The organism is Pseudomonas sp. UBA1879 (genome assembly GCF_002338065.1).
GTDB lineage: Bacteria > Pseudomonadota > Gammaproteobacteria > Pseudomonadales > Pseudomonadaceae > Aquipseudomonas.
This window is the reverse complement of sequence record NZ_DDHJ01000018.1, coordinates 57,672-113,646: the sequence shown is the minus strand read 5'-3', so window position 1 is coordinate 113,646 and position 55,975 is coordinate 57,672. Positions and strand designations below refer to the sequence as shown.

52 protein-coding genes and 2 pseudogenes (1 of these 54 running past the window's edge) are annotated in these 55,975 nt (G+C 61.6%); 19 read left to right on the top strand and 35 right to left on the bottom strand.

Going from position 1 to position 55,975, the window contains the following annotated elements; all coding sequences use genetic code 11:
- Positions 1 to 295: 295 nt before the first annotated feature.
- A complete protein-coding gene (gene norR, locus B3N48_RS20710) occupies positions 296 to 1,855 on the bottom strand; it encodes a nitric oxide reductase transcriptional regulator NorR (RefSeq protein ID WP_296187035.1) in 1,560 nt (519 codons plus the stop codon).
- A gap of 306 nt (positions 1,856 to 2,161) precedes the next feature.
- Between norR and B3N48_RS20705 the strand changes: the two genes are divergently transcribed.
- The 5 genes from B3N48_RS20705 (at position 2,162) to B3N48_RS20685 (ending at position 8,147) form a co-directional block, all read left to right on the top strand.
- A complete protein-coding gene (locus tag B3N48_RS20705; RefSeq protein ID WP_296187034.1) occupies positions 2,162 to 3,613 on the top strand; it encodes a UbiA family prenyltransferase in 1,452 nt (483 codons plus the stop codon).
- The gene (locus B3N48_RS20700) at positions 3,610 to 4,926 is read left to right on the top strand and encodes an FAD-binding oxidoreductase (protein WP_296187033.1); all 1,317 of its coding nucleotides are present in this window, start codon (positions 3,610 to 3,612) and stop codon (positions 4,924 to 4,926) included. The genes B3N48_RS20705 and B3N48_RS20700 overlap by 4 nt, the downstream gene beginning before the upstream one ends.
- An 11-nt stretch (positions 4,927 to 4,937) precedes the next feature.
- On the top strand, positions 4,938 to 5,678 hold the full coding sequence (locus tag B3N48_RS20695) for an SDR family oxidoreductase (protein ID WP_296187566.1): 741 nt from the start codon (positions 4,938 to 4,940) through the stop codon (positions 5,676 to 5,678).
- Entirely contained in the window at positions 5,675 to 6,661 is a 987-nt protein-coding gene (locus B3N48_RS20690; protein WP_296187032.1) for a lysylphosphatidylglycerol synthase transmembrane domain-containing protein, read from the top strand. Before B3N48_RS20695 ends, B3N48_RS20690 begins: the two co-directional genes overlap by 4 nt.
- 61 nt (positions 6,662 to 6,722) lie before the next feature.
- Positions 6,723 to 8,147: a DUF2723 domain-containing protein gene (locus tag B3N48_RS20685; RefSeq protein ID WP_296187031.1), complete on the top strand. Its 1,425-nt coding sequence runs from the start codon at positions 6,723 to 6,725 to the stop codon at positions 8,145 to 8,147.
- A 214-nt stretch (positions 8,148 to 8,361) separates the two neighbouring features.
- Here the strand turns inward: B3N48_RS20685 and B3N48_RS20680 are convergent, their stop codons facing one another.
- From B3N48_RS20680 to B3N48_RS20645, 8 genes and pseudogenes are all read right to left on the bottom strand, one after another.
- Positions 8,362 to 9,057, bottom strand: coding sequence for a hypothetical protein (locus B3N48_RS20680; RefSeq protein ID WP_296187030.1), 696 nt, complete (start codon positions 9,055 to 9,057; stop codon positions 8,362 to 8,364).
- A 258-nt stretch (positions 9,058 to 9,315) separates the two neighbouring features.
- Entirely contained in the window at positions 9,316 to 9,651 is a 336-nt protein-coding gene (locus tag B3N48_RS26960) for a hypothetical protein (RefSeq protein WP_414704269.1), read from the bottom strand.
- A 43-nt stretch (positions 9,652 to 9,694) separates the two neighbouring features.
- Positions 9,695 to 10,360, bottom strand: coding sequence for a hypothetical protein (locus B3N48_RS20670; RefSeq protein WP_296187028.1), 666 nt, complete (start codon positions 10,358 to 10,360; stop codon positions 9,695 to 9,697).
- 308 nt (positions 10,361 to 10,668) lie between these two features.
- A pseudogene (locus B3N48_RS20665) lies at positions 10,669 to 10,980 on the bottom strand (glycoside hydrolase family 15 protein); the annotation flags it as partial.
- Positions 10,981 to 11,201: 221 nt separating this feature from the next.
- The gene (locus B3N48_RS20660) at positions 11,202 to 11,609 is read right to left on the bottom strand and encodes a type VI secretion system amidase immunity protein Tai4 (protein ID WP_296187027.1); all 408 of its coding nucleotides are present in this window, start codon (positions 11,607 to 11,609) and stop codon (positions 11,202 to 11,204) included.
- A gap of 140 nt (positions 11,610 to 11,749) precedes the next feature.
- Positions 11,750 to 11,959: a DUF2945 domain-containing protein gene (locus B3N48_RS20655; protein ID WP_296187026.1), complete on the bottom strand. Its 210-nt coding sequence runs from the start codon at positions 11,957 to 11,959 to the stop codon at positions 11,750 to 11,752.
- Positions 11,960 to 11,979: 20 nt separating this feature from the next.
- Positions 11,980 to 13,827 carry a glycoside hydrolase family 15 protein gene (locus tag B3N48_RS20650; RefSeq protein ID WP_296187025.1) on the bottom strand — a complete coding sequence of 616 codons (1,848 nt, stop codon included), beginning with the start codon at positions 13,825 to 13,827 and terminating at the stop codon, positions 11,980 to 11,982.
- The gene (locus tag B3N48_RS20645; protein WP_296187023.1) at positions 13,820 to 14,620 is read right to left on the bottom strand and encodes an SDR family oxidoreductase; all 801 of its coding nucleotides are present in this window, start codon (positions 14,618 to 14,620) and stop codon (positions 13,820 to 13,822) included. The genes B3N48_RS20650 and B3N48_RS20645 overlap by 8 nt, the downstream gene beginning before the upstream one ends.
- 372 nt (positions 14,621 to 14,992) lie before the next feature.
- On the opposite strand from B3N48_RS20645, the gene B3N48_RS20640 reads away from it, so the two are divergent.
- Positions 14,993 to 15,925 carry a LysR family transcriptional regulator gene (locus B3N48_RS20640; RefSeq protein ID WP_296187021.1) on the top strand — a complete coding sequence of 311 codons (933 nt, stop codon included), beginning with the start codon at positions 14,993 to 14,995 and terminating at the stop codon, positions 15,923 to 15,925.
- 304 nt (positions 15,926 to 16,229) lie between these two features.
- Here B3N48_RS20640 and pstB read toward each other — a convergent pair whose 3' ends face one another.
- The 4 genes from pstB to pstS all read right to left on the bottom strand — a co-directional run bounded on the left by pstB (position 16,230) and on the right by pstS (position 19,969).
- On the bottom strand, positions 16,230 to 17,009 hold the full coding sequence (gene pstB, locus B3N48_RS20635; RefSeq protein ID WP_296187019.1) for a phosphate ABC transporter ATP-binding protein PstB: 780 nt from the start codon (positions 17,007 to 17,009) through the stop codon (positions 16,230 to 16,232).
- Positions 17,009 to 17,887 (bottom strand): phosphate ABC transporter permease PstA, encoded by an 879-nt coding sequence (gene pstA / locus B3N48_RS20630; RefSeq protein WP_296187018.1) that lies wholly within the window; start codon positions 17,885 to 17,887, stop codon positions 17,009 to 17,011. Before pstA ends, pstB begins: the two co-directional genes overlap by 1 nt.
- Positions 17,884 to 18,879, bottom strand: a complete 996-nt coding sequence (gene pstC / locus B3N48_RS20625) for a phosphate ABC transporter permease subunit PstC (protein WP_296187017.1) — start codon at positions 18,877 to 18,879, stop codon at positions 17,884 to 17,886. The genes pstA and pstC overlap by 4 nt, the downstream gene beginning before the upstream one ends.
- Before the next feature lie 73 nt (positions 18,880 to 18,952).
- Positions 18,953 to 19,969: a phosphate ABC transporter substrate-binding protein PstS gene (pstS, locus tag B3N48_RS20620; protein ID WP_296187016.1), complete on the bottom strand. Its 1,017-nt coding sequence runs from the start codon at positions 19,967 to 19,969 to the stop codon at positions 18,953 to 18,955.
- Between the two features lie 460 nt (positions 19,970 to 20,429).
- Between pstS and B3N48_RS20615 the strand changes: the two genes are divergently transcribed.
- The 4 genes and pseudogenes from B3N48_RS20615 to B3N48_RS20600 all read left to right on the top strand — a co-directional run bounded on the left by B3N48_RS20615 (position 20,430) and on the right by B3N48_RS20600 (position 21,934).
- A complete protein-coding gene (locus B3N48_RS20615; protein ID WP_296187015.1) occupies positions 20,430 to 20,750 on the top strand; it encodes a hypothetical protein in 321 nt (106 codons plus the stop codon).
- A 291-nt stretch (positions 20,751 to 21,041) separates the two neighbouring features.
- Positions 21,042 to 21,356 carry a putative quinol monooxygenase gene (locus B3N48_RS20610; RefSeq protein ID WP_296187013.1) on the top strand — a complete coding sequence of 105 codons (315 nt, stop codon included), beginning with the start codon at positions 21,042 to 21,044 and terminating at the stop codon, positions 21,354 to 21,356.
- A gap of 18 nt (positions 21,357 to 21,374) precedes the next feature.
- Positions 21,375 to 21,515: pseudogene (locus tag B3N48_RS20605) on the top strand (OprD family outer membrane porin); the annotation flags it as partial.
- 155 nt (positions 21,516 to 21,670) lie between these two features.
- Complete coding sequence (locus tag B3N48_RS20600; RefSeq protein ID WP_296187012.1) at positions 21,671 to 21,934, top strand: hypothetical protein; 264 nt, start codon at positions 21,671 to 21,673, stop codon at positions 21,932 to 21,934.
- A gap of 138 nt (positions 21,935 to 22,072) precedes the next feature.
- Here the strand turns inward: B3N48_RS20600 and B3N48_RS26745 are convergent, their stop codons facing one another.
- Complete coding sequence (locus B3N48_RS26745) at positions 22,073 to 22,210, bottom strand: DUF6196 family protein (RefSeq protein WP_349677031.1); 138 nt, start codon at positions 22,208 to 22,210, stop codon at positions 22,073 to 22,075.
- Between B3N48_RS26745 and B3N48_RS20595 the strand changes: the two genes are divergently transcribed.
- On the top strand, positions 22,210 to 22,464 hold the full coding sequence (locus tag B3N48_RS20595; RefSeq protein WP_296187565.1) for a LysR substrate-binding domain-containing protein: 255 nt from the start codon (positions 22,210 to 22,212) through the stop codon (positions 22,462 to 22,464). The genes B3N48_RS26745 and B3N48_RS20595 overlap by 1 nt on opposite strands.
- A gap of 24 nt (positions 22,465 to 22,488) precedes the next feature.
- Here the strand turns inward: B3N48_RS20595 and xylB are convergent, their stop codons facing one another.
- The 8 genes from xylB to B3N48_RS20555 all read right to left on the bottom strand — a co-directional run bounded on the left by xylB (position 22,489) and on the right by B3N48_RS20555 (position 32,229).
- Positions 22,489 to 23,973, bottom strand: coding sequence for a xylulokinase (gene xylB, locus B3N48_RS20590; protein WP_296187011.1), 1,485 nt, complete (start codon positions 23,971 to 23,973; stop codon positions 22,489 to 22,491).
- Between the two features lie 30 nt (positions 23,974 to 24,003).
- Positions 24,004 to 25,002 carry a LacI family DNA-binding transcriptional regulator gene (locus B3N48_RS20585; RefSeq protein ID WP_296187010.1) on the bottom strand — a complete coding sequence of 333 codons (999 nt, stop codon included), beginning with the start codon at positions 25,000 to 25,002 and terminating at the stop codon, positions 24,004 to 24,006.
- Between the two features lie 27 nt (positions 25,003 to 25,029).
- Positions 25,030 to 25,971, bottom strand: coding sequence for an ABC transporter substrate-binding protein (locus tag B3N48_RS20580; RefSeq protein WP_296187009.1), 942 nt, complete (start codon positions 25,969 to 25,971; stop codon positions 25,030 to 25,032).
- 61 nt (positions 25,972 to 26,032) lie between these two features.
- A complete protein-coding gene (locus tag B3N48_RS20575; RefSeq protein WP_296187008.1) occupies positions 26,033 to 27,025 on the bottom strand; it encodes an ABC transporter permease subunit in 993 nt (330 codons plus the stop codon).
- 149 nt (positions 27,026 to 27,174) lie between these two features.
- Positions 27,175 to 28,734, bottom strand: coding sequence for a sugar ABC transporter ATP-binding protein (locus tag B3N48_RS20570; RefSeq protein ID WP_296187007.1), 1,560 nt, complete (start codon positions 28,732 to 28,734; stop codon positions 27,175 to 27,177).
- A gap of 296 nt (positions 28,735 to 29,030) precedes the next feature.
- Positions 29,031 to 29,351 (bottom strand): helix-turn-helix domain-containing protein, encoded by a 321-nt coding sequence (locus B3N48_RS20565; protein WP_296187006.1) that lies wholly within the window; start codon positions 29,349 to 29,351, stop codon positions 29,031 to 29,033.
- Positions 29,335 to 29,700, bottom strand: coding sequence for a type II toxin-antitoxin system RelE/ParE family toxin (locus tag B3N48_RS20560; protein WP_296187004.1), 366 nt, complete (start codon positions 29,698 to 29,700; stop codon positions 29,335 to 29,337). The genes B3N48_RS20565 and B3N48_RS20560 overlap by 17 nt, the downstream gene beginning before the upstream one ends.
- A 165-nt stretch (positions 29,701 to 29,865) precedes the next feature.
- Complete coding sequence (locus B3N48_RS20555) at positions 29,866 to 32,229, bottom strand: DNA polymerase II (protein WP_296187002.1); 2,364 nt, start codon at positions 32,227 to 32,229, stop codon at positions 29,866 to 29,868.
- 181 nt (positions 32,230 to 32,410) lie between these two features.
- On the opposite strand from B3N48_RS20555, the gene B3N48_RS20550 reads away from it, so the two are divergent.
- Complete coding sequence (locus B3N48_RS20550) at positions 32,411 to 33,649, top strand: M20/M25/M40 family metallo-hydrolase (RefSeq protein WP_296187001.1); 1,239 nt, start codon at positions 32,411 to 32,413, stop codon at positions 33,647 to 33,649.
- A gap of 235 nt (positions 33,650 to 33,884) precedes the next feature.
- Here the strand turns inward: B3N48_RS20550 and B3N48_RS20545 are convergent, their stop codons facing one another.
- A complete protein-coding gene (locus B3N48_RS20545; RefSeq protein WP_296187000.1) occupies positions 33,885 to 35,069 on the bottom strand; it encodes an aspartate aminotransferase family protein in 1,185 nt (394 codons plus the stop codon).
- Between the two features lie 99 nt (positions 35,070 to 35,168).
- Here B3N48_RS20545 and B3N48_RS20540 point away from each other — a divergent pair, with 99 nt between their 5' ends.
- The 3 genes from B3N48_RS20540 to B3N48_RS20530 all read left to right on the top strand — a co-directional run bounded on the left by B3N48_RS20540 (position 35,169) and on the right by B3N48_RS20530 (position 38,297).
- Positions 35,169 to 36,071 (top strand): LysR family transcriptional regulator, encoded by a 903-nt coding sequence (locus B3N48_RS20540; protein ID WP_296186998.1) that lies wholly within the window; start codon positions 35,169 to 35,171, stop codon positions 36,069 to 36,071.
- Positions 36,072 to 36,190: 119 nt separating this feature from the next.
- On the top strand, positions 36,191 to 37,207 hold the full coding sequence (locus B3N48_RS20535) for a zinc-dependent alcohol dehydrogenase family protein (RefSeq protein WP_296186996.1): 1,017 nt from the start codon (positions 36,191 to 36,193) through the stop codon (positions 37,205 to 37,207).
- Positions 37,208 to 37,373: 166 nt separating this feature from the next.
- The gene (locus tag B3N48_RS20530; protein ID WP_296186995.1) at positions 37,374 to 38,297 is read left to right on the top strand and encodes a hypothetical protein; all 924 of its coding nucleotides are present in this window, start codon (positions 37,374 to 37,376) and stop codon (positions 38,295 to 38,297) included.
- A gap of 1 nt (position 38,298) precedes the next feature.
- On the opposite strand, the gene B3N48_RS20525 is transcribed toward B3N48_RS20530, so the two are convergent.
- Both B3N48_RS20525 and B3N48_RS20520 read right to left on the bottom strand, forming a co-directional pair.
- Positions 38,299 to 38,616, bottom strand: coding sequence for a class I SAM-dependent methyltransferase (locus B3N48_RS20525; protein WP_296186994.1), 318 nt, complete (start codon positions 38,614 to 38,616; stop codon positions 38,299 to 38,301).
- Between the two features lie 207 nt (positions 38,617 to 38,823).
- A complete protein-coding gene (locus B3N48_RS20520; RefSeq protein WP_296186992.1) occupies positions 38,824 to 40,254 on the bottom strand; it encodes a transglycosylase SLT domain-containing protein in 1,431 nt (476 codons plus the stop codon).
- Between the two features lie 328 nt (positions 40,255 to 40,582).
- Between B3N48_RS20520 and B3N48_RS20515 the strand changes: the two genes are divergently transcribed.
- From B3N48_RS20515 to B3N48_RS20505, 3 genes are all read left to right on the top strand, one after another.
- Positions 40,583 to 41,386, top strand: coding sequence for a TatD family hydrolase (locus B3N48_RS20515; protein ID WP_296186990.1), 804 nt, complete (start codon positions 40,583 to 40,585; stop codon positions 41,384 to 41,386).
- Positions 41,387 to 41,857: 471 nt separating this feature from the next.
- Positions 41,858 to 43,177 (top strand): methyl-accepting chemotaxis protein, encoded by a 1,320-nt coding sequence (locus B3N48_RS20510; protein WP_296186988.1) that lies wholly within the window; start codon positions 41,858 to 41,860, stop codon positions 43,175 to 43,177.
- 250 nt (positions 43,178 to 43,427) lie between these two features.
- Positions 43,428 to 43,649, top strand: coding sequence for a hypothetical protein (locus B3N48_RS20505; protein WP_296186987.1), 222 nt, complete (start codon positions 43,428 to 43,430; stop codon positions 43,647 to 43,649).
- A gap of 47 nt (positions 43,650 to 43,696) precedes the next feature.
- Here the strand turns inward: B3N48_RS20505 and B3N48_RS20500 are convergent, their stop codons facing one another.
- From B3N48_RS20500 to B3N48_RS20475, 6 genes are all read right to left on the bottom strand, one after another.
- A complete protein-coding gene (locus tag B3N48_RS20500; protein ID WP_296186985.1) occupies positions 43,697 to 44,491 on the bottom strand; it encodes an acyl-CoA thioesterase in 795 nt (264 codons plus the stop codon).
- 99 nt (positions 44,492 to 44,590) lie between these two features.
- On the bottom strand, positions 44,591 to 45,370 hold the full coding sequence (locus tag B3N48_RS20495) for a CHAD domain-containing protein (protein WP_296186984.1): 780 nt from the start codon (positions 45,368 to 45,370) through the stop codon (positions 44,591 to 44,593).
- 21 nt (positions 45,371 to 45,391) lie between these two features.
- On the bottom strand, positions 45,392 to 47,392 hold the full coding sequence (locus tag B3N48_RS20490; RefSeq protein WP_296186982.1) for a transglutaminase TgpA family protein: 2,001 nt from the start codon (positions 47,390 to 47,392) through the stop codon (positions 45,392 to 45,394).
- Positions 47,393 to 47,405: 13 nt separating this feature from the next.
- Positions 47,406 to 48,359 carry a DUF58 domain-containing protein gene (locus tag B3N48_RS20485; RefSeq protein WP_414704263.1) on the bottom strand — a complete coding sequence of 318 codons (954 nt, stop codon included), beginning with the start codon at positions 48,357 to 48,359 and terminating at the stop codon, positions 47,406 to 47,408.
- Positions 48,359 to 49,276, bottom strand: coding sequence for an AAA family ATPase (locus B3N48_RS20480; protein ID WP_296186977.1), 918 nt, complete (start codon positions 49,274 to 49,276; stop codon positions 48,359 to 48,361). The genes B3N48_RS20485 and B3N48_RS20480 overlap by 1 nt, the downstream gene beginning before the upstream one ends.
- Before the next feature lie 341 nt (positions 49,277 to 49,617).
- Entirely contained in the window at positions 49,618 to 49,896 is a 279-nt protein-coding gene (locus B3N48_RS20475; protein WP_296186975.1) for a hypothetical protein, read from the bottom strand.
- A 175-nt stretch (positions 49,897 to 50,071) separates the two neighbouring features.
- Here B3N48_RS20475 and B3N48_RS20470 point away from each other — a divergent pair, with 175 nt between their 5' ends.
- A complete protein-coding gene (locus B3N48_RS20470) occupies positions 50,072 to 51,133 on the top strand; it encodes a patatin-like phospholipase family protein (RefSeq protein ID WP_296186973.1) in 1,062 nt (353 codons plus the stop codon).
- A 55-nt stretch (positions 51,134 to 51,188) separates the two neighbouring features.
- Here B3N48_RS20470 and B3N48_RS20465 read toward each other — a convergent pair whose 3' ends face one another.
- From B3N48_RS20465 to kdpB, 4 genes are all read right to left on the bottom strand, one after another.
- The gene (locus tag B3N48_RS20465; RefSeq protein WP_296186972.1) at positions 51,189 to 51,878 is read right to left on the bottom strand and encodes a response regulator; all 690 of its coding nucleotides are present in this window, start codon (positions 51,876 to 51,878) and stop codon (positions 51,189 to 51,191) included.
- 55 nt (positions 51,879 to 51,933) lie between these two features.
- A complete protein-coding gene (locus tag B3N48_RS20460; RefSeq protein WP_296186970.1) occupies positions 51,934 to 54,591 on the bottom strand; it encodes a sensor histidine kinase in 2,658 nt (885 codons plus the stop codon).
- A gap of 176 nt (positions 54,592 to 54,767) precedes the next feature.
- Complete coding sequence (gene kdpC / locus B3N48_RS20455; protein WP_296186969.1) at positions 54,768 to 55,325, bottom strand: potassium-transporting ATPase subunit KdpC; 558 nt, start codon at positions 55,323 to 55,325, stop codon at positions 54,768 to 54,770.
- Between the two features lie 84 nt (positions 55,326 to 55,409).
- Positions 55,410 to 55,975, bottom strand: partial view of a potassium-transporting ATPase subunit KdpB gene (gene kdpB / locus B3N48_RS20450; protein WP_296186967.1) — the 3' portion only. Its footprint extends 1,501 nt past the window's final position; only the last 566 of its 2,067 coding nucleotides appear in the window; its start codon lies off the right edge, out of view; the stop codon is at positions 55,410 to 55,412.

Sequence of the window (55,975 nt, the reverse complement as noted above, 5' to 3'; positions counted from 1 at the left end):
GCCGTCGTGCCTCCGGCTGCTCCTACAGGTTCTGCGGTGGTTGTAGACACTCGGATCGGCACGGTTCCCGCGATTCGCGGTGGTCGTTAACGTTCGGATCGGCGCAGTTACGGCGATCCGAGGGCGATCACGCCTTCGATCGCTACACAAAACCTGTAGGAGACGCCGGAGGCACGACGGCAGCGAAGAGGCCTTGTCGGGCGCTGAATGATCGTCTGATCCAACATCCGGGTCCGGTCGCAGCGCGCAGCAAACCGGATCCCACTGGGATAGCCGTGGGCTGGAGGTCAGTCTCCTATCGAATCCCCAAGCGCTTCGCCAGCCGACTGAGGTTGGCCCGGTCCACGTTCAATTCGCGCGCGACGTCGGCCCATTTGCCGTTATGTCGGTCCAGGGCCTCGTTGATCAGCTGCGTCTGAAACCCGTCGACCGCCTCTTTCAAGCCCTGCCCCGATTTCATCAAAAGCGGCGTGCCGGTCGACAATGGCGCCGCCGCAGCGGCGAGCGACACCTCGTCTTCCAACCCCAATGCTGACGCCTCGATGGTCAGGATTCGCGGCCGTTCGCGGTGGCCCGATAGCGCCTTCAACACGGCGCGGCTGATCAAGTGCTCCAGTTCGCGCACGTTCCCCGGCCATGAATAGCCGAGCAACACCGCCTGCGCCTCAGGGCTGATGCGCAGGCTGCGCAACCCCATGCGCGCGCGGTTCTCTTCGAGGAAGTAACCGGCCATCAGCAATACATCCCGGCCCCGCTCGCGCAGGGGCGGCACCACCAGCGGGTACACACTCAGTCGGTGATACAGGTCGGCGCGAAAACGGCCGGCGCGCACTTCTTCGGCCAGGTCTCGATTGGTGGCCGCGATGATCCGCACGTCCACCTGATGTTCCTGGTCCGACCCCACCCGCTGCAATTGCCCGTTCTGCAACACGCGCAGCAGCGTGGACTGCACTGGCAGCGGCAATTCTCCGACTTCGTCGAGGAAGATCGTGCCGCCGTCCGCCAGTTCGAACTTGCCGCTGCGCCCGCTGACGGCCCCGGAAAACGCCCCTTTGACGTGGCCGAACAGTTCGCTCTCCACCAGCAATTCCGGCAGCGCGGCGCAGTTGAGGCTGATAAGCGCCCTCTGCGCCCGGGGCGATTGCAGGTGAATGGCTTCGGCGACCAGCTCCTTGCCCACCCCGGTTTCCCCGGTGATAAGTACGGTCAACGGGCTGTTGCCCACCAGTTGGATTTCCTGCTGAAGGCGCCGATGCACCGCGCTTTGCCCGATCAACTCCCGAGGCCCGCGGCCTCCAGCGGCGCGTTTGTAGACCTCGGCCAACTGCCGCTGATCTTCGACACTGCGTGCCAGATGGCTGATGCGTTCGCTGGCCATGACCGTGGCGGCGGCCAGACTGGCGAAGGCTTGCAGATCGCCCAGATCGACGCTGCCGAAACGCGCCGGGTCCAGCGAATCCAGGGTGATGACGCCCCACAACGCGTCCTGCACGAACAGCGGACAACCGAGGCAGTCGTGGACTTCGAGATGCCCGTGCACACCCGCCACCAACCCGTCGTAAGGGTCGGGCAACTCGCAGTCGGTGGAGAAACGTGTGGGCTCACGGTTCTGTACGATCAGGTCCAACCGGGGATGTTCGCCGAGCCGGAAACGGCGACCCAGAGTGTCCGGGCTCAAGCCCTCGACCGACAGCGGCACCAACACGTCGTCTTCGAGCTTGAGCAACGCGACGGCATCGCAGGGCAGGAACTGCCGCAACGAACGCAGCAAACGGCGATAGCGTTCATGGTCCGGCAGCTCGCGGGACAGGTCAGCCACCAGCGGCACCAGAGACAGCATCAAGGGGTGAGTCATAAGGCTCCGGCACACCGTTGGACGGAAAAAACGTGGTCATTATGACACTGGCCTCGGCGTTGGCCACCCTGTGCTGCGGCGTTCGATATCGGTCAACGACGCAAACGGCGCCATTGATCAATCGCCAATAAATCGCCGCGCACTGTTTCAGCGTTGAAACATTTCCCTCGCCAAATGCATTAGTCGGCCAACTTACTATTCTGGCGCCAGACACCTGTCGCACCGCGCAAGCGCCTTTAATTTAAATGAAGTTGAGAAAAAAATTTTTTGTTTATAGTCGACGCGATCCCCAACGGAGCACCCAACATGGCAAGAATTCAGGGAAGAGTTCAGGAAACATTTCCCCCTCTGGTTGTAGATCTGGACGGCACATTGCTGCGGTCGGATCTGCTCATGGAGACCGCCATGGCCTTCGTCCGCAGCACGCCGTTGAAGGCTTTCAGCCTGCTGCGCTGGTTGCTCAAAGGCAAGGCGGCGCTCAAGGAAGGATTGGCCCTGGGCACCGACATCGATGTGTCGGTGTTGCCCTACGACCCGCAGATCATTGAAATGATCCAGGCACAAAGAGCCAATGGGCGCCTGATCGTATTAGCCACTGCCAGCCATGTCAGCCTCGCGGAAAAGATTGCCGAGCATCTTCAACTGTTCGATCTGGTATTGGCCTCTAATGCCAATCGCAACTTGTCCGGCAATAACAAGCGTGACCTCTTAGTTGCCCACTACGGTGAAGGCGGCTTCGATTACATCGGCAACTCCAAAGATGATTTACCCATCTGGAAAGTGTCGCGTCAGGCCTATGTGGTCAATCCGGACTCGGGCGTAGAGTCGCGGGTCACGGCCATGACCCAGGTCGAACCGACGATCCGTACCAACACCGCCAGCCTGCGGGACTGGCGCAGAGCGATGCGCCTGCATCAATGGCTGAAAAACGCGCTAATTTTCGTGCCGCTGCTGGCGTCTCATCGCCTGGCGCAATTCGACCTGATGCGCGACGGGGTCTTCGCGTTTTTCTGCTTTGGCCTGTGCGCCTCCAGCGTCTACATCCTCAATGACTTGCTGGACCTCGACGACGACCGCCATCACAAAAGCAAATGCAATCGCCCCTTCGCCAGCGGACGACTGTCGATCAAGGCCGGGCTGATCCTCGTGCCGACGCTGCTGATCACGGCCTTTGGCGCGGCGTTGCTGTTGCTGCCTTGGCAGTTCTCCGCCGTCATGGCCGCGTATTACGGCCTGACCCTTGCCTACTCACTCAAGCTCAAGCGTCTGATGGCCTGGGACGTGATCGCGCTGGCGATGCTGTACACGGCGCGCATCATCGCCGGGGTGGCGGCGTTCAACCTCACCCTGACCTTCTGGATTCTGGCGTTCTCGATGTTCATCTTCCTCAGTCTGGCGATGGTCAAGCGCTACGCGGAACTGCGCGACGCCCGCGCCCGGGAAGTGAACACGTTTGCACGCGGTCGCGGTTATTACCCGGGGGATCTGGATATGATCGCCTCCCTCGGCGCGTCGTCCGGGTATCTGGCGGTCATGGTATTGGCGCTGTACATCCAGGACGCCAAGACCACCGCGCTGTACGTCACGCCCCACGTGATCTGGCTGGCCTGCCCGCTGTTGCTGTTCTGGGTCACCCGCGTGTGGATGCTGACCCATCGCGGGCAGATGAACGAAGACCCGGTGGTGTTCGCCATTCGTGATCGCACCAGCCAGTTAATCGGCGCGATTTTCCTGCTGATGTTCTGGATCGCCGCATGAGTGCACCTCTGTATTCCTGGGGCCGCTTTCCCCAGCGTCCGCAGCAGGGACACAGCTGCGTCTGGATCGACGACCTGCCCGCGCACCTTGAGCGGGTGATCAGCGATCACCGCAGCAGCCTGCCCTACGGCAACGGCCGCAGTTACGGCGACAGCTGCCTGGCATCCAGCGATCAGGTGCTGCACATGCGCTCGCTGGATAGGCTGATCGAGGCCGACTGGGACACCGGCGTGGTCAAAGTTGAAGCCGGCATCACCCTTGCCGAAGTCCTGAGCGTCGCAATCCCCAACGGCTGGTTTCTCGCCGTGACCCCCGGCACCCAATTCGCTACGGTCGGCGGTGCTATCGCCAATGACGTGCACGGCAAGAACCACCACGTGCGCGGCACCTTTGGCCGTCATGTGCGCAGCTTAGGCCTGTTGCGGCATGGTCAGCCCGAGATGCTCTGCTCCCCCAGTGTCAACGCCTCGCTGTTCGCGGCCAGCATCGGCGGTCTGGGGCTGACCGGGGTCATCCATTGGGCGCAGCTGCAAATGATGCCGATCCGTGCCAGCCAGATCGACACCACCACCGTGCGCTTCGCCAACCTCGCCGAGTTTTTCGCACTCTCGGATGAGCTGGACGACAAACACGAATACAGCGTCGCCTGGGTCGATTGCCTCGCCAAAGGCGCCGAGACCGGGCGCGGTGTTTTTATCGTCGGTGACCACGCGCAATACGGCTCGCTGGCTACCGCGTCTCGCGCCAAATTGAGCATGCCCGTGACGCCGCCGGTGTCGCTGATCAACAAGCTGTCCTTGAGCGCGTTCAACACCCTGTACTGGCGCATGCACCCGAGTCGACGCACGCCAGGGCGTAGCGCCTACGAGCCGTTTTTCTATCCGCTGGATCGCATCCTGCACTGGAACCGCATCTACGGTCGCCGGGGCTTTCAGCAGTATCAATGCGTGATTCCCACGGCCCATGCCGAAGCCGCGATGGGCGAGCTGTTACGAGCCATCGCCGAGGCGGGTCAAGGCTCGTTCCTCGCGGTGCTCAAACGCTGCGGCGACATTCGCTCCCCGGGGCTGCTGTCGTTCCCGCTGCCAGGCACCTCACTGGCGCTGGATTTCCCGCAGAGCGAACACCTGGAAAACGTTGTATTCCCGCGCCTGGACGACATCGTTCGGGCGGCAGGAGGCCGCTTGTATCCGGCCAAGGATGCCCATATGAGCGGCGCGGACTTTCGTCGGGCGTACCCCGCCTGGGAGCGACTGGAAGCGCTGCGCGATCCCTCTCTGATGTCCCGTTTCTGGAGCCGCGTGCTGCTATGAACACACCCCACGTGAAAAAAGTGCTGATCATCGGCGCCACCTCGGCCATCGCGACTGCCTGCGCCCGCTTGTGGGCCACCGAAGGCAGCGATTTCTTCCTCGTCGCGCGCAACGTCGACAAACTCCAGCAGACCGCTGCCGACCTCAAGGGCCGAGGCGCGAAGAACGTCACGCTGCACGAGATGGACGCCAACGACACCGAAGCGCACCCGCTGATGATGGGCCGCTGCCTGACCGCGCTGGGGCAGATCGACATTGCGCTGATCGCTCACGGCACCCTGCCCGACCAGAAAGCCTGCGAGCGCGACGTCCAGCTCGCCTTGCGCGAGTTTGCCAACAACTGCACCTCGGTGATCGCGCTGTTGACGGTGCTGGCCACGCAATTCGAGACCCAGCGCTGCGGCAGCCTGGCGATCATTTCCTCGGTGGCAGCCGATCGCGGACGACCGTCGAATTACCTGTACGGCAGCGCCAAGGCGGCGGTCTCGACCTACTGCGAAGGGCTGCAAGCGCGACTGTTCAAGCTGGGCGTACACGTCACCACGATCAAACCGGGCTTCGTCGACACACCAATGACCAAAGGCCTGTCGCTGCCCGCCGCGCTGCTCGCGCAACCGGCACAGGTCGCGCAACGCATCGTCAAGGGCATCGCCAACAAGGTGCCGACCCTGTACGCACCGGGCTTTTGGGCGTTGATCATGCTGATCATCCGCTCGATTCCGCAGCCCGTGTTCAAAAGGCTGAACCTGTGAACGCGGCGGCTTGCGAAGAATCCGTTCAATTGTCGGGCTGGCGCTACCGTGCCGTGGTGCTGTCGGTGGTGGGCTCGGCGCTGGGTTATCTGGGCTTTTCGCTGTGGGGCGGCTGGCAGGCGGTGGCCGCCGCGGTGAGTGAAGTCGGGTTGATCGGCATCGTTATCGCGCTGTTCATGTCGTCGGTGAACTACGGCCTGCGTTTCGTGCGCTGGCAGGCCTATCTCAAGGTGCTGGGCCACCCCATGCCGTGGCGCCCGAGCCTGAACATTTACCTGGCCGGGTTCGCGTTGACCACCACGCCGGGCAAAGCCGGTGAAGCCTTGCGCGGTGTGTTGCTGAAACGCTGGGGCGTGCCTTATCCGCAGAGCTTTGCGGCGTTCTTCAGCGAGCGCCTGTCGGACCTGTTCGCGGTGGTGCTGCTGACCCTTTTTGGCCTGTCGCTGTACCCCGAGGCAATGCCGATGATCGTGGTCGGCGTCAGCTTGGTGCTGGTCGGCCTCCTGGTGCTGTCGCAGCGTCGTCTGTTGGAACGCCTGACGCTGCTGGTGCCCACCGAGGGCGGCAAAGTGATTGGTCTGCTGCGCCATCTGCTCCAGGTGCTGGTGCACGCGCAGCAGTGTCACCGCCTGCGCCTGATGCTCGGCCTGACGGCCCTCAGCGTGGTGGCCTGGAGCGCCGAGGCGCTGGCCTTCGACTGGATTCTGCATTGGATGGGCGCCGAGATTCCGCTGACCTTCGCCGTGTTTGTGTACGCCTTGGCGATGCTCGCCGGGGCCGTGAGCTTCATGCCCGGCGGCCTTGGCGGCGCAGAAGCGGTGATGGTCGGCTTGCTGGTGTGGAAAGGCATGAACAGCGCCGACGCCGTGGCCGCGACAGTGCTGATTCGTCTGGCGACGCTGTGGTTCGCCGTGGCCATCGGCGCCGTGATGCTGTTCAAGCTCAAAGGTGAAACCGCGCCCCGGCGCGAAGCGGTTCAGTAAGGTTCACGCGCACCGCTTTTCGGCTGCGCGTCAGCGAAAGACAGGGACAGGAGTGCAACACATGGTGGCAGCTGTACGCAATCGACCGATTCTGATCGCCGCGCTGTTGGTGATCGGCGCGATTCTCGCCAGTTTTCTCGCGTCGAGCGGGCCGATTCAGTGGATGGACAACGGCATGTTTCTCGCCGACGCGTCCCAAGGGCATTACTTCAGCCAGACCCTCGGGCCACTGGATCACCCGCTCTACCTGTTCGTCAGCACCGCGCTGTTCGAAAGCTTCGGGCCGCTGGTGCTGAGCTTCATGAACTCACTGCTGCTGATTCCGCTGGCCTGGGCCATCTACCGGCTCGCGAAAGGTGTCGGCGCGACGACCCAGCAAGCGCTGATCGCCGTGGCCGCTGCCGTGTTGTGCCATTGCGTGTTCTGGGTTTCGACCAAAGCCGAGGTGTACCTTCTGCACACGGTGTTGGTGATCTTTGCCTACATGATTGAGTTCAAGGACAAACCGCGTCTGGGCGTGATGCCGGCACTGTTCTTGATCGGCGTGTTGACGGGCCTTGCCGCGGCCATTCACCAACTGACCTTTATCGTGTTGTTCCCGCTTTACGTGCACATGCTCTGGCAGCACAAGGCGCGGATTCTCGTTACCCTGCCCGGTTTCGTCGTCGGTTTCGCCGTCGCCATTCCAGGCATCCTCAATGAAATGCACAACGGCCTGAGCCTGATCGATATCGGCCATCGCTACCTGATCGGCATCCCCGATCGCACCACCGAACAAAGCTGGCAGGGCTCGCTGTTCCGCTTCGACGACATGTGGCACGAGAAAAACTCCGTCATGTTGTTGCTGCTCTCGTTGATCGGCCCGCAGGTGGTCGGGCTGCTGCTGTTCCCGAAACGCCCGGCACTGCGCGTGCTGTGGGCGGCGGCGATCATGAACTTCATCTTCGCGGTGTCCTACAACGTCACCGACCGCTTCACCTTCTTCCTGCCCGGCGCCGTGCTGCTGAGCATTATCGGCGTGATTCAGCTGTACGACCTGCTGCCGCGCAAGGGCGCGGGCCTGGCCACCGCCTCCCCCCTCGCCGCGCCCGTGGCCATTCTTGCGGTATTCGCCGTGTACGCCAGCGGCGCAATTCAGCTGCCCGTGCACAAGGAAACGCTGCCGTTCCGCGATGATATTCACTACTTCATGGTCCCCTACCTCACCGACCGGTCTGCCGAAGAGTTCGTGCACAGCTACGAAAAATCCGCCCCCGAAGGCGCCCTCATCATCGCCGACTGGACCCCCAACGGCGCCCTGCGCTCCGCTCAGGCGAGCGGGCTGCTCAAAGGAAGGACGTTCGAATTGTGTGAGGAAGTGCAGGACATCGATACGTATTTGAAAGGGCCGGGAGCGTATCTGGCGCGGACCAGTTACTGCGACATGATTGGTGAGCGTTTTGCGCTGGAGACGTTGCCGGTGGGGTATGAGTTGCGGGTGAAATAAGCCGATCTTGCGAGTGCTTCACCCATCCCCTGTGGGACCGAATTCATTCGCGAAAAATGTAACAGACGACACCTCTCTATCGCCTGATACACAGCATCGCGAATGAATTCGCTCCCACAGATTCAGGCCCGGTTATGAGTCGCGGGTGACGTGATGGAGCAGTCGGCGGTGGTAAAACCAGAACACCGCCGCCTATGGATGACTTGGCACTGGCTCATGGTGTCATCGTAATGCTGTTGAGCCAGAGTTCTTCGTACCCATTAGCCACTCCAGGGGCTATATCAATGGTGAATCTCAAAGACTTGATTGCTCGCTGCCCTGCTACGCCAAAGTTGACTATTTTTGTCATTCGATCAGGCCATTTTTTGGAATCTTGAGTTTCCACCGATCCATCTGCTTTCAGCGCTTGCACTTGACTCGTTGAAGCCAGCGCACTCGAAGTACGAAAAGGCATACAGTCAAATGAAATGATTGAGTAGGGATTGTCGAACACAAACTCAACGACCACACGCCTGTTCGGAAAACTAGCCGCACGAACGGAGACCTGAATCCCGATCACCGGCGCCTTAAAGCCTGGCAAGGTGCTTACAGTGGTATGAGGATGAAGGATTGCGTGACCACCGGTAGCTGGGTTGGCTCCCGTTGTTCGTCTAATGATGAACTTCGGTCGCTTCAGCTCAGTCGCGTTTGCATTTTCCGTTTCGCCCGCGAAGTCATCAGTACTTTTCCCTTCCACGTTGACGCGCCACGCAGCCGACCGCTTTCCTTTATATTCGGCAGTAAAATTATGCACCCCGGGGGTTAGCCCAACAGACGAAAATTTCCACTTGCCGTTTGCAACGTTGGTCCAGCCCAAATGGCTGCCGTTGTCCAAAACTTCCAATCTTTCCTCTGCGTTGATCGTACCCATGATTAAACTCCCTGTTTTGGCGAAGGTCGTTTTTAGTATGAACACGAACGTGAATTCATCAACCGACACTCTTTGTCCAAAAAAAAGGCAAATTCTCCCGACTGGTCTTTTTCAAGCCGGGACAGTGACTTGCTATTTACCAATACGCATTGGCAATAACAGTTACTTCCATTAAGTCTAAAACCCTCACCGCAGCTTAGTGGCCACCTCTTCATCAAGGCTGAGATCGGTGAACAGGCCGCGAGTCTTCAAGTATCCCTAGTTGTTACGGGCAGCCTGCGGGACGCAATTTTGTACAGCGCCCGCAAGCCAATATCGGAGCGTTGCCACAGACGCGTCAGGCGCATGATCCAGGCGACTTCGGCGTGAATCCTTGATCGGCCGCTCGGGATGAGCCTGTACATTGCGCAACGTCAGCAACGCCAGGCCTATGGTCCACGCAAGAAATCGTCGAATTCCGATGTACCGTGGCGGGATCAGCACGGTGAACTCCAGCGCCTGCACGAGGTGCGCGTTCGCTGTCCCGACCAGCTCCGCTACAGCCTTGCCGTGGCCCGGATGGCGAAACCCCGCCTGCAGATGCCCAGGCTCCACACGATGCTCGTCCAGCAGATCACGCGGCAGCCAGCACACGCCTTCAAACAGAGACTTTGATTGTGTCGACAATAATTCGGACCGCTCCACTGCTTCCCTCAGAAGGTATCAAATTGAATCGCAACGCGCGTATCAAGCGCTCTCCATTGCTCAGAACAATCCGTTGCAGCCCTTCGGTATGGGGTAATGTGAAGCTATTTAAAATGTCATTATGATCATTCAACGTTTCGATCCATCTGCGCGCTTCTAAATGACGTTGCACATAGCAGTCAAAAGTGACGGTTTTCCATAACGAATGGAACGTCATCGTATAGATGCAATCATGGACGATGCCGCTTGCGGACGACCGCTGAGCCGCCAGATCGAGCGCTTTTCCATCGAGCCCCGCATCGGACCCATTTCGGAATGCTTTAGGCCTAAGCGCATTGTCCGGCGTTTGGGGCGCCCAAATCGCGCTGTACCAAGGCTGCTCGAACTCAGTAAAAGGTTCTTTCGGCAGACTCTCAAAATCCTCGAGGTATTCTGAAGCCCCCTGAACGAATAACCAGGGTGTGGAGCCCCTCCCTCGATATCTGCCTACAATCCGGTGATCTCCCTCGTTCAGATTGTCTAAATTAAAAGCCCAAGCGCCCTCTTTGATATCCGCCCAACCAACATGTTTATCCTGATCCAGAATTTCCACTTTGTCTTCCATCGATTCGGTATTCATGTCTCGCCTCCTTGTTTCAGATCAACGTCCCTGGGCAGATTATGAACATAACTGGGCGGATATCAATCCGCTGCGCCGGGCTTCGGGCAGACAGAAATCGCGATGGGAAGACAATTATCAAGCCTCACAATTAGTTATAAATTTTCACGTATGCATTGGAAATAATAGTTACTTCGAATGATTCTAAAAATCGTGAACGCGTTAGGCGAACAGGATAATTTAAACCTTCTCCACGGCGTCTTCCTTACGCATCGCCAGATCCCGGGTCTAGCCACTCTTCACCTCTTACTGCGGCTCGTCTTTCGACGCAGGCCGAGGGGGTTGGCATAGCGGAGCAACTGTTCGAATTCCAGATGGGCCTGTTCCACTCGCCCGGCGCGGGCCAGGCATTCGACGTACCAGTACGAGCAGGCGACGAACGCGCCCTCCTCGCTATCCAGCCCATCGCCATAGGTGTCGTCGTTGCGGTAACGGAAGACCATGCCGTCGCGTACCAAAGTCTTTTCGATGGCCTGCAGGGTCGACAGCCATTTCGGGTCGCTGGCGCCAACGAACCGCACCAGCGGCATGAGCAGCATCGAGACGTCGAGGTTTTTGCTGCCTTTGTGCTGGACGAAATGATCGGTGAGCGCTCTGCGCTGGAGACGTTGCCGGTGGGGTATGAGTTGCGGGTGAAATAAAACGGTTAGAAGAGCAAAGCGCCCCTGTAAGGAGCGCATTCGTTCGCAATGCAGCGGTGCATCTTAAGAAACAGCATCAGATGTACCGCTTCTCGTGAGTGTGTTCGCTTCTATAGGGTTTCCTGTCAGCCGCTCGCCAAGGCTACCCCTTCAAGCGCGGCTCATTGTTCAGGCGCAGGATTATCCTGTCGGTAAGTGTTGTCGTGATCAAAAACCAATCGCCTCACCTGCTCATCGAGTGCTTCGCTGTGGTACAGGTCCAGGCACTTGAGCAGATCGAAACGAACACCCTTCACTTCTGACTCCACAACAGGGTTGTGATAATCCCGATTCAAGTAATCGCTTACCAACTCGGGAACGGCAGACGTGGCTTGGTCCATGTCGTAATGCGTCCAGTCGCGCAATGCGCTTACGCTGCTGCCCGCGTCTTTGACGACAGCGGGACTTGCTTTATACGCAGTGGTGATGCATGTCGCTAACACCATGTCCTTATAGTTCTCCGAGTACGTTCGCCCTCCCGCTTGCGGGGAGTTTCGGCTCAGGTCTTGTGCTTCGGAAGGCGCGCTCATCGCTGACTGCCTACCCTAACAGCGCCCTGCGCCCGGCTAAGGCGAGCTGGCTGCTCAAAGGAAGGACGTTTGAGTTGTGTAGTAAATTCGCGCTGGCAGTTTCAGATCCGGAGCACAGAGAGTATGAAGACAGCGCTGGATCAGGCCTTCTCCAACGCCCCCTCCTTATGCAGCGCCAAGTGCCCGGTCTTGTTGCTCTTCACCTCATACTGCGGCTCCTCCTTCGAGGCAGGGCGATGCTTGCCCATAAACTCCACATCTTTGGTATGCACCTTGGTGACGACACCTTCAACATGCCCGACATCGGAGTTCCAACGTACGTGATCGCCTTTCTTGAATTTATGGGTCATGTGATTGCTCCTTATGAGGGTCAGGGCTGCCAGAGGGTCTGGCTGCCTTCGAGTTTGCGGTCGAGGAAGGTGGCGGCGCTGATGAGCGCCAGGTGACTTAAAGCTTGCGGGGTGTTGCCGAGGTGGTGGCCGTGGGTGTCGAATTCTTCAGCGTAGAGGCCCAGCGGGTTGGCGTAGCGCAGCAGTTGTTCGAATTCCAGATGCGCCTGTTCAACGCGTCCGGCCCGTGCCAGGCATTCGACGTACCAGAACGAGCAGGCGACAAAAGCGCCTTCTTCGCCGTCGAGGCCATCGCCGTATTCATCATCGTTGCGGTAGCGGAAGACCATGCCGTCGCGCACTAGCGCGCGTTCGATGGCGTCGAGGGTCGACAGCCATTTCGGGTCGCTGGCGCCGACGAACCGCACCAGCGGCATGAGCAGCATCGAGGCGTCGAGGTTTTTGCTGCCTTTGTGCTGGACGAAATGCCCGAGGTCGTGGTCCCAGAAGTTTTCCCAGATGTCGTCGTGGATCGCCTGGCGCTCCTTGGTCCAGCGCTCGAAGGGTGCAGGCAGCGACCGTTTGAACGACAGACGCAGGGCGCGATCCAGCGCGACCCAGCACATCAGCCGCGAGTGCAGAAAATGCTGATCGTCGCCGCGCATTTCCCAGATGCCGACGTCTTTGCTGCGCCAGTTTTCGCACAATTGGTCGACCAGGCGCGTGGCGTGTTTCCAGCCTTCGTGGGAGATCGCTTCCCCGTATTTATTGGCCAAGTACACGGCGTCGAGCAGCTCGCCATAGATGTCCAGTTGCGTCTGTTTGTAGGCCTCGTTGCCGATGCGCACCGGGGTTGCGCCGCCGTAGCCGGCGAGGTGCGGCAGGTGTTCTTCGGGCAGCTCTTCTTGACCAGCAAGGGAATAAAGAATGCCGAGCTTCGTGGATTCGTCGCAGCAGTCGCCCATGCGCTCGCGCACCCACTGCATGAAGGCATTGGCCTCGGCGGTGTAGCCAAGGCGCATGAAGGCGTAAACCGTGAATGAGCCGTCGCGGATCCAGGTGTAGCGGTAATCCCAATTGCGCTCGCCGCCCTCTTCTTCCGGCAGGCCGAAAGTCGCTGCAGCAACGATGCCCCCGTGTTTGCGTGAGGTCAGAAGTTTGAGCGCAAGCGCGGAGCGGTTGACCGTTTCGCGCCAGCGACCGCGGTAGTTGGAGTGACGACTCCAGTGCTGCCAGTAATCGACGGTGCTTTTGAGGTCACAATCGCACTGCGTGGCACGCACGTTTTCGTCATCCGCACCGCCGAGCATGAATTCGACGATGTCGCCCTGCTTCATCTCGAATTCGGCAACGGCGGCGTGGCCCTCCAGCGCCAGATCAACCGTGGCGCACAGGCGCATGGCCGGGTGGCCCTGAGCCTGGAAGCGAACGTCTTTGCCGTCCATTTGCGCAGTGGTATCGGCGCGGCTGTAGTCGTGGCGGACGCGGCACAGCATGCGCACTTGGGTGGTGCCGTGGCGCACGTGAATCCGCCGAACCAGGCGGGGCAGATCATCGACTTCATCGGCGATGGGCATCAAGTCGGTGACTTCCACCACCGCATCCTTGGCGATCCAGCGGGTCATCAGCACGTTGGTTTCAGGCAGGTAGAGTTGTTGACGGCGGGCGTCGGGCAGAATCGGCGACAGCTGAAAAATCCCGGCGTCGGGCGTGTCGAGCAACGCGGTAAAAATGCTCGGGCTGTCGAAGTCCGGCCAGCAGCAGAAGTCGATGCTGCCCGTGTCTGCCACCAGCGCCGCGCTGCGCATGTCGCCGATGATGCCGTGGTTCTCGATGGCATTCTGCGGCTCGTCGCGGGAGTGGGGTTGCAGGGGGGAATGCTCAGCCATTGTCGCGGAACTCCGGGTACAGGCTCATGCCGCCGTCGATGAACAAGGTCGTGCCGTGGACGTAATCGGAGGCGTCGGACGCCAGCCAGACCACCGCATTGGCGACGTCTTCTGCCTCGCCCACGCGGCCATACGGAATCAGCTTCAGCAGCTTCTGTTCGGCGTCGCCGCTGGTGGCCTTGGTGTTGATCGCCGTGCGGATGGCCCCCGGTGCAATGCTGTTGACGCGGATGCGCTGCTCACCGACTTCCTGGGCGATGCTGCGCATGAGCAGGTCGATGCCGCCCTTGGAAGCGGCGTAATTGACGTGACCGGCCCACGGGATGACCTGATGCACCGAGCTCATGTGGATGATCTTGCCCAGAGCGCGGGAGATGTCGGGGCGGATCTGCTGCCTGGCGAATTGGCGCAACGCCGCACGGGCGCAAAGAAATTGCCCGGTCAGGTTGACGTTGATCACGGTATTCCAATCGTCAAGACTGAGTTCGGCGATGGGCGCATCTTTTTGCAGGCCAGAGTTGGCCACGAGGATGTCCAGGCGACCGAATGCTTTGAGGGTTTCGGCGAACAACGCGTCGACCTCGTCCTCTTTCGACACGTCGGCGCGAACGGCGACGGCCTGGCCACCATCTTTCAAAATGTCGTCCACCAGTTTTTGCGCGGGCTCAGGGTGCGAATGATAGTTGACCACCACGGCCGCCCCGGACGCTGCCAGCCCACGTGCCGCACTTAAACCCAGACCGGAACTGGCCCCGGTCACCAATGCGACCTGGCCTTTCAAAGAAATCTGCATGGAATGTCGAGCCTCAGATGAGCGTTTCAATGCTGACTGATGGGGCTGGATGGAAGTTCAGTGAGGCTGCACCTGGTTCAGAAAACGACGCAACGCCGCAGGTATGAGCGTGCTCACGAATGCGGCTGAACTGACTGCACGCACAAGGCGGATGTCCCGGCCGCCTCGTGAGCTAGCCCACTCCTACAGAGGCTCGCATCAGGCGGTCCCTCTGCGGCGCGTTGAAAATGAGGGCCATGGCCCTGATTAACCGGCCCGTTTGCGAAACATACGGTTACGCTGGACGGCGGGCGACAGCGCTTCATAAACTGCCGGTCATCATTTCGCAGGCTGTCGAGCAGGGTGACGAATGTCGGGTAACGGGGATCAGGTATGAATCGCAACGAACTGCGCAAGGCCGACATCAACCTGATGGTGGTGTTCGAGACGTTGATGCAAGAGCGCAACGTGACCCGGGCCGCGGAAAAACTGTTCCTCGGCCAGCCCACCATCAGCGCTGCCCTCAATCGGCTACGTGCGCTGTTCAACGACCCGTTATTCATCCGCGTCGGGCATCGCATGGAACCCACGGCGCGGGCCAACGAAATCATCCATCACCTCTCCCCCGCCCTGGACGCGATGTCCGTGGCGCTGAGCCTGACCCGGGATTTCGACCCCGCCAGCAGCGACATGACATTTCGCATCGGACTCTCGGACGATGTCGAATACAGCCTGTTGCCCCCCCTGCTACGCGCTATCCGCGAGGAGGCGCCGGGCGTGGTGATCGTCATTCAGCAGGTCAGCTACTGGAACGTCTCGGAATTGCTCATGTCCGGCGAGATCACGGTCGGCGTCTGCTTGACCCGCGAGCTGCCAGCCAACGCCAAGCGCAAGTTGCTGCGCAGCGTGCAACCGATGGTGGTGCGGGCCGACGATTCGACCGCGCCGTTGACGCTGGACGAGTACTGCTCGCGTCCCCATGTCGTGGTCTCCCACGTCGCGAACATTTCGAGCTTTGCCGATGAATGGCTGGCGGCGATCGGGCGCAAACGCAAGGCGGTGCTGTCGGTGCCGCAATACAGCACCCTCCCCGCGCTGATGGCCGGGACCGATCTGTTGTGCAATCTGCCGGACCACCTGACTCACGCGATGGTCGATGCGGGGTTGTTGAGGGGCGAGCCGCTGCCGTTCATGACGCCCAATCTGGAGCTGTCGATGGTCTGGCTGAGCGTGATGGACACCGACCCGGCGGAACGCTGGCTGCGCAAGCGGCTGGAGCAGTTCATGGGGGATTACAGTACGATCCCGCCTGTGGCACTGGGCTGAAATGCGTGGGAGCCGGCTTGCTGCGCGCGGCGTTCCGACGAAAGCGCGGTGTCAGCCAAATCGAAGTGTCTGAACGCTCGCTTTCGCCAGCAAGCCGGCTCCCACAGTGGATCGCGGGGCATCGGATGTTCCGGTGAAGCAGACAACCTGCCTGAGAGACTGGCTCACACAGGTGCTGCTTCATCGGCTTTCGCCAGCAAGCCGGCTCCCGCACTGGATCGCGGGGGATCGCCTGTTCGGGTAAAGCAGAAAACCTGTCCGAGAGACTGGCTCACACAGGTGCTGCTTCACCGCTGTCAGCTGATCAGCCGAAACGACCGGTGATGTAGTCTTCGGTCTGGGTCTTGGTCGGCTTGGTGAAGATCGTATCGGTGTCGCCGTGTTCGATCAGCTCGCCGAGGAACATGAACGCGGTGTAGTCCGAGCAGCGTGCCGCCTGTTGCATGTTGTGAGTCACGATGACCACGGTGAACTGCTCCTTAAGCTCGGTGATCAGCTGTTCGATACGACCGGTCGAGATCGGGTCGAGGGCCGAGGTCGGCTCATCCAGTAGCAGCACTTGCGGGCGCAGGGCGATGGTGCGGGCGATGCACAGACGCTGTTGCTGCCCCCCGGAAAGACCCTGAGCGTTCTTGTCCAGCTTGTCCTTGACCTCATCCCACAATGCCGCGCCGCGCAGGGCTTCTTCCACTCGTTCTTCCATCTCGCGACGGTTCAGCCGCTCGTGGTGTTTCACGGCGTAGGAGATGTTGTCCTTGATGGTCATCGGGAACGGCACCGGCTTCTGGAACACCATGCCGACATGGCTGCGCAGGCGGTTCATCGAGTAGCCTGGGGCGAGGATGTTTTCGCCGTTGAGCAACACTTCACCTTTGGCTTCCAGCTTCGGGTACATCGAATAGATGCGGTTGAACACCCGCAGCATGGTCGACTTGCCGCAGCCCGATGGCCCGATGATCGCGGTGATGCGCTTCTCGGGAATCGTCATGTTGATGTTCTTCAACGACTGGTGGCCGTTGTAGTAGAAATCGAGGTTGCGAACCTGGATTTTGGTTTTTTCGTCGGCGAGGGAAAGGTTGTTCATCAGGACGCCTTATTGCGCAGAAGAATGAGACGGGAGCTGAGGCTCAGCACCAATACGAAGAGCGTCATGATCAGGGCACCGGCCCAGGCCAGAGAGTGCCAGTCATCGAAAGGGCTCATGGCGTACTGGAAGATCACGACCGGAATGCTGGCGATCGGCTTGAGCAGATCACCGCTCCAGAACTGGTTGCCGAACGCCGTGAACAGCAGCGGCGCAGTTTCGCCAGTGATGCGCGCCAAGGCCAAGAGGATGCCAGTGACCACACCGGCACGGGCGGCACGCAGGACGATTTGCAGGGTCAGTTTCCATTGCGGCACACCCAGTGCCAGCGCCGCTTCACGCATGGTTGCCGGTTGCAGTTGGAGCATTTCATCGGTGGTGCGGACCACCACCGGAATCACCAGCAAGGCCAGCGCCAGCGCACCGGCAAACGCCGAGAAGCCCACGCGATGATCGGTCACGGCGCTGATCGGCAGGATCACTGCAGTGTAGACAAACAGGCCAAGCACGATGGACGGGGCCGACAGCAGAATGTCATTGATGAAGCGCACCGCATTGCCGAGTTTGCTGTGACGCGCGAATTCCGCGAGCCAGATACCCGCCATCAGCCCGATCGGTGTGCCGATCAGCAGGCCGAGACCCGACATCAGGAAGCTGCCGTAAAAGGCGTTGGCCAGACCGCCCTCCGCGCCGGGCGGCGGGGTCATTTCAGTGAACAGGCGCAGGTTCAACGCCTGGAATCCGTTGACGACGGTGGTGATCAGAATCCACACCAGCCACAGCAGACCGAAGACGGTCGCACCGCAGCTCAGGACCATCGCGAGCTTGTTTTTCAATGCCCGCATGCGGTACAGGTTTTCGTTGTCGGCCTTGCTCATACACCCTCCTTGCGCGACAGACGGGACAGCATCAGGCGGGCGATGGCCAGCACGATGAAGGTGACGACGAACAGCAGGAAGCCCAGCGCGATCAGCGACGAGCGATGCAGGTCGGTGTACGCCTCACTGAATTCGTTGGCGATCACCGAGGCGATCGAACTGCTCGGCATCATCAGCGATGCGGAGAACTGATGGGCGTTACCCAGCACGAAGGTGACCGCCATGGTTTCGCCCAAAGCCCGGCCCAGTCCGAGGAACACACCGCCGACCACCGCCGTGCGGGTGTACGGCAAGACGATGTCCCAGACCACTTCCCAGGTGGTGCCGCCCAACGCGTAGGCCGACTCTTTCAGGGCGACCGGGACGGTGCGGAACACTTCGGTCATGACCGAGGTAATGAACGGGATGATCATGATCGCCAGCACGATACCGGCCGTCAGCATGCCGATGCCCAGCGGCGGCCCCTGGAAGATCGGACCGATCAGCGGCAAGGCGCCGAGGTAGTCGTTAATCCAGGGGGCCAGGTAGGCGGCCATGAACGGGCCAAAGACGAACAACCCCCACATGCCGTAAATGATCGAAGGAATACCCGCCAGCAGTTCCACGGCGGAAGCAATCGGTGTGCGCAGCCATGGCGGCGCTACTTCAGTCAGAAAAATCGCGATGCCGAAGCTCACCGGAACGGCGATCAGCAATGCGAGAAAGGACGTGACCAGCGTGCCGTAAATCGGCACCAATGCACCGAAATGGCCGTTCACCGCGTCCCATTCGGTACTGGTAAGAAATTCGAAACCAAAGGTTTTGAACGCCAGGGCGCCGCCCCAAAGCGTCGAGCCGGCGATGCACGCCAGCAACAGCAGCACCAACAGAGCCGCGCCGAACATGATGCGCCGGAACCAGGCGTCGTGTCGGTGATCGCGGGCCGCGCGTTTTTCGCTCTCGGATGTCACATCCGGAATCACAGCGGACATATATTGGGTGTTCTCAGTCATGGTGGGTCCACTCGCAAGGAAACCCTGTCACCGAGCGCTCGGTGACAGGGATTAGCCGGATAACGTCGAGTTGTTACTTGAACTCGGCCTTCCAGTAGTCTTCGATCTTGCTGACCAGCTCTTTCGGCAGTGGCACGTACTCCAGGGACTCGGCTTGAGCCTGGCCGTTTTCCAGGGACCATTTGAAGAAGTCGAAAGCGGCTTTGCTTTCTTCAGCCTTCTTCGGCTGCTTGTACATGATGATCCAGGTAGTCGCGGTGATTGGCCATGCGTCAGCGCCCGGGGCGTTGGTCATGATCAGGTTGAAGTCCTTGGCGCTTGCCCAGTCAGCGGTAGCGGCGGCAGCGGCGAACGCTTTGGCGCTAGGCTCAACGGTCTTGCCGGCAGCGTTTTCCAGCTTGGCGTAGGAGATGTTGTTGGTCTTGGCGTAGGCGAATTCAACGTAGCCGATCGAACCCTTGATCTGCTTCACGTAAGCCGCCACACCTTCATTACCCTTGCCACCCACACCGACTGGCCACTGAACGGCAGAACCTTCGCCTGGACCGGCTTTCCAGTCAGGGCTGACTTTGCTCAGGTAGTTTGTGAAGTTGAAGGAGGTGCCCGAACCGTCCGAACGATGAACCACGGTGATCGCGGTTTCTGGCAGTTTCAGGCCTTTGTTCAGCGCAGCGATCGCTGGATCGTTCCACTTGGTGATTTTGCCCTGGAAGATGTCAGCCAGGACTTTGCCGCTCAGTTCCAGCTTGCCGGTTTCGATGCCTTCAACGTTGATGACGGGAACAATACCGCCGATCACGCTCGGGAACTGACCCAGGCCGGCGGCCTGCAAGTCTTCGGCTTTCAGAGGGGCATCGGAAGCACCGAAATCAACGGTGGCTGCTTTGATCTGAGCGATACCGCCGCCCGAACCGATGGACTGATAGTTCACCTTGTTGCCGGACTTTGCGCTGTACTCGGTCGCCCATTTGGAGATGACTGGGAACACGAAGCTCGAACCAGCACCAGTGACGTCCGTAGCGTGTGCCATTCCGGACAGGGCCATCGAAGCCAGCAGGAGTGACAGGCGTGTTTTTGTCAGCAGATTCACGGCAATACCTCAACAAGAGAATGTGTATGTGGGGTCGCAGTCGAGACCCGATGCAGATTTAAAACCCGAAACATTTCTGTTTGATGACAGTCTTTAGACAGGGACCGATTTCGCGCCCTTCCTGTAGGAGATTTCGTACGACCTGTCGCCGCTCACCCCTGTATTCATTGGGTCTGAACGCAGTCGTTGAACAGGTGACAAATTAGTATCAATGGGCCACACCGCGGCAAAATCGGTGACAAAATCCCTGTCATTTCGGGGTGTATGTGACAAAACGGAGTCAGAGTGCCCCGTGTCTTGGGGGTTGGTCCTGCGTGAGGTCAATCAGAGGTGGCAGGCAAATGAGCAAGGTGTTTCGAAGTTTTTCCAAATGGCGTTCATGACCGTTCGTCGGCGTCAGGGCACGTCTTTGAAAGACGACCAGACCAATGTGTATCCACAACCGAAAGGGATTCACATCATGAACATGAAAACACTGACGGCCTTGACCCTTGCCAGCCTGATGGCGGTCGCTACCGGTTCCGCTTTCGCGGGCTCCACCGGCCCAACCGACCCGGTCAATACCACCACAGGTCCACGGGACAGCAGCACGGGCCCGAACACCGACGGCACGCCGAAAACCGGTAACAGCTCCACCCCAGGCACCAAAGGCATGGGCAGCTCTGACGGCAACGGCGCAGGCGGCCAAGGCGGCGGCATGTCCAATGGCAACGGGATGGGCGGCAGTGGTGGCGGCGCCGGCAGTGCGGGTGGCGCAGGTGGTTCCAGCGGCAGCAAATAAAGAGCTTCGTGCCGCCAGTGTTGAATGGGAAGCTGTAACCCCCATGCTGTGCGCGGTGTTTAGATGCTCTAGTTAGCCGTCTCGAATCGCTGTAAAGAGGGAGCGAGCCCTTCGCTCCCTCAGCCCCTCCACTAACTCCCTAACGCCTATCTTCCACTAGCTCCATAACTCCTTTTCTGTGCTCGACATTGGCCCCTCGTTCAATCCTTCGATTGGCCACTGGCATTTGTGCCGTCCCCCACTAATATGGCTCCGTTGAAAGACGCTATCGTTTGCGACGGAGACATTCGCATGACCCTCGAAACCCGCAACACCGTTCGGATTCACGCCGCCCACGGCCGCTTTGAAGAGCTGGGCGTTTACCTTGCCGGTGTCGTCGAGCACCTGCCCGCTGTGTCCGGCTGCTTGAGCAGCACCCTCAGTCGCGATGCCCATGACAACGATGTGTGGGTCATTGACGTACGCTGGCCTTCCTGCGAAATCATGGCCGCTCATTTCGCCAAGCCGAGCAATGAAGGTCTGAATGGGCTGTTGAGCAACCACTTCGTGCGCCAGGTGTCGTTCGACAGCGACGCAGAACACTGTAACTTCCCGGCAGGCCGCTGAATTTGCCTGGGCCCCATGGCCAAATACGCGGTCCAGCAGGGACCGGCGAAAGACCTGTCATTTCGCATCCGACAGGCCGGGCATCCGGGCAATGCCGATCAGGCGGAGGGCGATCAGAACGAGGTTCGCCTGATCGTGGACTACCCCATTTCAATCCTTCGAGCGGAGGGGCAGCGTAGCCGCTGGCAGCTATGGCATAGCGTGACAGCGGTCTATGCGAGGCGCTGCCGCCCTCAATTTTTTGCGCGAACTGCCGATACGCCATTCGTAGCGCCCGAAGATCGGGCGGGATTTGATGAACGAAAGGCACAGGCATGTACGACATTTATCTGCTGGTAGAACACGGCCGCGACCAGGGCGAAGTTTCCGTTCTTGGCTGGTTCGATGACGAACGCGCCGCCAAGGACACGGCAGAAGCGATGGAATGGAAGGCGTACCGCGAAGAATCCAGGCGCCACCATCAATGGTCCAGCCAACCACTGCTGCCGCCAGACCAGACGCCGCACCGACGTTTCTGGGTCAAGGGGATCTCCAAATTCAGCCACACCCCAGCCCCAAGGTCATGGGCGGTGCATTGAGGTGGATCACGCTCGGGTCGGTCGTCAACGACGACCCGACGGTGGCCTGATGGCGTCTGATACACCTCGCTCATTGGGTCGATGAACGCCTATGCGGCCGATGATGAAGTCGGTAGCGATCCACCGCGCCCGAGTCAGTCAGGCAGCGTGTCCGTCCACCAACCCCTGGACGTCAGCGAACACCGCTGACGCCAGACCCGCCGGCACACCCCAGTAATCGAAGATCCCCCCCTCCTCCAGGTGTTGGCCGCAACCAAGGCACGCAAACCTTCGCAATCCCCGTTTCGAGTCGGCTGAACGTCAGCAACACCCTGGCCAAGGTCAACGCCGCACTGGCGGACTTCGGCATCACCCTCTGCGTCGAAGACGTACTCAAGCCCTACGTGCAACGAGGTGAACTGGTGGCGCTTTTCGAAGACTTCGAGGGCCCCACCTACGCGGTCAACCTGATCTACCCGGCCGACCGTCGGCCTTCGGCCAAAATCAGGCATTTCATCGACGAAGCCATGACAGCGTTGGGCCCGACGTGAGGACCGCAGCGCAGAGAGGCGTTGCTACCGATGCAAGCCTCGCGCCGCAGGCAGTAACCCTTGAAACTGCTGATACCGCGCTCGCAACACTGGCTGCACATCGGCCATGGGTCGATACCTGGCCTTGATCGGCATGCCCCGTTGCAGCACCTTGGCGCCCTGCCCGATCGCCATGAAGCCCAGCTTCGCCGCGCCAATGCAGGCGCTCAATTCGCTGCCGTGCAAGGTGTACACCTCGCGGTCGAGGATGTTCGCCAGCAGCTGCGCCCAATAGTGACTTCGCGCGCCGCCGCCCACCAGCGCACAGGCGTTGACCGAGGCCCCCGCCGATAACGTTGCGTTCATCGCGTCCAGCAACCCGAACCCGACGCCTTCCAACACCGCGTAACCGAGCATCTCGGGAGTGCTGTCGTGGCCCAGGCTCATGAAGCCGCCGCGTAGCAAAGGATCGTTGTGGGGCGTGCGTTCACCTGCCAGATAAGGCAAAAACAGCGGTGCGTTGTCGGCGACCGGCTGGTCGACAGGCAGGGTCGCTTCCACCCTCGTCAACAGCGTCTGCTCGTCCGGCTGGCCCAACAATCGGCTGATCCAACGCAGGCAGCTGGCGCCGGCCAGCATCGCGCCCATGGTGTACCAGCGGTTGGGCAATGCGTGGCAGAAACTGTGCACCGCGCTCGGTGGATGGCCGGCGGCGTGATCGGTGATCGCGACGATGGCGGCGCTGGTGCCGAGGGTGACGAAGGCATCCCCCGCGTTGATGGCGCCGATGCCTACCGCCGACACCGGATTGTCGCCGCCACCGGCGGCCACCGGCAGCTCGACAGGAAGCCCGAGCCCTTGCGCAGATTTCGCCCTGAGCCCACCCGAGCGTTGATCGGCTTCCAGCAGTCTCGGCATCTGCGCCAGGGTCAAACCGGTGGCGTGCAACATCGGCGCGTACCACTCGCGCCGCTCGACATTCAGCCACAACGTCCCCGCAGCATCGGACATGTCGCTCACACGCTCGCCCGTCAGCAACAGGCGCAGGTAATCCTTGGGCGATAGCACGCAGTCAATGCGGGCAAACAGCTCGGGCTCGTGCTGTTTCAGCCACAGCAACTTCGGCGCGGTCAGCCCGGCCATGGCCAGACTGCCAGTCACGCCAGGGTAGTTCGGAAAATCCCGGTTCAGTTGCTCGGCCTGGGTCACCGCCCGCGAGTCGTCCCAGAGTATCGCCGGATACAGCACCTCGTCGGCTTCATCAAGCAACACCGCGCCATGCATCTGTCCCGACAGCCCAATGCACGCGATACGACGCCAGGCCTCAGGCTGATCAGCGCGCAACTGCTCAAGGACGGCAACACAGGCGTGCCACCACTCGGCGGGGTCCTGTTCCGACCAGCCCGATTGTCGGCGGGACACACTGAGTCGCGCCCCCGCTTGCCCACACACCTCTCCCTCGGCGCTCATTAGCACGGCCTTGAGCTCCGAGGTGCCGAGGTCGATACCCAGCGAGACAGCATGGCTCATCGTTGTTCAGTTCCTGTCAGCGAAAGACGCTCAAGGGCATCCACATGAGTTTCGGATACGCAAGGTCGCCGCCAGACGCTCCGAGCCCCGCCTGCCCTCCGGGTGGTCGATGCGCTGCAACAACAGCTGCACAGCGCGCTCACCCAACGCCTGCACCGGCTGGGCGACGACGCTCAAACGCGGGAGGAAGAAATCGGCCCAGTCGAAATCGTCGAACCCCACCAGCGCCATCTGCTCCGGCACGGCAATTTTTGCGTCCCGCAGCGCATGCATCGCGCCAATCGTCATCAGGTTATTGGCGGCCATGATGGCGGTCGGCGGCGTTGGCAGCGTGAGCAGCGCCGCAGCCGCCTTGCGCGCCGACTCGCTGTTGGATTCGCCGTTCACCAGCAGCGTCTCGTCAAACGCAAGACCGGCATTTTCCAGCGCCAAGCGATACCCGTCGATGCGCTCTTCGGTGGTGCTCAAGCCGCGATGGCCAGCGATCATCGCGATACGGCTGTGGCCATGGCCGATCAGGTGGGCCACCAGTTCGCGGGTCGACTCACGATTTTCGACCCCGACCTGATCGAAGCCGTCCGCGGCCAGTCGGTCCACCAGCACTGTAGGGATGGCGTTCGCCTGCAGATAGGCCAGTGCCGCCTGTTCGGGATCGCTGGACGGTGCCAGAAGAATCCCGTCGACACGACGATGGTGCAGCGCCTTGACCACGTGCAATTCCTGCGCGGGATCGTCGTGGGTGTCGACGAACAGCATCATGATGCCGTGACGCGCGCATTCGGTTTCGATGGCGTGAACAGTCTCGCTGAAGTAGTGGTTGGACAGCGCCGAGATGGCCACGCCGATGGTATTGGTGCGCGAGCGGGCCAGCGAGCGCGCGAGGGTGTTGGGGATGTAGCCCAACTCCCGCACCGCCTGCTGCACCGCATCCACCGTTTCCGGGCTGACCTTGCGCGTGCCGTTCAGCACGTGGGACACCGTCGAGGTCGACACCCGCGCCCGTCGCGCCACGTCTTCCATTTTGACCACTGCCGGGCCTCCTCCCTGTTCGCTGACTCAGTGCTTGCTCGACCAGCCGGTGTAGGTGCCGACATTGTCGCGGGTGATCAGCTTCGGCGTCAGTTGCGTGACGGCCTCGGCCGGTTTCTTGTCATTGAGCAGATCGTTGCCGATGACCACGGCCTGCTGCGCCATGGCCCACGGGTCCTGGCTCGCCGAGGCCTGAATCGAGGACTCGGACTTCAAGGCGTGCTCGATGTCCGGCGCGCCGTCCACCGAGGTGATGATGATCCCGGTGCGTTTGAGTTGCCGCGCCGCGAGGTCGCTGCCGATGGCTTGCGGGTCGTTGATCGCGAACAGGCCGTCGATTTTCGGGAGGCGCGTGAGGTAGCCCTGCATGGCGTTCAGGCCGCCGTCGCGGGAGCCTTTGGCGTCCTGATCGTCGGACAGCACCTTGATGTCCGGCGCCGCGGCGAAGGCCGATTTGCACCCGGTCACGCGGTCGGTCACAGCGGTCACTTGCGGGCCGTTTTCGATGATCACGTTGCCCTTGCCCGAGAGCTTGTCGACGATGAACTGGCAGGCGAGCTTGCCTGCTTCGACGTTGTCGGTCTGCACGGTGGCGTCTACACCGGTGGCGCTGACGTCGACGGCAACGACCTTGATGCCCGCGGCCTGGGCTTTCTTGATGGCGGAGGCGATCGCTTTCGGGTCCACGGCGTTGATCAGGATCAGGTCCACGCCCGCTGCAATGAAATTGTCGATTTGCGAGAACTGCTTGCTCAGATCGTAATCGGCAGAAACCGAGGTGACCTTGGCGTTGGGGTTGATCTCCAGCGCCTTGGCTTTGGCGCCGTCGGCCAGGGTCACGAAGTACGGGTTACCCAGCGAACCGAGGCTGATGCCTACGGATTTCAGCTCGCGGGCCTCGACGCCCTGGGACAGCAGTGCCGCCAGGCACAGGGACACAACAGCCGGAAATTTGCGTTTGACGTTCATGATGCCTCTCTTGTGGTTATTGTCAGAGCCAAAGGATGAAACCCGTGCAGCCAGACGTGAATCAGGTCCGTGCACCGGACTGGCGGTAGCGATCCAGCGCCACCGCGCCGATGATCACGATGCCTTTGATGATGTATTGCCAGATGTCCGAGACGCCCAGCAGCACCAGCCCGTTAGTCAATACGGCGATGATCAGCGCGCCGATCAAGGTGCCGCCGATGGTGCCGACGCCGCCGGTAAAACTGGTGCCACCGAGGATCACCGCCGCAATGGCGTCCAGCTCGTACGATTGCCCCAGTTGCAGGCCGTTGGCCGCGAACAGGCGCGACGCACTCATCACCGCGCCGAGCCCCGCCAGCGCGCCGGAGACGGCATAGACGAACAGCAAGACCTTCCACACCTTGATCCCGGACAGCCGCGCCGCTTCGGGGTTGCCGCCCACGGAATAGATCTGCACGCCCATGACCGTACGCCGCAGGATGAACCAGGAAATCACGATGACGGCCACGGCAATGATCACCAGCCAGGGCACGCCCAGCACGGAATCGTTGCCGATGAACGCGAAGGGCAGATCGGGGTTGAACACGGTCTTGTCGTCCGCCAGCAAACGCGCCAGGCCGCGCATGGCGGTCAACGCGCCCAGGGTGACGATGAACGGAGGCAGGCGCATGAAAGCGATCAGCCCGCCATTGACCAGCCCCAGCAGCAGACCGAACCCGATACCGGCGAAGATCCCGAGCATGCCCCACTGCGGCGACATCGAGGTCTGCAACGCCACCACCGCCGATGCCGCCAGAATGGCCCCGACCGAGAGGTCGATCCCCGCCGTCAGGATCACGAAGGTCATGCCCGCTGCGAGCACCACGTTTACCGACGCCTGCTGGGTGATGATTGACAGGTTCTGCCAGGTCATGAAACTGTCGGTCATCAACGCGAAACCGATCAGCAGCAGGATCAACACCGGCAACATGCCGATGGTGCGCATCAGCTCACGCACCCGCTCACGTTTGCTGATTGCGGCGACCGTGGAAGCGTTTTCAAGGGGCAGACTCATGGCCTGGGTTCCTTTTTATTGTTGTAGATAATGTTTAGAGCTGGCGCAGATCCCTTGTAGGAGTGAGTTTGCTCGCGAAGAGGCCGGTACATCCGAAACATCTCATGCGCCCGAGCCAACGTCATCGCGAGCAAGCTCACGCCTACAGGTCACGCGGTGGCTGTGATACCGGGTATCTGCTCACCCCCGGTCGCCAGATCGATGATCCGTTCCTGAGAAATCTCGTGCCCCGACGCGCCGCCGACCTCTGCCACCAACTGCCCTTCGCGCATGATCAGCACGCGGTCGCAGGTGCCGATGATTTCCGGCAGTTCGCTGGAAATCACCACGATCCCTACGCCCGCTTTGGCCAGCTCGTTAATGATCCGGTAGATCTCGGATTTCGAACCGATGTCGACACCGCGCGTAGGTTCATCGAGGATCAGCACGTGGGGTTTGACCTCCAGCAGACGCGCCAGCAGCACTTTCTGCTGATTGCCACCGGACAGCGCACCGACGTTGACCTTGCCCGACGCCACGCGAATCGACAGCGCGCGAATGGCCTCGACCGCCCGCCGCGCGCCACGTCCACGATCCAGCACACCCCCGGCGTGGGCATCAGGGACGCAAGCGCAGACATTGATGTTGTCGCGCACGCTCATGTCGAGGAACAAGCCTTGGGCCTTGCGATCTTCAGTCAGATAAACCACGCCAGCACGAATGGCATCAGTGGGATTGCGTAATTCAGCGATCGGCTTGCCTGCGATTTCCAGGGTGCCCGAGGTGCGCGGATCGGCGGCGAAAATCAACCGCGCCAGCTCCGTGCGCCCTGCCCCGACCAAACCGGCAATCCCCAACACCTCGCCACGGTGCAGGTCGAAGCTGCAGGGCTTGACCCGCTTGCCGTCGGCCATGTCGCGCACGCGCATCACCACTTCGCCAGGGTCATACGCCGCGTGTTCTTTTTTGTAGAACCCGGACAGATCGCGGCCCACCATCATTTTCACCAGTGCGTCTGCCGATAGCCCGTCGCGCTGCAACATGCCGACGTACTCGCCGTCACGCAGCACCGACACGCGATCGGACAGCTCGTAGATTTCCGCCATGCGGTGGCTGATATAGATGATCGCCAGGCCCTGATCCCGCAACTGCTTGATCAAGGCGAACAGCCGGTCTGTTTCCCGGGACGACAACGGCGTGGTCGGCTCGTCCATCACCAGGATCTTTGCGTGGGCATGCAGCGCGCGGGCGATTTCCACCAACTGGCGCTCGGCAATCGACAGCACGCTGACCTTGGTCGATGGCTTGAAATCCGCGCCCAACCGGGTCAACACCTCGACGCACCCCGCCTCCATGGCCTTGCGATCAATGCTCCAGCCGCGCCGCAGTTCACGCCCGAGGTAAATGTTCTCGGCCACGCTGAGGTTCGGGCACAGGCTCAACTCCTGATAGATCACCGCGATGCCCCGAGCCTTGGCGGTCAACGGATCAAACGCCGTCAGCGTCTGGCCGCCAATGCGTATTTCGCCTCCAGCATCGGCCTGATACGCGCCGGAAAGAATTTTCATCAGCGTTGACTTGCCCGCGCCGTTTTCGCCCATCAGCGCATGGACTTCCCCGGCATAGACTTTCAGCGCGACGTTTTTCAGCACGCGTAGGCCGTTGAAGGTCTTGGAAATGGCGTTCATTTCCAGTACGGGCAGGGAGGATTCAGCGAGGACAGCGCTCATGGGCGAGCGCCTGCAACGACTGGAAACGGCACATCGAGCGCAGGAAAAACGCGCGGCAGTCCAGCGAAAAAGCTGTTCATGGGTCTCTCCGAGGTCTCTTTTTCTTATGCGCGCCCACCTCGTATCGGGTGGTGCTCGGAATAACGTTGAAACACTCTAGAACAGCTGAATCGATTCACGCAAGCGCTTGCCTTTTCGGAGCCGATGAAAGGTGTCATGAAACTTCGATGCATAAGATTGGTAGAAATGGAGGACAGGTTTCACTTCGACGCCACGATCACCGCTGACTCGAGTAATCACGCCAAGATCTGAATCCCATATTTCTGCACGATGGTGAGTAGCTTCAACGCCATCCCGCCAGGCCGCTTGGCACCCGCTTCCCATTGTTTGACCGTCGACGTGCTGGTGTTGAGATATCGGGCAAAGACCGGCTGGCTGACACGACTGCGCTCGCGGAGCTCCTTGATCTGCGCAGGCTCCATTTCGGCGGGGACTTCAGCAATGCAGTCTTTGTCGAACTCGCGCATGGTCGCCTTGGTCAGGGCTCCGACTTCAAACAGGGCCTGGGCGGATTCGTGGATCGATTCCAATGCCTCGCTCTTAAATTTTTTCGCCATGACAAATCTCCGTAAAATCCCGACGGTCCAGCAACTGCTGGATCTGCACCGCATTCAAGCCCTCGTAGGCCTTGGCCAGTTTTCTGAAAGCGTGCAGTTCATTTTTGCTGATGTTGCTCTGGGCCTGCTTGGCGAACAGGAATTGGTAGATCCAGTAACTGCGGCCTTTGGCGAGGATGATCGAGCGGTGTCGGTTACGGTTCAACCGCTTTTTCCAGATGCCGCCGCCCAGGTCATCTGCCTGCCCTTTCCAGACCTCTCGTATCGCTGCGCACAGCTCAGCGTCCGAGATTTTCGCGTTGCTGGCCGTTACCGCGAAACCCTTCGTTTTGAACACTCTGTTCAACATAGCCCCACCTGCAGACATACCAATATATACCACTGAGTGGTATACGGATCTTTGTCTGAAGTGTCATCGGCTGGTGAGTGACACGGTCCCGGGGTTTTTTCTGAAATCGCTGTAGGACCCTCCCGCCGTCGTGAGGACAACGAGGCCACCCGCCAGGCTGCGTTGTCAAAACAACCCCATCTGCCCCCCGATCAGCGTCGCGAAATCTGCCTGCACGAACGGCAATATCGCGTCTGCAATCGGCTGCAGTTGACGGGTGATGTAGTGGTCGTAGTCGATCGGGGCCGTGCGCACTTCCAGCGGTTCGGGGCCGGCGGTGGTGATCACGTAGCTGATCCAGCCCCGATCCTGGTACTGCAACGGGCGGCCGTTTCGAAGGTTGTAGTCGTCGGCCAGGCGGGCGGCGCGAACGTGGGGCGGGACGTTGCGTTCGTAGTCGTCCAGCGGGCGGCGCAGGCGTTTGCGGTAGATCAGTTGATCGTCCATTTCCCCGGCGAGGGTGCGACGCACGTAATCACGCACATAGTCTTCGAACGGCCGACTGTTGAAGATGCGCAGGTAGAGCTCGCGCTGGAAGGTTTGCGCCAGCGGCGACCAGTCGGTGCGTACGACTTCGAGCCCCTTGTAGACCATTTCGTCTTCGCCGTTGGCGCGGGTGACGAGCCCGGCGTAACGTTTTTTGCTGCCCTCTTCCGCACCGCGAATAGTCGGCATGAGAAAGCGTTTGAAGTGGGTTTCGAATTGCAGTTCGAGGGTGCTTTCCAGCCCGTATTCATCACGCAGATGGGCACGCCACCAGTCATTCACGCCCTTGACCAGCGCGTTGCCGATCTGCGCAGCTTCTTCCTGCCCGTGGCGACGCTTGAGCCAGACGAATGTGGAGTCGGTGTCGCCGTAGATCACCTCATACCCTTGGGCTTCGATGAGTTCGCGGGTCTGGCGCATGATCTGATGGCCGCGCATCGTGATTGACGAGGCCAGGCGTGTGTCGAAGAAACGACAGCCGCTGGAACCGAGGACGCCGTAGAACGCGTTCATGATGATCTTCAGCGCCTGGGACAGCGGCGCATTGCGCTCACGTTTGGCGATCTCGCGGCCCTCGGCGACCCGCGCGACGATGGACGGCAGGCAATGCCGGGTGCGTGAAAAGCGCCCGCCGCGAAAGCCTTCCACTGACTCGCTGTCGTCAGGGTGTTTGAGGCCTTCGATCAGCCCCACCGGGTCGATGAGAAAGCTGCGAATGATTGACGGGTACAGGCTCTTGTAATCCAGCACCAGCACCGATTCGTAAAGGCCGGGCCGCGAATCCATGACGAACCCGCCAGGACTCGCTTCGGGCAGGCGCTCGCCCAGGTTTGGCGCGACGAAACCCTGACGATGCATCAACGGCATGTACAGGTGTTCGAACGCTGCCACCGACCCGCCACTGCGGTCGGCCGGCAAACCGGTGACAGAGGCGCGTTCGAGCAGAAAGGTCAGCAGGTCGGTCTTCTCGAAGATCCGCGTGACCAGCTCGCAGTCCTTGAGGTTGTAGCGCGCCAGCGCGGGCTTGTCCTCGGCAAACATGCGGTTGATTTCGTCCATGCGTTGATAGGGGTTGTCTATCGCCTTGCCTTCGCCGAGCAGCGTCTGCGACACGTTTTCCAGACTGAACGACGGAAAGCTCCAGGTCGCCGAGCGCAGGGCCTCGATGCCATCAATGATCAGACGCCCCGCTGCCGAGGCGAAGAAATGGCTATTGCGCGCGCCATGTTCGCGCCAGCCCATGGTCTCGCCTTCCCGGCCAAGACGCAGCGGCACGTTGAGACGCCGGGCGTGTTCATGCAGTACCCGCAGGTCGAATTGCACCACGTTCCAGCCGATGATCGCGTCGGGGTCGTGAAGCGCCATCCAGTCGTTGAGCCGCTCCAGCAATTGCTCGCGGCTGTCGCAATAGTCGAGTTTGAAATCCACACGGGAATCGTCGCCATTGGGCGGGCCGAGCATGTACACCTGACGCTCGCCGCAGCCTTCCAGCGCAATGGAATACAGCTCGGCGCGCTCGGTGGTTTCAATGTCCAGCGACACCAGCTTCAGGCGCGGGCGGTAGTCGGGGTCGGGCCTGAGTTGCGCGTTCAGCCACACGCCGTCAGCGTCGGGGGTGCCGCTGAACTGCACCGGCGCGGTGATGAAACGCTCCATCAGATAGCGCTCGGGCGGGCGAATGTCGGCTTCGTACACGTCGACACTGGCCTGACGCAGCGCCTTCTCCAGCCCCATCAACTGACGATGGTGCCGGGTGTACAGCCCCAACACCGGACGGTGGCGAAAATCGCAGAGTTGCAGCGGCTTGAGCTCGACACCCTGCTCCTGGCGCAACACTGCTTCGGCGCGCGCCCGATGCTGTTCCGGAATAAACGCTGTGGACGTTTGCAGCGGCAAACGCAGGTGGCGCGGCCCGTCGTCGGTGGCCACCCAAATATCCACCTCGGTGCCCGCGTCCGTATCGCGCCAATGCCGGGTCAGGACAAAGCCCTGCTGTAAATCCACCGCTGAAACCTCGAATATTTACGTGCCGAGGTGCGATTCTACGGGCATCGGTGTGGGAAAGCGCGGGGTGTGGACCATTCACACGCGCTCATCATTGCTCGCTCACCCATTCGAGGGGAACAATGTCGACGCGAGGGGAATCAGCCCCTTCAAGACTCGCACATCATCTGAGGGATCCAGCATGCTCGTTCGACGTTCTTCCCTGACGACCGCCGTGGCCGCCTCGCTCCTGTGTTCCATGGCCTTTGCCGCCGACCTGCCATCTGATCAACTGCTGAAACAAGCCGAAGCCGAACAGAAGCCGTACTTGGCGACCGTCAAACAACTGGTGGACATCGACACCGGCACGGGCCAGGCCCCCGGTCTGAAGACGGTCAGCGCGGTGCTGGTCGATCGCCTCAAGGCCTTGGGGGCGACCGTCGAGACCACCCCCGCCACGCCTTCTGCCGGCGACAACATCGTCGGTACGATCAAAGGCACGGGCAGCAAAACCTTCCTGCTCATGATCCATTACGACACGGTGTTCGGTCCCGGCACCGCCGCCAAACGGCCGTTCCGCATCGAAGGCGACCGCGCCTACGGACCCGGCGTCGCGGATGCCAAAGGCGGCGTGGCGATGGTGCTGCATTCCTTGAAACTGCTGCAGGATCAAAAATTCAAACGCTTCGGCACGATCACCGTGCTGTTCAACCCTGATGAAGAAACCGGCTCGGCAGGCTCGAAACAGCTCATCGCCGACTTGGCACGCAAGCACGACTACGTGTTCTCGTACGAGCCGCCGGACAAGGATGCCGTGACCGTCGCCACCAACGGCATCAACGGCGTGTTTGTCGACGTCAAAGGCAAGTCGTCACACGCCGGATCGGCCCCCGAGGCGGGACGCAACGCAGCCATGGAACTGGCCCATCAACTGGTTCAACTGAAGGACTTGGGCGACCCGTCCAAGGGCACGACCGTGAACTGGACGCTGATCAAGGGCGGTGAAAAGCGCAACATCATCCCCTCCAGCGCCGCTGCCGAAGGCGACATGCGCTATTCGGACTTGAGCGAATCGGATCGGGTGCTGGCCGACGGTCAGCGCATCGTCAAAGACCGCCTGATCGACGGCACTGACGTCATATTCCGGCTCGACAAAGGCCGCCCGCCTTTAGTGAAAAACCCCGCCAGCGAAGACCTCGCCAAAACGGCACAGACTCTGTACGGCAGGATCGGCCGTACCATCGAACCGATCGCCATGCGCTTCGGTACCGACGCCGGTTACGCCTACGTTCCGGACAGCCAGAAACCGGCCGTATTGGAGACGTTAGGGGTGGTGGGCGCAGGGCTGCATGCCGATGACGAATATTCCGACCTGACCAGCATCGCGCCGAGGTTGTACCTGTCTGCCGCGATGATCATGACGTTGTCGGCGGAGAAATAAGGTCTGCCGGATACAACCGGGGTGTCTGATATGACTGCCGGTTTCCGGCAGATCAGGCAAGGTGGGACGCCACCCCGGCAGTCCCACGCCTTCGGCAGAAGCTGGGCACGACGCGGCCATGGCTTCTGCTTCCGGCCAAAGGCCGTGGGAGCAAGCTTGCTCGCGATCTGTCGCGAAGCGATAGCAAACCCTGTGCACACGGTCTGCCTGGCACACCTCGCCAGACGAAACAGCATCAATCCCTGCCCGTTCCACCCAACACGCCCAGCACAGCCGCCACGATCCGCTCCACATCCGCCTCATCAATGATCAACGGCGGCAACAGCCGAATGGTCTGGCCCCGCGTCACGTTGATCAACACCCCGTAATCCCGCGCTGCCATCAGGCCCAGATCCCGCACCGGCGCCGTCAATTCAACGCCCACCATCAGCCCCAGTCCGCGCACCTGCGCCACGTTCGGATGTCCGGCCAGGGCATCACGCAAGAGCGTCAGCAGCCGTTCGCCCTGCCCGGCCGCGTTGTCTAGCAAGGCCTCGCGTTCGATGATGTCCAACACCGTGCAGCCAACCTGGCACGCCAGCGGATTGCCGCCGAAGGTGCTGCCGTGGCTGCCGGGGGTGAACAGCCGGGCGACGGCGGTGGTCGCGAGACACGCGCCAATGGGAATACCGTTGCCCAGCGCTTTGGCGAGGGTGACGACGTCCGGGACGATGCCATCGTGCTGATACGCAAACCAGCGCCCGGTCCGTCCGATGCCGGTCTGGATTTCATCGAGGATCATCAGCCAGCCGTTTTGCGTGCAATGCACGCGCACCGCCTTCAAGTATCCCGGCGGCGGCACGGCCACGCCGCCTTCGCCCTGCACCGGTTCCAGCATCACCGCGACGATGCGTTCGCCGTAGGTCGCAGTCGCCTGTCTGATCGCGGCCATGTCGCCGAACGGCACCTTGATGAACTCGCCGGACATCTGCTGATATCCCAGGCGCGCCGCGCCGTTGTCGCTCGCTGACAGGGTTCCGAGCGTGCGGCCATGAAAAGCGTTTTCCATCACCAGCACCAAGGGCCGCTCGATGCCCTTGGCCCAGCCGTAAAGGCGCGCCAGCTTGAGCGCAGTTTCGTTGGCCTCGGCGCCAGAGTTGTTGAAGAACGCCTGATCCAGCCCGGACAGCTGCGCGAGTCTGGCGCCCAGCCGTTGCTGCCAGTCGATGCGGTAATGGTTGGACGTGTGCAGCAGCAGCCCCGCCTGTTCGCTGATGGCGGCCACGATTTGCGGATGGCTATGACCGACGTTGGTCACCGCCACGCCCGCCACCGCATCCAGATACTGCCGGCCGGTATCGTCCCAGAGCCGCGCGGCCTCTCCCCTGACGAAACTCAAAGGCATCGATTTGTACGTGTTCATCAGGCAGGCAGCGCTCATGGCCGTGGCTCCAGCAGTGGGGTGTGGTGACAGTATCGGTATCCCTTTTTGCTGTATAAAGATCGACTTTCTTGAGTGACTTTCAAGCAGGACTTGATAATGGACGTGTTCCAGGCAATGACCGTGTTCGTAAACGTAGTGGAAAGCGGCAGCATGACCGCCGCAGCGCGACAGTGCGAAATGTCAACAACCATGGTGGGCAATCACCTCAAGGCACTGGAGCAACGTCTGGGTGTCAGCCTTTTGCAGCGTACGACCCGGCGACAGAACCTGACGGAATTCGGCATCCAGTATTACCGCCGGTGTGTCGAAGTGCTGGGGCTGGTGAGCGACTCGGAACGCATGGCCGAACACGTGCAGACTCAGCCCAGCGGCACGTTGCGCCTCACCGCGCCACCAGCGTTCGGTGCCGAGCGCTTGCCGAGGATGCTCAGCGACTTCACCCAGCGCTACCCGGAGGTCAAGGTGGAACTGGTGCTGAGCAACCAATTGATGGACCTGATCGAGCACGGCTTCGACGCCGCCATCCGCCTGGGCAACCCTGAACCTTGCGCCTTGATCGCCCGCCCCCTGCGCGACTACACCCTGACCATTTGCGCCTCGCCGGAATACCTGGCGCGCCGAGGTACACCGCAGACAGCCGACGACCTGCGCGGCCATAGCTGCCTGGCGTTCGCCTACCCCGCAGGCGACGACTGGCGCGCCGCCGACAAGCTGTGGAAGCTGACAGGGCCTGAAGGCGTCATGGACATTCCGGTGTCCGGGCCGATGATCGTCAACAGCTCGCCGGCCCTGCGTCAGGCGGCATTGGCGGGGATGGGCGTAGCGATGCTGCCGGACGTGCTGATCAGTGAAGACTTGAAAGCCGGCACGCTCATTCCGTTGCTTCAGGCCTATCAGCCGCCCAGCCGCCCCATGTGGCTGATGTACCCGCAAGACCGCTACCGACTGCCCAAAGTCAGGCATTTCGTCGACAGCGCGCTGGCGGCGTGGGGGACATGAACACGCCGAAAAACCCCAATTGATCCCAGGCATGTCGGGTATCGATGGACAGAAATAGTCGCAAAAGCCCTACATCCGTAAAGTCATTGCCACCCTAATCACATGCGTCGAGGTTGGAAATGTCCCGCGCCATCAAATTTCATCGCTTCGGCAAAGCCGATGTGCTCAGTTGCGAGGAGCAGCCTGACCGGTCCCCCGGCCATCAGGAGGTGCTGGTTCGTGCCGAAGCCATTGGCATCAGCTGGGACGATGTGTTGTGGCGACAAAACCTGGCCCTCGCCCCGGTGCAGTTGCCGGCCGGCATCGGCAGCGAAATGGCGGGTATCGTCGAAGCTATCGGTCCCGGTGTCACCGATTTGCAAGTCGGCGACAAGGTCGCCAGCTTCAAGGCCATGAGCGCCAACGACTACCCGGTGTGCGGCGACCACGTGCTGGTGCCGCGTAACGCGCTGGTGCGTTATCCCGACGTGCTGACGCCGGTGGAAGCCAGCGTTCATTACACGCCAATGTTGCTGGCCTACTTCGCTCTGGTCGACCTCGCACAGGTGCAGGCGGGTCAAACCGTACTGATCACCGACGCCGCCTACAGCCCCGGCATCGCTTTCGTACAACTGGGCAAGGCGCTCGGCCTGCGTGTGATCGCCGCTACCCAGCGCGCCGAGGACCGCGAGTACCTCTTGGCCAATGGGGCGGAACGGGTGATCGTGACCGACGAAGACGACATCTGCCTGCGCATCGAGGCGCTGACCCAAGGCCACGGCATCGAAGCGGTGTTCGACGGTTTCGGCGGGATGCAAATGTCGATGCTCGGCGACGTCCTCGCGCCACGGGGCAGTCTGGTGTTGTACGGCCTGCGCGGTGGCAATCGGACGCCCTTCCCCGCCTTGCAGGCGTTCAAGAAGAACATTCATTTTTTCGTGCACTGCCTGGAAAACTTCACCGGCAAAGCGGAGTTGGGGATCGAACAGAACAGCATCGCGATGGAACGCGCGCTGGGTGTCATCAACGAACTGACCGTCAACGGCCATCTCAAACCTGACATTCATCGCACCTGGCCATTCGAGCAATTCGGCAAGGCGCACCATCATCTGGATGAAGACCCGGTGCGGGGTCGTGTGGTGCTGCGCGTGCGCTGAACGCGGCTGGAACACATCGGGTAACGCTTGCCTCGGCTTCTGCGGTTGACCGAATGCCGAAGCGAGGCAACTCTTTTGACAGATTTCCAGGGCAAGGAACCGCCCGGGCGAGCTCTGAGGATTTATCGACGCAGAGCCGCCTTTCAACCCGTCAAGGACTGACAGCATGAATAGTTTTCAACGCTACATCGACGCCCCCGCTCATCTGCGCTGGATGGCCGACACCCCCGACATCGAGCAGTTACGCATCGATGAACTGATCCTGCCAGGCGCGCACAACGCGGGCAGCGACAAACAATCGCCCAATCTGGGCGTCCCTCAAGAATACGCACAGGACGAATCGCCGCTGGAGCAATTGCGCCAGGGCATCCGTTCGCTCGACCTGCGCGTTACCTTCAATGACCGATACCCCGAAGGCGATCCCAACCGCTTCCAGCTGTTTCACCTGACCTCATCAGGCCGCACCGTGGCGATCGACATCGTTGAGGCGGTGCGTGAGTTCTTCGCCGAACTGGAAAGTTCGGGGGAAGCGGCTCGCGAGATCGTTATCCTGGACTTCCATCAGTTTGATGGATTCACCGATCAGGCCCATGCGCAATTGCAGGCCATGGTGTTCAACGAACTGGGCACGCGGGTCATACCGAATGACTTGCGCAGCTGGACGCTGGAGCACCTATGGGCACAGCATCCCGGTCGCAATGTAGTGGTCGCCTACAACCATGGCAGTGTGATTGACGAAGGCTGGGACGGCGTAAGCCAGCGCTGGCCGGGCGAAAACCTGTTCAACACCAACACCCTCAAGGCGTTCATCGATAAAACGGCCGCGGAGTACAAAGAAGCTTTTTATTTGCATGCCGTGCAATGCGCGAAGTATTCCCTACCGTTTCATGCACCCACCGACTTGAGCCACAAGATCAATCAGTGGTTCGAATCGGTGGACGAAAACAGCTACATCCAGAATTTCTACATCATCAACACCGACTGGACCTCGCGCAGCCAGCTGGTTGCCCACTGCCGCCACGCCAATGCCATTCGCGGCGGGCGCAAGCTCAGCCATTCCGGTGAAGCGCTGCAGCCCCTGAGACGCTGATTCAGTGCCGGGTGATCAGCCCTTGGCGGGCGATGCGCGTCAGGTGGCGGATCACCCCTTCGGCGTTTTCGACCGAGGGTGAAGGGATCACGGCGAGATCGAACTGGTCGTTGCCGAACCGCTCCAGCGACGCGCGGCTGTCGATGAACTGAATGAGGAAGGCATGGGGGCCATGCTGGCGACGGGGCCAGCCATCGAGGTAACGCAGCAGCGTGGGCTGATGAGAACCGGCCAGAAGGATTTTCGGATTGCGACGGCTGAAGGGGCTGCCGATGGGCGCCAGACGGACGAGGGGGCGGGGGCTGGAATTGCGGCTCATAGTGTCGTTTTCTCTGCCTCAGTGTTCCGCTGGGCAGCGGTGAGAGGCAACACCGAACCAGCGCTTTAGCGGTATTTCGGCGTCGTGGTTCACGACACCCGGCGCCCCGCAAGTAGCTGTTTAAATCGGCGCATGAGCGGCATCGTAGTGAAGCCGCACGGGAGTTGTCAATTGATGTGTCGGGTGCTGGCGAGCGACCTGTCGCCGTCAATCCCGAGCCGCTACCTTGCGTGACGACGGGCTTTCCAGCGAACGGCGCTCTTGATCGTACGCCAGGTAATACTTGTTCACGCTGTTGACGTACGTGACCACATTCATGCCCACCTGCGCCATCGCCACCCGCTCGACCTGGAAAAACCACTGATTGGGGTTCAGGCCCTGACGTTTCGCTTCGGTGCGCATCGCCTGCACGCGCTCCGGCCCGAGGTTATAGGCCGCCAGGGTGAAGGCCATGCGTTCGCGCTCGTTGATTCTGGGGCTGGCGAAGAACTTGCGACGGATCATCGCCAGGTATTTGCTCGCGGCCTGCACGTTGCCGTCGACATCGTGAATATTGCCGACACCCACCCGCTGTGCTGCCGAAGGCGTGATCTGCAGCAACCCCGTCGCGCCGCTGCCGCCCTTGGCGCTCGGGTTGAGCTGGGACTCCTTGAACGCCAACGCGGCGAGGTCCAGCCAGTCCATCTTCTGCGCGTCGGCATGGCGTTGCAGGGTCGGGCGCAGTTTTTCCAGACGCTCGCGGTCGTCCCGCGCCAGCGGGTAATGCACGCGATAAAGATCCTTGTAAGCCTTCTGGAAGGCGACGTCCTGATTGGCGGGCGCTTCATAGGTGTCGAGGAATCGGTCGATGGTCCCGTGCAGCATCACCGCGTCCTTGCGCACGAACCAGTTCATGTCCCCTGGCTCGCTGAGGGCCAGCCCACGGTCGACCCTCAACTTCGGCATGACCCGGGCCCAACGCTCGGCAATCGGCTGCTCGACCACGGTCAGGTGATAAATCCCGGCCTGGACCATCTCCAGTACGTCCTCCACCGCAAGGCTCGGGTCAACCCACTCGATGTTCACCGGGGGCAACTTGCGCAGCGCGAGCTTCTGGTTCAGCTGGATAAGGGCTTCATCAGCGGCGCTGCCATTGGTCAGCATCACCGTGCGACCGGACAGTTGCTCCGGGCGCTTGAAGACCCGCTCACCCCGCATGCCGACGACCACCAGCGGCACGTGACTGACGACCGGTTCGGTGGCATCGACGTAACGGGCGGCGCTGGCATCGAGCAGTTCACCGGGGGCCACGAGGTCACCCTCGCCCCGTTGCAACGCGGCCAGCAGTTGATCTTTGGCTTTGGGGATCAGCTTGATCGAGACCTTCTGGCCGTCACGGGCATGGCCATTCAGGTATTTTTCGAAGGCTTGAAGGCGGCGATATTCCACACCAATCGGTTCGCCCTGCACCTCGCCGGAGCTGTTGCGGCTCTGGTTGACGAGCACGCGCAAGACTTTGCTGCTGCGAATGGCAGACAGATCGCGAATCTGGGTTTTTTTGACGATCACCGGAGGCCCAGCGGGGCGCGATGGGGTTTGGGCGCTGGCCTGATGGCTGACGAGCAGCAAACACATTGAGATCAGTGAGGCTCGGATCATTGACGCTCCGGGAAAATGCCGAAAAAACGGGCTTGAAGTCTGTGACGGACAGTTGCGTTCGCCGCAGGCGCGCGCCTGGGCTGGCGGCATCACAGGGGGCTAATCATGCCAAGCAGTGGCGTCTGCTTGATTTTTTATGGCTTCAATCGCTCTGGTAGTCTTTTCGGCCTCCTCAAGACGCTGTAAAAACGTCGCGAACGAAGGCTAGGCAAGGCAACAACGTCTGAGGAAGCGGAGTTCAGGCCCCTGAAATGAGCATTCCGAACCCGTCTTTAACGCAGCATCGCCGATGCGCTGCAGTTTTTAAACCGTCTCGCTGAGGATGACCATGCAACTAATTGATATCGGCGTCAACCTGACCAACCCAAGCTTCGCCTCGAAAGAGCGAGAGGTGCTGGATCGCGCCTACGCCGCCGATGTGGGGCAATTGATCCTCACCGGCACCAGCGTCGAAAGCAGCGAACAGGCCCTGCAGATGTGCCGCCAACTGGACCAAAGCGGTCAGCGACTGTTCAGTACCGCCGGGGTCCACCCCCATTCGGCGAGCGATTGGACACGGGACACCGAAAAACAGTTGCACACCTTGCTGCTCGAAGATTCGGTGCGCGCAGTGGGCGAATGTGGCCTGGATTTCAATCGCGACTTCTCCCCTCGCCCGCAGCAGGAAAAAGTCCTGGAAGCCCATCTGGCGCTGGCGGTAGCCCTGAACCTGCCGGTCTTTCTTCATGAGCGCGATGCCAACGAGCGGCTGTTGGCGATCCTCCGTGATTATCGCGATCACCTGCCTGGCGCTGTGGTGCACTGTTTCACCGGCGAAAAACGCGCGCTGTTCAGTTACCTTGACCTGGACCTGCACATTGGCATCACTGGCTGGATCTGCGACGAACGCCGGGGCACTCACCTGCACCCATTGGTGCGCGAAATCCCGCGCGGGCGGCTGATGCTGGAAAGTGACGCGCCGTATTTGCTACCGCGGACCCTGCGGCCGAAACCGAAAAACGGCCGCAACGAGCCGGCCTATCTGCCGGAGGTGTTGCGAGAGGTGGCATTGCACCGAAGCGAAACCCCCGAAGACCTCGCCGCCCACACCACCGCCTGCGCGCAAGCATTCTTTTCGCTGCCGACGCTGTAACCGACTGCCGAGCTCAACGAACTCCCAGCACCCGCGATCTCCGGCGGCTCCTACGGATTCGCTGGCACATGTCTGCCTTGAAGCGCTTGCGTCTATCGGCATCGATACAAATCAACCAGCTCCCAGCACCCGCGATCTCTGTAGGAGCCGCGGGCACATGTCTGCCTCGAGGCGCTAGCGTCTACAGGCATCGATACAGATCAACCAGCTCCCAACGCCCGCGATCTCTGTAGGAGCCGCCGGAGGCACGACGGCCGCGATAGCGGGGTGCCAGACGACACGCCTGCGACTGAGCAGGCCCCATCGCGGCCGTCGTGCCTCCGGCGGCTCCTACAGAGTTGGCGGCAGACGTCCGTTGATTGGACGCCCACGCGACACTCGCCATTGATACAGATCAACGCTTCCGTCCTGCACAGCTGAGACACTGATGGCACCTTGCCTTATCACGTGCAATCACAGAAGAGCTTCCTCATGGGCCGCTGGTTGAGCAATCTTTCGCTGAAATACAAGTTCTGGGCGGTGAATGCCGTCGCCTTTATTACGACGTTGCTGTTGGTGCTCTATGCGCTGAATCTGGAGCAGCACAGTCGCGCGGAGGACGCCAGGGTCGCGGCTGAGGCACAGGCTCAGTGGGTGGCGGCATGGCCGGCCGGGCTGCCAGTCCCGACAATTGACCCCCTCCCCGCCCCACCGGCGTTCAGTCAATTGCTGGCCGAGCATTTCACCGAATATGCACTGGCCGTTTTGGTGCTGATGCTGGCCATGCTGAGCGCGTCGCAATTGTTGATCCGCTTCCTGCTGACCCACCTCAATACCCTCAAAGATGTGATGCTGCATGTCGAGCGCAGCGGCGATCTCTCGGCGCGGGCGGCACTGGCGGGTGAGGACGAAGTCGGGCAGATGGCCAAGGCGTTCAATGCGATGCAGGCCGGGTATCAGCGCATCGTCGGCACCGTTGCACAGTCGGCGGCGCGTTTGGATCAAGGCGCCGTGCTCTTGGCCACGGGCATGAGCGACGTGCGCGAGGGCATGCTCGGCCAACAAAGTGAAACCGATCAGGTGGCGACAGCGATCAACGAAATGACCGCCACGGTCCACCACATCGCGCAACACGCCAACGCCACCCGCGATCAATCGCAGAACGCCGACGCATTGGCGGGCAGCGGCAAAACCGTGGTGGATCGGGTGCAGAGCTCGATCGCCGGACTGTCCAGCGGCGTGCAGCAGACGGCCGGGATGATTCAGCGCCTGGCCGAAGACAGCCAGAAAATCAATAGCGTGGTCAATGTGATCCACAGCATTGCCGAACAGACCAACCTGCTTGCGCTGAATGCAGCCATCGAGGCGGCCAGGGCCGGGGAAATGGGCCGCGGCTTTGCCGTGGTCGCCGATGAGGTGCGCAACCTGGCGAAACGCGTACAAAGCTCGACTGACGAAATCACCACCATGGTTTCGGCATTGCAGGCCGGCACCCGTGATGCGGTGGACTTTATGCAAGAGAGTTCCTACAAGGCCGACGACTGCGTGCAACACGCGCAGGAAGCCGGCGCCGCCCTCGCCGCGATCACAGAGGCCGTGGCGCAGATGCGCGAAAGCAACACGCAGATTGCCGTCGCGGCGCAGCAGCAGAGTCAGGTAGCGGAAGAAATGAACCGCGCGGTGGTCAGCATCCGCGACGCCACCGAACGCACCGTGAACCAGACGGTGGCCTCGGCCAGCACCAGCGATGAACTGGCGACATTGGCGGGAGAGCTGAACACGGCAATTGGGCAGTTGAAGGTGCAGGGATAACGCGCCCAAACCAGGACTCACACCTTCGCAGCCGTCATTCCTCCGGCGGCTCCTACGTGATTTGTGGCCAGGCGTGTGCAGTGCGTTACCCGAGACTGTGAAGGCACTGCAAGCGCGGAGAGCAGCCGATAACTTTTGCGCATCCCGGCTATCACACCCATAGCAATCCTCGATTCGCTGTTACGTCCGGCCGGGCCTATTCTCACCTCATCGAAAACGGTTCTTATTAGGCTTTGTGAGGTCACGCGTCATGCCCAAATTCATTGCAAACCTGCACCTTGAAGAGGTTTTCTCCTCGGCCCATAAATACGGGCTGTCCTCGAATCGGGTGCTGTCGTCCCTGGCGTTTCCACTGTCAATTGTGTCGGGCCTGTTGTTGCTCGACGGTGCGCTGAGTGCCAGCGTTGCGTCGGCAGGCATCGGGATTCTCGGGCTCATCGCCGCCCAAGCCATCAAAACCCGAGGCCAATAACGGTCTCGGGTTTTTGCTGTCGCTCATCCTTTTCCGCTTCACGCGTTCTACCCGAACACGGTCACCGTCTGCCGGCTGATCGCGACCAACTCGCCGCTCGGCGTCCATAACCCCGCTGCAACATGTCCGTAGCCATCCCTTGCGTGTTCGATCACTGCCTTGTAGAGCGTCCAGTCATGAGTCGTCATCGCTGGCAACGGTTGCACGAACTCTATCGTCCAGGTCAGCGAGCTGCCGGGTGCCGGTTTGCTCAGGTGCGGCAAAACGGCGGGCGGCCAAGTATCCACCAGCGCCAGCAAATGGGCCTCAGTCAGCGGCGCTTCCTCGACATCCCGCAGCCGTGCATACCCGCCCATCACCCGTGAAGGGGTGCCACTGTAAGGCAAACCGCCCAGTGCCCAACGCATTTCGATATAGCGCATGTAGTCCGGCATCACACCCGCCCTGAACGGAAACGGCGCCACCTCATCCGCCGGTTTCAGCACAGGTGCAGGCTCGGCCACGACCGCAATCGACGACTCGCGGGGTGCGCCAAAACTGCCCTGGATCAACGTCACCGTCTCGCCATTCTGCACGGCACGGCCCAGCACCTGACTGACGGCCTTGCCCTCCCGCAGGATTTCCACCTCGAACGAAATCGGCATATCGATGGCCAGCGGCCCGACAAAGCTGATCGCCAGCGAGCGCACGGGGCGGTCGGCGGGCACTCTTGCGCGCATGGCCTCGAATTGCAGGGCCGCCATCAGGCCGCCAAAACAGGAGCGCCCTTGGGACCAGGACGCTGGAATGGTCACCTCCTGGGGATGGTCGCGAACGGCGTCGAGTAATTCGGAAAAGGTCATGGGCACTCCGTGAGACGCACAGGAAAGATGCCCGGATCTTAGCGAGACGCCGCCTCCTGAACAGCGCTTATAACTGCCAATTCTGCGGCTTGATCGGGATCAGTGCCTGCGCGAATCACCGAAACAGGCGTGGGCCAGTTTATCCAGCGCTTTGTCCGATTTTGCTTCGGCGCGCAGGATCCCCGACTGCCAGCCGGCCACGCAGGGCGCGAGGTCCTGATGTTGCTCGGCCTGAGCGAGCCATTGCAAGTGATCATGCCAATCGCCCAATGCGCCTTGGGCGGCCTTGAGGCGTTTTTGCATGCCGTCGGGTTGATGGCTCAATTCGGGATACGCCTCCGCCGCGTAGCGCACGCGCTTGATCAACAGCCGAAGACGGTGGCGGTCGTGGGCGGGATCAGCCATGGCTTCGCGCAGTTTCTTCCATTGCTTGTCCAGGCGTTTTTCGATGCGCTGGCGCAGCTTCTTCAGCAAGCCATGACGCTGTTGAGTGCGCAGGAACGAGGGCAGTTGATCGAGCACACCAAACAGACGGTTCAACTCGGCCGACGTGGCCACTTGAGGGCATGCGATTTTCAGGTGATTCGCCCGCTTCAGCGCCGCCTGCTGCTCGCCCTGTTCGGCGAGAAACGCCGCCAGCACCTGCATATCCCGCAGCGGCGTGGTCAGATCGCCGACCCCCTTGGCCGCCTCTTCCACCTGATCCAGCCCCGGCAAGCCACGCAACGGCCGCAACACACTGCGCAGGCGCCGCACGGTGGTGCGCAGATCATGCAACGCCTCGCTGTCGGTGGACGCGGCCAGTCGCGCATGGCAGGCCAGCAGTTTGACGTTGAGACTGAAAATCTCGGCGATCAGGTGATCGACCATGGCAGACATCGAGGACTCCTTGAAGGTTGATTAAGGCTGCTTGTCTTTAACCACCGACAAGCGCCAGGGCAAACAGCGACGCAGGTGTTTCAGACGGCGGCGCAGCTGCCCGGCCGAGCTGGACACCCCGGCATAGCGCTGGGCTTCGAACGCCTGGGCGAACCCTTCAATGGCCTCAGCCTGCGCCGGGAAGCGCTGAGCGGCGCGTATCGCGAACGCCCGAGCGCCCTCCCCCGGTTGGCGTTTTAGACCGTGCCGGGCGAGCAGTCGTTCGAACGCATTGAACAGCCGCAGTTGCGAGTCGCTCTCCCGTTGCCACGGTTTGAACAGCCACAGCGCTACGATCCCGAGGATCACTAGCGCGCCACCGGCGAACACCGGTGCCTGAAAACCCGAGAACCAGCGGCCCAGCACCTGCAATTGCTGTTGCCCTTGATAGCCCAGCACCCAGCGCTGCCAACCGTAATTGAGGTTATCCCAACTGAGGCGAATCGAATTGATCCAGGCCAGGTGCCGATAGCGCAACACCGACATCGGCGAATCGGCGAGAAACTCCTCATCGGCGCCCAACGCGGCCTCTAACCCCTGTTCGATCCGCGCCGGCGACACGGCTGCAGTCGGGTCGACACTGCGCCAGCCAACGCCCGCCTGCCAATACTCGACCCAGGCGTGGGCATCGAACTGGCGCACGCTGATGTAGTTGCCATCCGGGTTCAGCTCGCCGCCCTGATACCCCGCCACGACCCGTGCCGGAATGCCTGCCGCGCGCAGGACAAACGTCATGGCCCCTGCGTAATGCTCACAGAAACCGGCGCGGCTGCCGAACAGGAAATCGTCGATGCCATTGGGCCCGAGCGTGGGCGGCTTCAGCGTGTAGCGGAACGGCTGTTCCGTGAAATACGTCAGCAGGCCGTCCACCAGTGCCTCGGGTTTTGGGTAGCGCTGGTGCAGGTCCGCCGCCCACTCCCGCGCTTGCGGATTGCCCTTGGCAGGCAGTTGCAGATCCTGGGATCGGGCGCTGTCGCCCAGGCGGGTCTCTCGCACCGCGTCGGGCCAGGCATCGACGCTGTACAGCACCGATTGCTCGATGGGCCGTCGACGCTGCCAGCGAAAGTCGCTCATCTGGCGCACACCGGCGAGGTCCGTTTCGCCGACGTCCAGCGTCATCAGCCACGGCTTGCCGCTGGGTTCCATGACCACGCTGTAGCTGATCTTCTCGCCGGTCTTGTGCCAGTCCGGGGCATCCGGCACCAGCGCGCGGGACGACTGTGACCAGCGTCTTCCGTCGAACTGCTCCAGCGTCAAACCGCGCCAGTATTGCTGATGACGTGGCGGCACCGGTCCCTCGAAGCTGGCCCGGAACACCAGCGCCGCCGATTGGCTCAGCTCGGCCACGTCCCCCGGCGACATGCTGTCGGAAAGCCCGGTCAGCCCTTTATTGCTCGGCTGCGGCAGCGACCACAAAGGGTCGAGACGGGGAAAGAACAGAAATAACAGCAGCATCAATGGCACGGCCTGCAGCAGCAGTTTGATCGCCAATTTCAATGTGCCCGCCGGTTTGCTGGAGAGGCTGGACTGTTGCAGGCCGATCAGCCCCGCGAGCAATGCCGTCACTGGTAACAGGGTGAACAGCCCCCACAGCAGCGCGTCTTCGAACAGATAGCCGACCGCCACGCAAAAGAAGCCGAGAAAGATCAGCACCAGCGCATCCCGTCGCGTCTGCATTTCCAGCATCTTGAGGATGAATGCGGCGATCAGCAGCGCGGCCCCGGCATCCAGGCCCACCAGGCTGCCCCGCGCCAGAAAGATCCCGCCCGCTGTTCCCACCAGCAGTCCGGATTTGATCCAGGTGCCGGGCATCCGCACGCGCATGCGGAATATTTGAATGCGCCAGAAACTGCACACCAGCCACAGCACCACCAGCGCCACGGGGATATGCAGCGAAAACGGGACGATCACCAGCGCCTGGGCGATCAGCAGCCAATTGAGGCTGACCCTGGGGATCGGCTGGGCGAGCTGGGTGGAGGTCATGCCCGTGCCGCCTTCATGCCCGCACCCCGTACAGCGCCAGTTGCCGCAGGCAGGCCTCGCGATGGGCATCGCCGCTGTCCACCGCCGAAAGGAAACCGGGCAAGCGTAAGGCGAACGGCTGCTGCCGCTGCGACAGCTCCAGTACCCAATAGCACAGGCGCGAAAGCCGCTCTTCGATGTCGCCGCCCAGGGCCATGAAATCCAGGCACAAGTCATGGCCGCTGAGGTCTGTGAACTCCTTGACCATCAGCCCCTGCCCCCGCGACCAGGCTTTCCAGTGCAGGCGGCGCATGGAGTCGCCCGGCTGCCAGGTGCGCAGCCCCTGATAGTCGTCGACGCCCTGGCCATGGGTGGCCTGTCCATCGTCTTCGGCGTGAGGCTGAACCCCTTGCAGGAGCGGCAGGCTACCTGGAATTGGACGCGGATAAACCAGCACGGTCTGCTCCAGATCCAGCCACGTCCAGGCGCGGAAGATGCCGAGGGGAAACACGCTCTCGACCCGCAAACGCGGGGCCCGCAACCAGCCGCGGTTGACCGCTGGCAAGGTCAGCGCCACGTCCACCTGCTGCTCGGATTCGACGTCGGTCTGCTCAAGTCTCTCGCTGTCCCAGCCAAGCGCGATGGCCTGATGGCCGTTCGACGCGCTTTCCAGACGCAGGCGCAGTTGCACCGGTTCGCCGACGAACACCGAACGGGCGTGGCCGGCGCTGAGCACCAGGCCGCTGAAGTTTCGATAGGTGTGCAGAATGCCAAGGATGCCCACCGAGGTCATGAGGAAGGTCAGGCCGTAGGCAAGGCTGTTCTGGTAGTTGATCGACACCAGCAACAGCAGAAACAGCACGAGCATGAAGGTGCTGCCCGCCCGGGTCGGCAGGATGAAGATTCGGCGATGATCCAGCTCGATCCGGGAGGCTGGAGGAATGCGACGTCCCACCCAGCGCTGCCAGAACGGTTTGAACTGTGGCATCACAGCACCGGCACCTCACGCAGCAACCCTTGAACCAACGCCCCGCCGCCATGCCCGGTGGGATCGCTGCGGTCGCGCAGACGATGGCCGATCACCGCCGGCAGAATCGCCTGGACGTCTTCCGGAATCACGTAATCGCGACCGATCAGCAAGGCCCAGGCCCGCGCCGCCGAGAGGATTGCCAGGCTTGCCCGGGGTGACAGGCCGTAGGCGAACTGCGGCTGACTGCGCGTGGCGTCCACCAGCCGCAACACATAATCCACCAGCGCATCGCTGGCCCGTACGCGACGAGCCTCTTCCTGCAACGCTGCCAACTCGCTGTGGTCGATGATCGGCTCGATACGCGGCAACAACTCCCGACGAGACTCGCCCAGCAACAAGGCTTTCTCGGCCGAGCGCGCGGGGTAGCCCAGTGACAGGCGCATCAGGAAGCGGTCCAGCTGCGATTCGGGCAGTGCGAAGGTCCCGCCCTGACTGAACGGGTTTTGCGTGGCGATGACGAAAAACGGGTCAGGCAACACGCGGGTAGCGCCTTCGAGGGTCACCTGCCCTTCTTCCATGGCTTCGAGCAATGCGCTCTGGCTTTTGGGCGTGGCGCGATTGATTTCGTCCGCCAGCACCAGTTCGGCGAAGATTGGCCCGGGATGGAAGGTGAATTGCCCGGTTTCCCGGTCGAAGACCGACGTGCCGAGAATGTCGCCCGGTAGTAGATCAGAGGTGAATTGAATGCGCTGGAAGCTCAGCCCCAGCACCCGCGCTAGGGTATGGCTGAGGGTGGTCTTGCCCATGCCGGGCAAATCTTCGATCAGCAGATGCCCGCCGCCCAGAAGACATGTCAGCGCCAGACGAACTTGCGGTTCCTTGCCCAACACCACTTCATTGATTGCGTTGAGACACGCATCCAGTTTTCTGCCCATCGGAAAGCCTCCCCAGGCGACAGCGCTTGACTCGTAGGATTGCGGCAGATGCCAGACGTGCAGCCACTTTAAAGTCAGCGTAGGCGTTTTCGCCAGCGCGGATGAGCGGAATCGGGAGGATTTGACAAGAGGGGTGGCTGAACGCAGTGCTGACGATACGTCGAGAGAGGACCTCGACACGCTTATGCCGAAGGCGTGGGAGCTGGCTTGCTGGCGAAGGCGGCACACAGGTCGACATCCATTATTTGTCTGACCTGACGCTTTCGCCAGCAAGCCGGCTCCCATGGGCTGCGCCCAGAGTCAAAAACCATCCGCGTGAGCCCGGAACATCACGACCAGACTCAACGTCCGGCGCGGGACTCACGGATGTAGAAGCGCGCTTTCTCGGCTTTCTCGTTGCAGCCTTCGAACGCTTCGAACTGCTGCTGGGTTTTGGCGCCGGTCAGCAGGGACAAGGCTTTCGAGTAGCTGACGGTCCCGGCAAAGCCTTCGGCCTTGGCCAGGTCCAATTCGTGCCAGGCGGCATCCAGGTTGGTGGCGCAGCTGTCGCGATAGGCGGTTTTTCCCGCGCAGCCTGAGAGAACGAGGGCGAGCAGTGGCAGGCAGATCCAGGCTTTCATCGGGTGTACCTCAGCAATGGAAAATCAACGATGGAATTGACGCTGCGGGTTTGACGATGCGGCGATGTAAAAGTGCCATGTCCGGGTCGCGGCCCCGGTGTTTTTTGTCGCGCCCGTTATACACCCGGCGCAGCCTTGGGCGTAGGGTAGAGGCCAGGTAACGGGGAGCCTGCGAATGAAGAAACGAGTCGCGCTGGTATTGGGGTCTGGGGGCGCCAGAGGGTACGCACACATCGGCGTGATCGAAGAACTGGAACGACGCGGGTACGACATTGCCTGCATCGCCGGTTGCTCGATGGGGGCGGTGATCGGGGGGATTTATGCGGCAGGCAAACTGCCGGAATACAAGGCGTGGATCGAGAGTCTGGATTATCTCGACGTGTTGCGGCTGGTGGACGTGAGTTTCCGTCTGGGCGCCATTCGCGGAGAAAAAGTCTTCGGCAAAATCCGCGAAATCGTCGGCGAGATCAATATCGAAGACCTGCGCGTTCCATACACTGCCGTCGCCACCGACCTGACCAACCAGCAGGAAATCTGGTTTCAGGAAGGCAACCTGCACTCGGCCATGCGCGCGTCAGCGGCGATTCCCAGCCTGTTCACCCCGGTGGTTCAAGGCAATCGCACGCTGGTGGACGGCGGCCTGCTCAACCCGCTGCCGATCGTGCCGGTGGTGTCCAGCCATTGCGATCTGATCGTGGCGGTCAACCTCAACTCGACTAACCAGAAGCAGTACCACTTGCCGGTGATCGAACGCCCGCCCGCCGTGAAGAAACGCTTCGACGCGTTGATCAATTCCATCGGTTCGCATCTGCCATTCCGGCGCAAGATGGACGTGGCAGCCGGCGACGTCTTGCGTCTGGAGCAGGACCGCCTCAAGGCCACCGCCGCCACGTTGCCCGACCCTTGGCTCGGCCAGCACGACAGTGAATCCGCCGACCCGCAAGGCCAACAACCTGCCGCCGCCCCTTCCGAACCGGGCGCCCCAAAGTCCGCCAGTGGCTCAGTGATCATCGACAACGTAGGGCCTGCGTCCTTGCTCGATCTGATCAACCAGAGTTTCGAGGTGATGCAGACCTCGTTGGCGCAGTACAAGATCGCCGGTTATCCGCCGGACATCCTGATCAACGTGCCCAAACGCGTCTGCCGGTTTTTCGAGTTCTACAAAGCGCCGGAACTGATTGCGCTGGGGCGAGAAATTGCGCGGGACACGCTGGATCGGTATGAGCGGGAGCATTGAGGTCAGCTCGCGGGCGATCTACGTGCAAGCCGACTCCCACAACGATTGTGCTACCTCACGCCCCCACCAACCGATAGCCCACCCCCGCCTCGGTCATGATGAAACGGGGTGCGGCGGGGTCGTCGGAGAGTTTCTGGCGCAGGTGGCCGACGACGATGCGCAGGTAATGGGTGTCCTCCACGTGGGTCGGCCCCCAGATGTCCTTGAGCAGTTGTTGCTGCGTGATGACCCGGCCCGGGTGCCGCGCGAGTTGCGCCAGCACGGCGTATTCCTTGCGGGTCAGCGCCACTTCCGTATCGTCCAGCAGCACGCGCCGGTAAGCGAGATCAACCGTCAACGGCCCGATGACCAACGCCGCGTCAGTCTGGCCTGAGGCCGGTGCCTGACGCAGCAGCGCCCGAACCCGGGCCAGAAACTCCTGGATCCCGAACGGTTTGGTCACGTAGTCGTTGGCCCCGGCGTCCAGCGCCCGGACCTTTTCGCCCTCGCTGGCGCGCACCGACAGCACCAGCACCGGCACCGCCGACCACTCGCGGAACTGGCTCAGCACGTCTTGGCCGTCAATGTCCGGCAGGCCCAAGTCGAGCACCAGCAGATCGGGTTTGCTGAGCGCGGCCTGCGCCAGTCCTTCGTTGCCGGTCCCGGCTTCGATCACGGCGTAGCCCTGTGATGCGAGGCTGATGCGCAGGAATTTGCGGATCTGCGGCTCATCGTCGATCACCAGAATGGTTGCCGTCTGGCTCATGGAATTCCCGTCAAAAGTCTTCATTCACACGCCGCCAGCCTACCCCAAAGCGTCTTCACAGCGCCTGCTCCTTTTCGCCCTGAGGCTGGGCCTGCAACGGCAAATGCAGGGAAATGCAGGTGCCGTGCCCGTCGATACCGTCGCCGACGCTGATCCGCCCGCCATGAGCGCCCACCATCCCCTGACAGATCGCCAGGCCCAGTCCAGTGCCCTGCCCGCCTCGGTCGCCCCGGGCGGCGGTGTAGAACATGTCGAAGATCTTCGCCCGCTCGGCTTCGGGAATCCCCGGCCCCTCGTCGCTCACGGCGAAGATCAGCTCATCGTTCAACGCTGCCACCCTGATCTGCAGGCGACCATGGCTGGGCGAAAAGCGCGCGGCGTTTTCCACCACGTTGATCAGCGCCTGTTCGATCAACGCGGCGTGCACGTACAGCAAGGGCAACTCGGCTGGCAGATCGGTGCTGACCTGCAACGGCGCCAGCACGGCGCGCAGGCGGTTCAGGGTGCTGCCGACGATGTCACCCGGCGCGACCCAATCCCGCGCCAGTTTCAATGCGCCGTGGCCCAGTCGCGTCATGTCCAGCAGGTTCTGGATGTAACGGTCCAGCCGCTCGGCCTCGTCGCGGGTGCCCTCCAACAGTTCGCGACGGTCTTCCAGCGGAATCGCCTCACCCAGCGCCAGCAGGCTGTCGATGCTGCCGCGCATGGCCGTCAGCGGAGTGCGCAGGTCGTGGGACACCGAGGCGAGCAAGGCACTGCGCAGCTGTTCGGTTTCGCCGTGCAGACGCGCAGCTTCCAGGTCGTCGGCCAGTTGCGCGCGGGCCAATGCCTGACCCAAAGGCTGACTGAGCGCGATCAGCAGCCGACGACGCTGGGCACTGAAACTTTGCCCGGGCTGGGCGCGGACACCGAGCAGCGCCAGCGGTGCGTCGTCGACCCACAGCGGCAGCCACCACCACGCCCCCGAGGGCAATGTCCCGGTGCCGCGGCCCGCGGGCTGGCCGTGCTGCCAGGCCCAGTCGGCTGCGGCGCGCTCGAATTCGGAAAACTCCAGTGCGCCGCCGACTTCGACTCGCCAGGCTTGATCGGCGTCCTTGCCGAGCATGCAGACCTGCACAGCTTTCCAGCCAGCCAAGTGCTGTTCGGCAGCGCTGAGCACGGCCTGCCGGTCGGTGGCGGCGGTGAGGCGTTTCGACAGGTCAAGCAGTTCGCTGGTCTCTTCCTGGGTGTCGCGCAACGCCTGCAACTGTCGACGCTGCCGGGCTGCGAGGTTGCCGGTCAGGGCGGCCATCATCAGGAAAAACAGTAGGGTCAGCACGTCTTCTTCGCGCTGAATGCTGAGGGAGAAATTCGGCGGGATAAACAGGAAGTCATAAGCCAGAAACGACAGCACCGAACAGACCATCGCCGGCCCGAGGCTGCTGCGCACCGCCACCAACAGCACCGCCGCGAGAAACACCAGCGAAATGTTGGGCAGTGCCAGGACGCTGGACACCGCCCAGGCCAAGGCGCTGGCGCAGACCGTTGCCAGCACCGCCAACAGGTAATCGAACCCGCTGAGGGTGCGCGGCGAGGTCGAATGCGGCTGATCGGGGCGCGCCTCGCTGTCCAGCACGTTGATTTCCAGCCCGTGAGCGTTGCGTAACAGACGCGAGGCCAGCCCACCGCCGAACACTCGCCGACGCAAGGAAGGCTGCGACTGCCCGACCAGCACCAGACTGGCGCGACGCTCGGCCGCGTGTTGAATCAGGGTTTTCGCCACTTCCGGTGCGCGCAGCACCACGACTTCGCCGCCCAGCCGTTCCGCCAGCTGCTGGGCACTCTGCAGGCGGCTGCGGGCCAGTTCATCGAAGAACCGCCCATTGTCGACATGCACCAGGGTCCACGGCAGGTGTCTGCGCTGGGCCACCCGACTGGCGTGACGCACCAGACGCTCGGCCTGGGCATCGCCATCGACCCCCACCAGCAAACGGCCGCGCACCGCCGGCGCCGACTGCCCCAGCTGGCGGTAACCGAGGGCCAGATCGTTATCGACCTGGGCCGCTGCAGTCTGCATCGCCAGTTCGCGCAGGGCGGTGAGATTGGTCTGGGTAAAGAAGGCGTCAATGGCTGCACGCGCCTGTTCCGGGACGTAGACCTTGCCGTCGCGCAGCCGCTCCAGCAATTCGCGCGGTGGCAGGTCGATCAGCACCAGTTCGTAGGCTTCCTGCAAGACCCAGTCCGGCAGGGTTTCGCGGACCTGCACGCCGGTGATGCCGCGTACTTGATCGTTGAGGCTTTCCAGGTGCTGCACGTTGACGGTGGTGTAGACATCGATCCCGGCGGAGAGCAGTTCCTGAATGTCTTGCCAGCGTTTGGCGTGACGACTGCCCGGGGCGTTGGTGTGGGCCAGCTCGTCGACCAACACCAGTTTTGGCCGGGCGGCCAGCAAGCCGTCAAGGTCCATTTCCTCCAGCATCACGCCGCGGTATTCCGAGCGCAGCATGGGTCGCTGCGGCAGACCGCCGAGCAGCGCTTCGGTCTCGGCGCGACCATGGGTTTCCACGACCCCGGCGAGGACGGAGACGCCTTGACGCAGTTGCGTATGCGCGGCCTGCAACATGGCGTAGGTCTTGCCCACGCCGGGGGCGGCGCCGAGAAACACCTTCAACCGGCCGCGGTCGTCACGGGGGAGCGTCGCCAGCAAGGCATCGGCGCGGCTGTCTGAATTCACGGGGTCATCCCTTAGTTGCTGGCTGTTCTTTTGGTGGAACGCGTAACTTTTTATGAAATGCGATCAATGTGGGAGCCGGCTTGCTGGCGAATGGGCCTGTCATTCAACATCTGCCTATCTGACCTCCGCTTTCGCCAGCAAGCCGGCTCCCACATGGAAGGTGTAGATCAGGGCGGCTACTGGCCAACCCGCAACTCACCCAGACGCTGGTTCAAGGCCAGCACATTCACCACCGCCGGGCCAATCAACGGACGATAAGTGTTATCCGCCACCAACTGCTGCACCTTCACCGCAGACACATGCCGCGCCGCCGCCACCCGCGCTACCTGGTAATCGGCAGCGGCTGGCGAGAGATGAGGGTCGAGGCCGCTGCCCGATGTGGTCAGCAGGTTCAACGGCACTGGCCCCTGCCCATCGACGGCCTCTTTGCGCGCATCATCACCGACGCGCGTGGCCAACGCCGGGTTGCTCGGCGACAGGTTACTCGCACCACTCGCCACCGTGGCATAGGCCCCGGCCGACGGGCGCGGGTGAAACCATTCATCCCCGGTGAACGCCTGGGCGATCAATTCAGAACCCCGCACCTTCTCATGATCGTCATACACCAGGCTGCCATTGGCCTGCTCCGGAAACGCCACCTGTGCAACGCCGGTCACGACCAGCGGATAAGCCACGCCAGTGATCAGGGTCATCAGCACGATCAGGCTCACGGCGGGACGCACTATAGTCGACATCATTCATTCCTCAATCAAATCGGGTCGCTGCGAGGCGCAAAACAGATCGCCCCGCAGCCAGATAAGCGTCTCAAATAACCGTGTTCAAACCAGGTGCAGCCCGGTCAGCAGCAGATCAATCAGCTTGATCCCCACGAACGGCACGAGGATCCCGCCCAGCCCATAAATCAGCAGGTTGCGACGTAGCAGGTGTGCCGCGCTCGCGGCCTGCACGCGAACGCCACGCAAGGCCAGCGGGATCAGCACCACGATGATCAGCGCGTTGAACACGATGGCCGACAGGATCGCGCTCTGCGGGCTGGCCAGGTGCATGATGTTGAGCACGCCCAATTGCGGGTAGATCGCCGCGAACAGCGCCGGCAGGATCGCGAAATACTTGGCCACGTCGTTGGCGATGGAGAACGTCGTCAGCGCGCCACGGGTGACCAGCAACTCCTTGCCCACTTGCACCACGTCCAGCAGCTTGGTCGGGTCGCTGTCGAGGTCGACCATGTTGGCCGCTTCCCGCGCGGCCTGGGTGCCGTCGTTCATCGCCATGCCGACGTCCGCCTGGGCCAGCGCCGGGGCATCGTTGGCGCCGTCGCCGCACATCGCCACCAGACGCCCGTCGTTCTGCTCCTGACGAATGCGCTCCAGTTTCTTCTCCGGCG

Excerpts from the sequence above, each read along its gene's own strand:
- norR (WP_296187035.1), bottom strand. The coding sequence starts at position 1,855 with ATGACTCACCCCTTGATGCTGTCTCTGGTGCCGCTGGTGGCTGACCTG.
- B3N48_RS20705 (WP_296187034.1), top strand. The coding sequence starts at position 2,162 with ATGGCAAGAATTCAGGGAAGAGTTCAGGAAACATTTCCCCCTCTGGTT.
- B3N48_RS20700 (WP_296187033.1), top strand. The coding sequence starts at position 3,610 with ATGAGTGCACCTCTGTATTCCTGGGGCCGCTTTCCCCAGCGTCCGCAG.
- B3N48_RS20685 (WP_296187031.1), top strand. The coding sequence starts at position 6,723 with ATGGTGGCAGCTGTACGCAATCGACCGATTCTGATCGCCGCGCTGTTG.
- B3N48_RS20680 (WP_296187030.1), bottom strand. The coding sequence starts at position 9,057 with ATGGGTACGATCAACGCAGAGGAAAGATTGGAAGTTTTGGACAACGGC.
- B3N48_RS20670 (WP_296187028.1), bottom strand. The coding sequence starts at position 10,360 with ATGAATACCGAATCGATGGAAGACAAAGTGGAAATTCTGGATCAGGAT.
- B3N48_RS20660 (WP_296187027.1), bottom strand. The coding sequence starts at position 11,609 with ATGAGCGCGCCTTCCGAAGCACAAGACCTGAGCCGAAACTCCCCGCAA.
- B3N48_RS20655 (WP_296187026.1), bottom strand. The coding sequence starts at position 11,959 with ATGACCCATAAATTCAAGAAAGGCGATCACGTACGTTGGAACTCCGAT.
- B3N48_RS20650 (WP_296187025.1), bottom strand. The coding sequence starts at position 13,827 with ATGGCTGAGCATTCCCCCCTGCAACCCCACTCCCGCGACGAGCCGCAG.
- B3N48_RS20645 (WP_296187023.1), bottom strand. The coding sequence starts at position 14,620 with ATGCAGATTTCTTTGAAAGGCCAGGTCGCATTGGTGACCGGGGCCAGT.
- B3N48_RS20640 (WP_296187021.1), top strand. The coding sequence starts at position 14,993 with ATGAATCGCAACGAACTGCGCAAGGCCGACATCAACCTGATGGTGGTG.
- pstB (WP_296187019.1), bottom strand. The coding sequence starts at position 17,009 with ATGAACAACCTTTCCCTCGCCGACGAAAAAACCAAAATCCAGGTTCGC.
- pstA (WP_296187018.1), bottom strand. The coding sequence starts at position 17,887 with ATGAGCAAGGCCGACAACGAAAACCTGTACCGCATGCGGGCATTGAAA.
- pstC (WP_296187017.1), bottom strand. The coding sequence starts at position 18,879 with ATGACTGAGAACACCCAATATATGTCCGCTGTGATTCCGGATGTGACA.
- B3N48_RS20615 (WP_296187015.1), top strand. The coding sequence starts at position 20,430 with ATGAACATGAAAACACTGACGGCCTTGACCCTTGCCAGCCTGATGGCG.
- B3N48_RS20610 (WP_296187013.1), top strand. The coding sequence starts at position 21,042 with ATGACCCTCGAAACCCGCAACACCGTTCGGATTCACGCCGCCCACGGC.
- B3N48_RS20600 (WP_296187012.1), top strand. The coding sequence starts at position 21,671 with ATGTACGACATTTATCTGCTGGTAGAACACGGCCGCGACCAGGGCGAA.
- xylB (WP_296187011.1), bottom strand. The coding sequence starts at position 23,973 with ATGAGCCATGCTGTCTCGCTGGGTATCGACCTCGGCACCTCGGAGCTC.
- B3N48_RS20580 (WP_296187009.1), bottom strand. The coding sequence starts at position 25,971 with ATGAACGTCAAACGCAAATTTCCGGCTGTTGTGTCCCTGTGCCTGGCG.
- B3N48_RS20575 (WP_296187008.1), bottom strand. The coding sequence starts at position 27,025 with ATGAGTCTGCCCCTTGAAAACGCTTCCACGGTCGCCGCAATCAGCAAA.
- B3N48_RS20570 (WP_296187007.1), bottom strand. The coding sequence starts at position 28,734 with ATGAGCGCTGTCCTCGCTGAATCCTCCCTGCCCGTACTGGAAATGAAC.
- B3N48_RS20565 (WP_296187006.1), bottom strand. The coding sequence starts at position 29,351 with ATGGCGAAAAAATTTAAGAGCGAGGCATTGGAATCGATCCACGAATCC.
- B3N48_RS20560 (WP_296187004.1), bottom strand. The coding sequence starts at position 29,700 with ATGTTGAACAGAGTGTTCAAAACGAAGGGTTTCGCGGTAACGGCCAGC.
- B3N48_RS20550 (WP_296187001.1), top strand. The coding sequence starts at position 32,411 with ATGCTCGTTCGACGTTCTTCCCTGACGACCGCCGTGGCCGCCTCGCTC.
- B3N48_RS20545 (WP_296187000.1), bottom strand. The coding sequence starts at position 35,069 with ATGAGCGCTGCCTGCCTGATGAACACGTACAAATCGATGCCTTTGAGT.
- B3N48_RS20540 (WP_296186998.1), top strand. The coding sequence starts at position 35,169 with ATGGACGTGTTCCAGGCAATGACCGTGTTCGTAAACGTAGTGGAAAGC.
- B3N48_RS20535 (WP_296186996.1), top strand. The coding sequence starts at position 36,191 with ATGTCCCGCGCCATCAAATTTCATCGCTTCGGCAAAGCCGATGTGCTC.
- B3N48_RS20530 (WP_296186995.1), top strand. The coding sequence starts at position 37,374 with ATGAATAGTTTTCAACGCTACATCGACGCCCCCGCTCATCTGCGCTGG.
- B3N48_RS20525 (WP_296186994.1), bottom strand. The coding sequence starts at position 38,616 with ATGAGCCGCAATTCCAGCCCCCGCCCCCTCGTCCGTCTGGCGCCCATC.
- B3N48_RS20520 (WP_296186992.1), bottom strand. The coding sequence starts at position 40,254 with ATGATCCGAGCCTCACTGATCTCAATGTGTTTGCTGCTCGTCAGCCAT.
- B3N48_RS20515 (WP_296186990.1), top strand. The coding sequence starts at position 40,583 with ATGCAACTAATTGATATCGGCGTCAACCTGACCAACCCAAGCTTCGCC.
- B3N48_RS20510 (WP_296186988.1), top strand. The coding sequence starts at position 41,858 with ATGGGCCGCTGGTTGAGCAATCTTTCGCTGAAATACAAGTTCTGGGCG.
- B3N48_RS20505 (WP_296186987.1), top strand. The coding sequence starts at position 43,428 with ATGCCCAAATTCATTGCAAACCTGCACCTTGAAGAGGTTTTCTCCTCG.
- B3N48_RS20500 (WP_296186985.1), bottom strand. The coding sequence starts at position 44,491 with ATGACCTTTTCCGAATTACTCGACGCCGTTCGCGACCATCCCCAGGAG.
- B3N48_RS20495 (WP_296186984.1), bottom strand. The coding sequence starts at position 45,370 with ATGTCTGCCATGGTCGATCACCTGATCGCCGAGATTTTCAGTCTCAAC.
- B3N48_RS20490 (WP_296186982.1), bottom strand. The coding sequence starts at position 47,392 with ATGACCTCCACCCAGCTCGCCCAGCCGATCCCCAGGGTCAGCCTCAAT.
- B3N48_RS20485 (WP_414704263.1), bottom strand. The coding sequence starts at position 48,359 with ATGCCACAGTTCAAACCGTTCTGGCAGCGCTGGGTGGGACGTCGCATT.
- B3N48_RS20480 (WP_296186977.1), bottom strand. The coding sequence starts at position 49,276 with ATGGGCAGAAAACTGGATGCGTGTCTCAACGCAATCAATGAAGTGGTG.
- B3N48_RS20475 (WP_296186975.1), bottom strand. The coding sequence starts at position 49,896 with ATGAAAGCCTGGATCTGCCTGCCACTGCTCGCCCTCGTTCTCTCAGGC.
- B3N48_RS20470 (WP_296186973.1), top strand. The coding sequence starts at position 50,072 with ATGAAGAAACGAGTCGCGCTGGTATTGGGGTCTGGGGGCGCCAGAGGG.
- B3N48_RS20465 (WP_296186972.1), bottom strand. The coding sequence starts at position 51,878 with ATGAGCCAGACGGCAACCATTCTGGTGATCGACGATGAGCCGCAGATC.
- kdpC (WP_296186969.1), bottom strand. The coding sequence starts at position 55,325 with ATGTCGACTATAGTGCGTCCCGCCGTGAGCCTGATCGTGCTGATGACC.